The 57,671-nt window shown below is 44.4% G+C and carries 53 protein-coding genes and 1 pseudogene (1 of these 54 cut by a window edge); 22 read left to right on the plus strand and 32 right to left on the minus strand.

The genetic code is table 11. The features are described 5' to 3' along the window. A protein-coding gene (gene pdxA / locus JFC06_RS01460) for a 4-hydroxythreonine-4-phosphate dehydrogenase PdxA (RefSeq protein ID WP_227670230.1) crosses the window boundary here: on the minus strand, positions 1-256 show its beginning. The gene continues 860 nt to the left of window position 1, outside the view; only the first 256 of its 1,116 coding nucleotides appear in the window; the start codon lies at positions 254-256; the stop codon falls past the left edge of the window. A gap of 291 nt (positions 257-547) precedes the next feature. Here pdxA and dnaB point away from each other — a divergent pair, with 291 nt between their 5' ends. The 3 genes from dnaB (at position 548) to argF (ending at position 4,318) form a co-directional block, all read left to right on the plus strand. Continuing rightward, entirely contained in the window at positions 548-1,951 is a 1,404-nt protein-coding gene (dnaB, locus tag JFC06_RS01465) for a replicative DNA helicase (protein WP_193006900.1), read from the plus strand. Between the two features lie 147 nt (positions 1,952-2,098). Next, complete coding sequence (gene alr, locus JFC06_RS01470) at positions 2,099-3,208, plus strand: alanine racemase (RefSeq protein ID WP_198333703.1); 1,110 nt, start codon at positions 2,099-2,101, stop codon at positions 3,206-3,208. Between the two features lie 186 nt (positions 3,209-3,394). Next, the gene (gene argF / locus JFC06_RS01475; RefSeq protein ID WP_193006902.1) at positions 3,395-4,318 is read left to right on the plus strand and encodes an ornithine carbamoyltransferase; all 924 of its coding nucleotides are present in this window, start codon (positions 3,395-3,397) and stop codon (positions 4,316-4,318) included. A 118-nt stretch (positions 4,319-4,436) separates the two neighbouring features. Here the strand turns inward: argF and rpiA are convergent, their stop codons facing one another. The 5 genes from rpiA to JFC06_RS01500 form a co-directional block, all read right to left on the minus strand. After that, positions 4,437-5,096, minus strand: coding sequence for a ribose-5-phosphate isomerase RpiA (gene rpiA, locus JFC06_RS01480; RefSeq protein WP_193006903.1), 660 nt, complete (start codon positions 5,094-5,096; stop codon positions 4,437-4,439). 151 nt (positions 5,097-5,247) lie between these two features. Beyond that, complete coding sequence (locus JFC06_RS01485) at positions 5,248-6,558, minus strand: arsenic transporter (protein ID WP_193006904.1); 1,311 nt, start codon at positions 6,556-6,558, stop codon at positions 5,248-5,250. Positions 6,559-6,611: 53 nt separating this feature from the next. Beyond that, complete coding sequence (arsH, locus tag JFC06_RS01490; protein ID WP_193006905.1) at positions 6,612-7,352, minus strand: arsenical resistance protein ArsH; 741 nt, start codon at positions 7,350-7,352, stop codon at positions 6,612-6,614. Beyond that, complete coding sequence (arsC, locus tag JFC06_RS01495) at positions 7,339-7,746, minus strand: arsenate reductase (glutaredoxin) (protein ID WP_193007009.1); 408 nt, start codon at positions 7,744-7,746, stop codon at positions 7,339-7,341. The genes arsH and arsC overlap by 14 nt, the downstream gene beginning before the upstream one ends. Positions 7,747-7,786: 40 nt before the next feature. After that, positions 7,787-8,161: an ArsR/SmtB family transcription factor gene (locus JFC06_RS01500; protein WP_198333704.1), complete on the minus strand. Its 375-nt coding sequence runs from the start codon at positions 8,159-8,161 to the stop codon at positions 7,787-7,789. A 223-nt stretch (positions 8,162-8,384) separates the two neighbouring features. Between JFC06_RS01500 and ilvA the strand changes: the two genes are divergently transcribed. The 8 genes from ilvA to JFC06_RS01540 all read left to right on the plus strand — a co-directional run bounded on the left by ilvA (position 8,385) and on the right by JFC06_RS01540 (position 15,278). Next, positions 8,385-9,938, plus strand: coding sequence for a threonine ammonia-lyase, biosynthetic (gene ilvA / locus JFC06_RS01505; RefSeq protein ID WP_193006907.1), 1,554 nt, complete (start codon positions 8,385-8,387; stop codon positions 9,936-9,938). Positions 9,939-10,057: 119 nt separating this feature from the next. After that, positions 10,058-10,438: an excalibur calcium-binding domain-containing protein gene (locus JFC06_RS12310; RefSeq protein WP_198333705.1), complete on the plus strand. Its 381-nt coding sequence runs from the start codon at positions 10,058-10,060 to the stop codon at positions 10,436-10,438. A gap of 218 nt (positions 10,439-10,656) precedes the next feature. After that, positions 10,657-11,079 carry an RNA-binding S4 domain-containing protein gene (locus JFC06_RS01515; RefSeq protein WP_198333706.1) on the plus strand — a complete coding sequence of 141 codons (423 nt, stop codon included), beginning with the start codon at positions 10,657-10,659 and terminating at the stop codon, positions 11,077-11,079. Between the two features lie 341 nt (positions 11,080-11,420). Continuing rightward, a complete protein-coding gene (locus JFC06_RS01520) occupies positions 11,421-11,918 on the plus strand; it encodes a low molecular weight protein-tyrosine-phosphatase (protein ID WP_198333707.1) in 498 nt (165 codons plus the stop codon). 82 nt (positions 11,919-12,000) lie between these two features. Beyond that, positions 12,001-13,149, plus strand: coding sequence for a UDP-N-acetylmuramate dehydrogenase (murB, locus tag JFC06_RS01525; protein ID WP_198333708.1), 1,149 nt, complete (start codon positions 12,001-12,003; stop codon positions 13,147-13,149). Then, positions 13,139-13,912: a YdcF family protein gene (locus tag JFC06_RS01530; RefSeq protein ID WP_193006911.1), complete on the plus strand. Its 774-nt coding sequence runs from the start codon at positions 13,139-13,141 to the stop codon at positions 13,910-13,912. Before murB ends, JFC06_RS01530 begins: the two co-directional genes overlap by 11 nt. 123 nt (positions 13,913-14,035) lie before the next feature. After that, a complete protein-coding gene (gene ccoS / locus JFC06_RS01535; RefSeq protein WP_198333709.1) occupies positions 14,036-14,323 on the plus strand; it encodes a cbb3-type cytochrome oxidase assembly protein CcoS in 288 nt (95 codons plus the stop codon). Between the two features lie 100 nt (positions 14,324-14,423). Next, positions 14,424-15,278: a sulfite exporter TauE/SafE family protein gene (locus JFC06_RS01540; protein WP_193006913.1), complete on the plus strand. Its 855-nt coding sequence runs from the start codon at positions 14,424-14,426 to the stop codon at positions 15,276-15,278. A gap of 114 nt (positions 15,279-15,392) precedes the next feature. Here JFC06_RS01540 and JFC06_RS01545 read toward each other — a convergent pair whose 3' ends face one another. Together JFC06_RS01545 and JFC06_RS01550 are read right to left on the minus strand one after the other, a co-directional pair. Next, complete coding sequence (locus JFC06_RS01545; RefSeq protein WP_198333710.1) at positions 15,393-16,547, minus strand: DEAD/DEAH box helicase; 1,155 nt, start codon at positions 16,545-16,547, stop codon at positions 15,393-15,395. Between the two features lie 264 nt (positions 16,548-16,811). Next, positions 16,812-17,027: a cold-shock protein gene (locus JFC06_RS01550; RefSeq protein WP_057760416.1), complete on the minus strand. Its 216-nt coding sequence runs from the start codon at positions 17,025-17,027 to the stop codon at positions 16,812-16,814. A 501-nt stretch (positions 17,028-17,528) separates the two neighbouring features. Here JFC06_RS01550 and aroQ point away from each other — a divergent pair. After that, positions 17,529-18,065, plus strand: coding sequence for a type II 3-dehydroquinate dehydratase (gene aroQ, locus JFC06_RS01555; RefSeq protein WP_198333711.1), 537 nt, complete (start codon positions 17,529-17,531; stop codon positions 18,063-18,065). Positions 18,066-18,254: 189 nt separating this feature from the next. Continuing rightward, positions 18,255-19,556 carry an ABC1 kinase family protein gene (locus JFC06_RS01560; RefSeq protein ID WP_193006916.1) on the plus strand — a complete coding sequence of 434 codons (1,302 nt, stop codon included), beginning with the start codon at positions 18,255-18,257 and terminating at the stop codon, positions 19,554-19,556. 38 nt (positions 19,557-19,594) lie between these two features. Here JFC06_RS01560 and JFC06_RS01565 read toward each other — a convergent pair whose 3' ends face one another. Further along, positions 19,595-20,425, minus strand: coding sequence for an ion transporter (locus JFC06_RS01565; RefSeq protein WP_193006917.1), 831 nt, complete (start codon positions 20,423-20,425; stop codon positions 19,595-19,597). Positions 20,426-20,740: 315 nt separating this feature from the next. On the opposite strand from JFC06_RS01565, the gene JFC06_RS01570 reads away from it, so the two are divergent. Then, on the plus strand, positions 20,741-21,490 hold the full coding sequence (locus JFC06_RS01570; RefSeq protein WP_198333712.1) for a YebC/PmpR family DNA-binding transcriptional regulator: 750 nt from the start codon (positions 20,741-20,743) through the stop codon (positions 21,488-21,490). 176 nt (positions 21,491-21,666) lie between these two features. On the opposite strand, the gene JFC06_RS01575 is transcribed toward JFC06_RS01570, so the two are convergent. Then, positions 21,667-22,266 (minus strand): methylated-DNA--[protein]-cysteine S-methyltransferase, encoded by a 600-nt coding sequence (locus JFC06_RS01575; RefSeq protein ID WP_198333713.1) that lies wholly within the window; start codon positions 22,264-22,266, stop codon positions 21,667-21,669. A 61-nt stretch (positions 22,267-22,327) separates the two neighbouring features. Continuing rightward, entirely contained in the window at positions 22,328-23,734 is a 1,407-nt protein-coding gene (ftsY, locus tag JFC06_RS12435) for a signal recognition particle-docking protein FtsY (protein ID WP_227670231.1), read from the minus strand. A 404-nt stretch (positions 23,735-24,138) separates the two neighbouring features. Between ftsY and JFC06_RS01585 the strand changes: the two genes are divergently transcribed. After that, positions 24,139-25,446, plus strand: coding sequence for an RNA-guided endonuclease InsQ/TnpB family protein (locus JFC06_RS01585; RefSeq protein WP_198333714.1), 1,308 nt, complete (start codon positions 24,139-24,141; stop codon positions 25,444-25,446). A 101-nt stretch (positions 25,447-25,547) separates the two neighbouring features. Here the strand turns inward: JFC06_RS01585 and JFC06_RS01590 are convergent, their stop codons facing one another. Further along, positions 25,548-25,751 carry a hypothetical protein gene (locus JFC06_RS01590; protein ID WP_198333715.1) on the minus strand — a complete coding sequence of 68 codons (204 nt, stop codon included), beginning with the start codon at positions 25,749-25,751 and terminating at the stop codon, positions 25,548-25,550. 21 nt (positions 25,752-25,772) lie between these two features. Here JFC06_RS01590 and JFC06_RS01595 point away from each other — a divergent pair, with 21 nt between their 5' ends. Together JFC06_RS01595 and JFC06_RS01600 are read left to right on the plus strand one after the other, a co-directional pair. Beyond that, positions 25,773-27,245 carry a M16 family metallopeptidase gene (locus tag JFC06_RS01595; RefSeq protein WP_198333716.1) on the plus strand — a complete coding sequence of 491 codons (1,473 nt, stop codon included), beginning with the start codon at positions 25,773-25,775 and terminating at the stop codon, positions 27,243-27,245. Positions 27,246-27,310: 65 nt separating this feature from the next. Beyond that, positions 27,311-28,879: a M16 family metallopeptidase gene (locus JFC06_RS01600; RefSeq protein WP_198333717.1), complete on the plus strand. Its 1,569-nt coding sequence runs from the start codon at positions 27,311-27,313 to the stop codon at positions 28,877-28,879. A 159-nt stretch (positions 28,880-29,038) separates the two neighbouring features. Here the strand turns inward: JFC06_RS01600 and JFC06_RS01605 are convergent, their stop codons facing one another. Both JFC06_RS01605 and JFC06_RS01610 read right to left on the minus strand, forming a co-directional pair. Beyond that, the gene (locus JFC06_RS01605) at positions 29,039-29,614 is read right to left on the minus strand and encodes a hypothetical protein (RefSeq protein ID WP_198333718.1); all 576 of its coding nucleotides are present in this window, start codon (positions 29,612-29,614) and stop codon (positions 29,039-29,041) included. 251 nt (positions 29,615-29,865) lie between these two features. Continuing rightward, positions 29,866-30,834 carry a D-Ala-D-Ala carboxypeptidase family metallohydrolase gene (locus JFC06_RS01610; RefSeq protein ID WP_198333719.1) on the minus strand — a complete coding sequence of 323 codons (969 nt, stop codon included), beginning with the start codon at positions 30,832-30,834 and terminating at the stop codon, positions 29,866-29,868. Between the two features lie 256 nt (positions 30,835-31,090). On the opposite strand from JFC06_RS01610, the gene rodA reads away from it, so the two are divergent. Both rodA and JFC06_RS12440 read left to right on the plus strand, forming a co-directional pair. Beyond that, entirely contained in the window at positions 31,091-32,233 is a 1,143-nt protein-coding gene (gene rodA / locus JFC06_RS01615; RefSeq protein WP_193006925.1) for a rod shape-determining protein RodA, read from the plus strand. Positions 32,234-33,390: 1,157 nt separating this feature from the next. Then, positions 33,391-33,732 (plus strand): annotated as a pseudogene (locus tag JFC06_RS12440) (septal ring lytic transglycosylase RlpA family protein); the annotation flags it as partial. Between the two features lie 156 nt (positions 33,733-33,888). On the opposite strand, the gene radA reads toward JFC06_RS12440, so the two are convergent. The 15 genes from radA to JFC06_RS01695 form a co-directional block, all read right to left on the minus strand. Then, entirely contained in the window at positions 33,889-35,325 is a 1,437-nt protein-coding gene (radA, locus tag JFC06_RS01625; RefSeq protein WP_198333720.1) for a DNA repair protein RadA, read from the minus strand. A gap of 248 nt (positions 35,326-35,573) precedes the next feature. Next, complete coding sequence (gene lptB / locus JFC06_RS01630; protein WP_455234885.1) at positions 35,574-36,284, minus strand: LPS export ABC transporter ATP-binding protein; 711 nt, start codon at positions 36,282-36,284, stop codon at positions 35,574-35,576. A 153-nt stretch (positions 36,285-36,437) separates the two neighbouring features. Then, complete coding sequence (gene lptA / locus JFC06_RS01635; protein ID WP_406947935.1) at positions 36,438-37,016, minus strand: lipopolysaccharide transport periplasmic protein LptA; 579 nt, start codon at positions 37,014-37,016, stop codon at positions 36,438-36,440. 103 nt (positions 37,017-37,119) lie between these two features. Continuing rightward, positions 37,120-37,704 carry an LPS export ABC transporter periplasmic protein LptC gene (lptC, locus tag JFC06_RS01640; RefSeq protein WP_193006929.1) on the minus strand — a complete coding sequence of 195 codons (585 nt, stop codon included), beginning with the start codon at positions 37,702-37,704 and terminating at the stop codon, positions 37,120-37,122. Next, positions 37,701-38,267: a KdsC family phosphatase gene (locus tag JFC06_RS01645; protein ID WP_193006930.1), complete on the minus strand. Its 567-nt coding sequence runs from the start codon at positions 38,265-38,267 to the stop codon at positions 37,701-37,703. Before JFC06_RS01645 ends, lptC begins: the two co-directional genes overlap by 4 nt. A gap of 44 nt (positions 38,268-38,311) precedes the next feature. Next, complete coding sequence (locus tag JFC06_RS01650) at positions 38,312-39,304, minus strand: KpsF/GutQ family sugar-phosphate isomerase (protein ID WP_193006931.1); 993 nt, start codon at positions 39,302-39,304, stop codon at positions 38,312-38,314. A 257-nt stretch (positions 39,305-39,561) separates the two neighbouring features. Then, positions 39,562-40,092 (minus strand): RNA chaperone Hfq, encoded by a 531-nt coding sequence (hfq, locus tag JFC06_RS01655; RefSeq protein ID WP_193006932.1) that lies wholly within the window; start codon positions 40,090-40,092, stop codon positions 39,562-39,564. A gap of 404 nt (positions 40,093-40,496) precedes the next feature. Beyond that, complete coding sequence (gene miaA, locus JFC06_RS01660; protein WP_198333722.1) at positions 40,497-41,675, minus strand: tRNA (adenosine(37)-N6)-dimethylallyltransferase MiaA; 1,179 nt, start codon at positions 41,673-41,675, stop codon at positions 40,497-40,499. 70 nt (positions 41,676-41,745) lie between these two features. Beyond that, positions 41,746-43,515, minus strand: a complete 1,770-nt coding sequence (gene mutL, locus JFC06_RS01665; RefSeq protein WP_198333723.1) for a DNA mismatch repair endonuclease MutL — start codon at positions 43,513-43,515, stop codon at positions 41,746-41,748. Positions 43,516-43,564: 49 nt separating this feature from the next. Continuing rightward, on the minus strand, positions 43,565-44,089 hold the full coding sequence (gene tsaE / locus JFC06_RS01670; protein WP_198333724.1) for a tRNA (adenosine(37)-N6)-threonylcarbamoyltransferase complex ATPase subunit type 1 TsaE: 525 nt from the start codon (positions 44,087-44,089) through the stop codon (positions 43,565-43,567). Then, entirely contained in the window at positions 44,082-44,684 is a 603-nt protein-coding gene (locus JFC06_RS01675; protein ID WP_198333725.1) for a 6-pyruvoyl trahydropterin synthase family protein, read from the minus strand. Before JFC06_RS01675 ends, tsaE begins: the two co-directional genes overlap by 8 nt. A gap of 164 nt (positions 44,685-44,848) precedes the next feature. Beyond that, positions 44,849-45,181: a YnfA family protein gene (locus tag JFC06_RS01680; RefSeq protein ID WP_198333726.1), complete on the minus strand. Its 333-nt coding sequence runs from the start codon at positions 45,179-45,181 to the stop codon at positions 44,849-44,851. A gap of 6 nt (positions 45,182-45,187) precedes the next feature. Further along, the gene (locus JFC06_RS01685) at positions 45,188-46,000 is read right to left on the minus strand and encodes a PhzF family phenazine biosynthesis protein (RefSeq protein ID WP_198333727.1); all 813 of its coding nucleotides are present in this window, start codon (positions 45,998-46,000) and stop codon (positions 45,188-45,190) included. A 245-nt stretch (positions 46,001-46,245) separates the two neighbouring features. Then, positions 46,246-47,520 (minus strand): saccharopine dehydrogenase family protein, encoded by a 1,275-nt coding sequence (locus tag JFC06_RS01690; RefSeq protein WP_198333728.1) that lies wholly within the window; start codon positions 47,518-47,520, stop codon positions 46,246-46,248. Between the two features lie 275 nt (positions 47,521-47,795). Then, a complete protein-coding gene (locus tag JFC06_RS01695; protein ID WP_198333729.1) occupies positions 47,796-49,028 on the minus strand; it encodes a carboxynorspermidine decarboxylase in 1,233 nt (410 codons plus the stop codon). A gap of 90 nt (positions 49,029-49,118) precedes the next feature. Between JFC06_RS01695 and JFC06_RS01700 the strand changes: the two genes are divergently transcribed. Further along, positions 49,119-49,784: a DUF924 family protein gene (locus JFC06_RS01700; RefSeq protein ID WP_198333730.1), complete on the plus strand. Its 666-nt coding sequence runs from the start codon at positions 49,119-49,121 to the stop codon at positions 49,782-49,784. Between the two features lie 121 nt (positions 49,785-49,905). Here the strand turns inward: JFC06_RS01700 and JFC06_RS01705 are convergent, their stop codons facing one another. Both JFC06_RS01705 and lpxB read right to left on the minus strand, forming a co-directional pair. After that, positions 49,906-50,793: a ribonuclease HII gene (locus tag JFC06_RS01705; protein WP_198333731.1), complete on the minus strand. Its 888-nt coding sequence runs from the start codon at positions 50,791-50,793 to the stop codon at positions 49,906-49,908. A 74-nt stretch (positions 50,794-50,867) separates the two neighbouring features. Beyond that, positions 50,868-52,175, minus strand: a complete 1,308-nt coding sequence (gene lpxB, locus JFC06_RS01710) for a lipid-A-disaccharide synthase (protein WP_198333732.1) — start codon at positions 52,173-52,175, stop codon at positions 50,868-50,870. 495 nt (positions 52,176-52,670) lie between these two features. Here lpxB and JFC06_RS01715 point away from each other — a divergent pair, with 495 nt between their 5' ends. Then, positions 52,671-53,753 carry a 3-deoxy-7-phosphoheptulonate synthase gene (locus JFC06_RS01715; RefSeq protein ID WP_193006943.1) on the plus strand — a complete coding sequence of 361 codons (1,083 nt, stop codon included), beginning with the start codon at positions 52,671-52,673 and terminating at the stop codon, positions 53,751-53,753. A gap of 107 nt (positions 53,754-53,860) precedes the next feature. On the opposite strand, the gene pepN is transcribed toward JFC06_RS01715, so the two are convergent. Beyond that, positions 53,861-56,461 (minus strand): aminopeptidase N, encoded by a 2,601-nt coding sequence (gene pepN, locus JFC06_RS01720; RefSeq protein WP_265088200.1) that lies wholly within the window; start codon positions 56,459-56,461, stop codon positions 53,861-53,863. Between the two features lie 419 nt (positions 56,462-56,880). On the opposite strand from pepN, the gene JFC06_RS01725 reads away from it, so the two are divergent. Further along, positions 56,881-57,516 carry a DUF6231 family protein gene (locus JFC06_RS01725; RefSeq protein ID WP_198333734.1) on the plus strand — a complete coding sequence of 212 codons (636 nt, stop codon included), beginning with the start codon at positions 56,881-56,883 and terminating at the stop codon, positions 57,514-57,516. The last annotated feature ends 155 nt before the right edge of the window (positions 57,517-57,671 follow it).

The following is a 57,671-nucleotide window of genomic DNA, read 5'->3' on the forward strand; positions in this document are numbered from 1 at the left end:
CACTGTTTACATCATCAGTATCTATATTAATGGTTTGCCAAGTGGGGCAGCGTTTGAGGACACCTGTCGCCATAAGCTCATCTGCGCGTGTTTGCATGGCGGTAGCATCTGCCGTTACCCAAATTGGACGCTGAAAATCTTGTAACTTATTCTCCGCCGCCAGTAGCAGCACAACATCCATACCAATGCCCGCAGGTTCACCCGTGGTCAGTAGCAACGGCTGTTTTTCTTGTATAGAAATCTCGTTTTTTTTCATCTAAGGCACCGATTTTATTGCGTTTTTAGTCATAATATTCTTACCAAAGCTATCGTTTTGAGCCGTTGTCTGACGACTTTAGCACCAGATAATTTTGTCATCATAATCATCAGAACAGTCATAGTGTGGTAGAATTTCGCTTCTGATTGTAGCATTTACTCGCAAGCATTAAGACCATGCTTTGATACTTCTATCGTAGCAGTCTGACGCGTCTATTGTGCTGTATCACCACCAAAATACATTCGTATAACAAATAATTTTTTATATCGACTTTTCAAATATTGGGCACTCATGGCAGACACCGAAAAAACCGACGACTTACTCAATCAAACACCGCCGCACAATATCGATATCGAAAAGGCATTGCTCGCGTCTTTGATGAGTATCGAGGAGGCATACGATAAGATTGCAGACATCGTCACCAAAGATGACTTTTATGCGGGGCGGCACCAATATATTTTTGACGCCATTGCGCATCTAGCCGCGGTCAATGAGCCTTATGATACGGTCATGGTTCACGATTGGTTAGAAGCACAAAAATTGCTTAAAAGCGCAGGCGGTGACAGTTATTTGGCGGATATTTTGAGCCAAAGCCCGGCGACATTATTCAACCTCACCGCTTATGCCCAGCGTGTCCGTGAACTATCGACTCTGCGCCAGCTGATTACCACTGGGAACGAGATGTTGTCGCTCGCCTATAATCCAAAAGACCAAACCGTCAGCGACATTTTAGACAATGTCGAGGGTAAGATATTTAGCATTAATGAGCAACATAATAAACGAGCTGAGCAGCGTGGGCCTGTTGGCATCACTTCAGTCTTGACCAATGTCATCGATAAAATCCAAGAGTTAAAGTCTAATCCTGACGGTATGATTGGTCTGCAAACGCCCTTTGCTGAGTTGAATAACAAGACACAAGGATTGCAAGCAGGTGATTTAATTATTGTGGCGGCCCGTCCTTCTATGGGTAAAACCACTTTTGCGATGAACTTGGCAGAAGGTATCTTATTTAATGAAGACTTGCCAGTCGTGGTATTTTCGATGGAAATGCCCGCTGAGTCTATCGTCATGCGTTTACTATCATCGTGGGGTGCGATTAACCAAACACACCTACGCTCTGGGCAAATGAACGAAGATGAATGGGCAAAAATGATGAATGCCATTCAGCATTTGCAATCTAAACACTTATATATTGATGACAGCACGGCACTGCCACCGTCTGAGATGCGTTCACGCTGTCGCCGTATTGCCAAAAACCATGACGGGCGTTTGGGTGCTATCGTAGTCGATTACCTCCAATTAATGAAAGTACCAAGCTTAGATGGCAACCGTGTTGGCGAAATTTCTGAGATTTCTCGTAGCTTAAAAGCGCTGGCACGTGAGCTTGAATGTCCAGTGATTGCTCTATCCCAGCTTAACCGTAGTCTAGAAAACCGTCCCAATAAGCGACCTATTATGTCAGATTTACGTGAATCTGGGGCCATTGAGCAGGACGCCGATTTGATTATGTTCATCTATCGCGATGAGGTTTACAATGAAAACTCAGACCATAAAGGTGTGGCTGAAATCATTATTGGTAAACAGCGTAACGGCCCTATTGGCACCATACGATTGGGCTTTGAAGGACAATTTACCCGCTTTATTAATTTAACGCCAGAGTATTATCAAGGGGTTAGTTTCGAGAATGATGAGTAACTGTCTAAATAAAAAGAAACGCGCAACCATAAGCCACTAACACCCCTAAACAGTGAGTAATAACAATAGCCAGTGATGCCTCAGCCTGATTGATGCGTCACTGGCTTTATACCTTCATCTATAATTTTGCTAATAAAGAAGCCAATTATGCGTACCATTACTATCAAACCAATAGCCATCACTCACAACCTCAATCAAGTTAAAAAACGGGCGCCACACTCCAAAGTCCTTGCTATGGTGAAGTCCAATGCTTATGGTCACGGGGTGGCAGCCGTACTACCAGCGTTAACGCAAGCAGATGGTATCGGTGTCGCTACTTTGATAGAAGCATTAGAAGCCAGACAGTTGGGATGGGACAAAACGATTGGTTTGGTAGAAGGGGCATTTACGGCTGATGAGTGGCAGCAGGCCATTGATCATGAGGTGAGTTGCGTGATTCACCATGTGCCACAATTGGAGTGGGCACTGGACAACGTTCCACCAGCTGCAAGCGCAACTCGTGTGGTTTGGCTAAAATACAATACTGGTATGAACCGCTTAGGCTTCAATGCTGAAGGCGTGATTGCCGCTGCTAAACACCTGCATGCGGCAGGCTACCAACTGATTTTAACCACCCATTTTGCCAACGCTGATGACCGAAATCACCCACTAAATGCAGTGCAAATTCAGCGTTTTAAAGATATGTTAGCGACGTTAAAAGAAACCGTTAGCAACGACGTTAAGGGCTCGTTGTGCAACTCAGCTGGCGTGGTAAACTTCTCAGATCATCATTATGATTGGGTACGTCCCGGTATTATTTTGTATGGTAGCGCCCCTGTCATTGATAAAAGCGCGCAGGAATTAGACTTGCAACCAGCCATGAGTTTTAGCGCACAGATTATTGCTCTACAAACGGTCAGTGCGAACGACGCTATCGGCTATGGTAGTCGCTGGATCGCACAAAAAGACACCGAAACAGCCTTAGTGAGTATTGGCTATGGAGACGGCTATCCTCGTGTGGTTAGTGAGGATGCTTATGTGTCTGTTATTGATAGTACGAATAACCGAAGCTACCCGTGCGCTGTGCTTGGGCGTGTGGCGATGGATATGATTGTCATTGATGTCAGCGCAGTACCAGACAACACGTCCTTATTAGATAGCAAGGTCATCCTTTGGGGCGACGCCCCGCACGTCGATGAGGTTGCAGCACATGCCCATACTATCAGTTATGAGCTGCTATGCCGCCTAAGCATACGGCCAAAGCGTGTACAAGCATAATCATCATCAGACAACGATGAACTTACTGTTCGCTTAAGTGGCTTATCACTCATAGCAAATTGGACGTTTACATTGGAAGTAATTGCGCTATACTAAAAGTTTGTTGTCACCCCAGTATACGCACTGACGCGATGCTATTGAAGACTGATAACGTTTCATTGACTGCGATCGACTGCTAGGATTACTATGAGTTTGCGCCATTTTTTGACCCTATCTGATTTAACCAAACAAGAACTAGAAACCCTTATCAAACGTGCCAGCGAATTACGTAAGATGCAACACGCGGGCGAGATATATCAGCCCTTTGTTGGTCGTACGCTTGGTATGATTTTTGAAAAATCTTCTACCCGCACGCGTATTTCTTTTGAAACGGGTATGGGACAATTTGGCGGTAGTGCGATCTTTTTATCGCCAAATGATACCCAGCTTGGACGCGGCGAGCCATTAGAAGACTCAGCACGCGTGATCTCAAGCATGGTCGATATCATCATGATTCGCACCTTTGGCCATGAAAAAGTGGAAACCTTTGCAGAATACTCCAGTGTCCCTATTATTAACGCCCTGACGGATGAGTTTCATCCTTGCCAGCTGCTTGCTGATATGCAGACTTACTATGAGCATCGCGGTAGTATCGAAAACAAAATCGTAACGTGGGTCGGTGACGGCAACAACATGTGCTCATCCTTTATGCAGGCGGCCAATCAATTTGGCTTTGAGCTACGTGTGGCCGCGCCTTATGGCTTTGAGCCAGACCCAAAACTGATGGAACGTTTCTCTCATTGCGTAAGCCTGGTAGAAAACGTCCAAGATGCAGCAAAAGACTCTAACTTAATCGTCACTGATGTATGGGCCAGTATGGGGCAAGAATCTGAACAGAATACCCGCGCACGCCGTTTTGCGCCTTATCAAGTAACACCGTCATTGCTGGACAAAGCCGACCCTGAAGTGGTGTTTATGCACTGCTTGCCTGCGCATCGCGGCGAGGAAATCTCTCACGATATGCTAGATGACCCACGGTCAGTGGTGTGGGACGAGGCAGAAAACCGCTTACACGCACAAAAAGCCCTGATGGAGTTTTTACTAAAAGACAAAATTAAGCTGTCTACCTAAACCAATAGCTATCATTAAAAGCCATTTCTCAATCACACAATACAGAAAAAAAGAAAAAAGGCAGACCACATTTATCGTGATCTGCCTTTTTACTTTTTGTACAACCATTAATGACTAATTAACGAGTGAATGTCTCTACCCCGTTACTGCTGGCCTTGAGCAGTACATCTGCTTGATTGGCCGCAAAAATACCATTACAGACGACGCCGACGATATTATTAAGGGTTTTTTCAAGCGCTACCGGATCACTAACATCCAAATCATAAGTATCAAGAATCACATTACCATAATCAGTGACAAAGTCTTCACGGTACACTGGTTCACCGCCCAAACTAGCCAACTGGCGTGCTACGTAAGAACGCGCCTGCGGTAGTACTTCTATCGGTACTGGGAACGCGCGTCCTAATGTCTCAACGCTTTTACTGGCATCTACCATGCACACAAACTTATTGGACGCCGCGGCCACGATTTTTTCACGAGTGAGCGCGCCGCCACCACCCTTTATCAGTTGCAGATTCGCGTTGACTTCATCAGCGCCGTCAATATAAACATCAAGCGTACCGGCAAAGTTCAAATCTACTATCTCGATACCAAGTGCACGTAATCTATCTTCCGTCACCTGCGAGCTTGCAACGGCTCCAGCAAGCTTTAGTGTCGGCAACAGCTCTATCAAACAGTTGACCGTACTACCCGTTCCTACGCCAAGTATCATGTCATCTTCGATATAGCTTAAAGCAGCTTTGGCGGCGGCTTGCTTTTGTGCTTGCTGATCACTCATCATAAATCCTTGGTAAAATAAACGTACTGTTTTAAAAATAAAAGGCTAAAAGCGGTAAAATGCGCGGCTATTATAACCGATGACTTTACTGAATGTCAGCGTAATCGGCATTGTAATCATTGCTCATTGCATTCGATTTTCCAAATTTACTTTAGATACCAGACAGATAAGGCAACCAAAACACCAAAGCCAACAGCGTTGCAAATAATACTGGCGGCGTGATAAGCAGCCCAATTTTCATATACTGGCCCCAGCTAATTTTATAGTCTTTTTCTGCCAATACATGTAACCACAATAACGTCGCCAGACTACCAATGGGTGTGAATTTTGGTCCCAAATCATTACCAATCACATTGGCATAAATCATCAGCTCTCGAGTTGCCGCAGGCACTTGCGCGCTATCAATAGCCAGTGCACCTACTAACGTTGCTGGCATGTTATTCATGACAGAAGCCACAATAGCGGATAAAAATCCTGTGCCTAGTGTTGCTGTAACCGCGCCCTGCTGCCCCAACCAAGTCAAAATTTGGGCGCCATAACTGGTTAGTCCTGCATTGCCCAAGCCATAAACAACCAAATACATACCGATTGAAAACAGTACGATTTGCCAAGGCGCGTTACGGACGACATTGCGTACAGAAACAACTGCCCCGCGACCGCCTTGCCAAAAGCGACTTGCAATTGCTAGGAGTAACAACGCGGCGGCGCCTGTGACCAGAGAGATAGGCAGACCTAACGACTCAGTCGCAAAGTAAGCAATCAGCAACAGTGCAAGCAGTGGAAAAGCGGCCTTAAATACTAAGGGATCTTCGATAGCAGAAGCAGGCGCGCTCAGATTGGTGATGGAGTAATGTGTTGGAATATGACGAGAATAGACCACCCACAGCACCGCTAGCGTTGCTATCACAGACACGATATTAACTGGCACCATAACCGCTGCATAACGCCCAAAGCCAATATCGAAATAGTTGGCACTAACGATATTGACCAAATTAGATGTCACTAACGGCAGGCTTGCGGTATCGGCAATAAAGCCCGTCGCTATAATAAAAGCCAAAGCAGAGGGCGGCGAAAACTTCAGTCGCAGCAAAATGGCAATAACAATAGGCGTTAGTAGTAACGCTGCCCCATCATTGGCAAAAAATGCCGATATAAACGCGCCTAAAATCACAATCATAGGAAATAGCAAGCGCCCTTGTCCATTACCAAGCCTTGCTACATGCAATGCTGCCCAACCAAAAAAACCCGCCTTATCTAAGATAAGCGAGATAATGATCAGCGCTACAAAGGTAAAAGTTGCGTCCCAGACAATATTCCAAACGATCCCAACATCAGATAGCTGCACGACGCCAAAAGCCAAGGCGACCAATGCTCCGCCAAGTGCGCTCCAGCCAATGCCCAATCCTTTAGGCTGCCAGATCACTAAAACCAACGTGACAATAAAAATAGTGAATGCGAGCATTAAACCGCCTTATTAAGCAGAGTCAGGTGAGTACAACGAAGGTAGTAATGAGATTAAAGTGACTTTTGATTCACCCGCTGCGAGACTGCCTCGGCACTTTCTACACGTTCTGAATAGCGGTCCGTTAGATAGGCTGAGCGTCCACGCGTAAGCCAAGTAAACTTCACTAACTCCTCGCAAACATCAACAAGACGCAGATATAACGGGGACATATCCATACGGTTGTCCTCGGTAAACTCTAAAAAGGCTTTTGGGATAGAGGATTGGTTCGGTATGGTAATCATGCGCATCCAACGACCAAGAATACGTAGCTGATTAACCGTGTTAAAGCTTTGACTGCCACCACTCACTTGCATCACAGCAAGCGTTTTACCTTGGGTCGGGCGCACGCCACCAAGTGACAGCGGAATCCAATCAATTTGCGCTTTCATGATACTGGTCATACTACCGTGGCGTTCTGGACTTACCCAAAGCATGCCTTCTGACCACTGTGCCAGCTCTCGCAGCTCTTGTACTTTGGGATGCTCTGCATCTACTGAGTCAGGTAGCGGCAAGCCTGATGGGTCAAACATTTTGACCTCACAGCCATACCAGCGCAGTAAACGACTCGCCTCTTCGGCTGCCAATTTAGAAAAAGAGCGTGTGCGTAGAGATCCATACAACACTAGTATTTTGGGCGGATGGCGTGGATCGTCCATACCAATTAAAGAGTCAATATCAATGGGTTGTATGTTGTTTGGGTCAATATTGGGCAAGTCATCTAGGCTCACCTGCCCTGTATTAGCCTTTGTCATGATAAACCACCTCACCGTCCTCTTTCGTAAAACTACTCACTGGATTTTCTAGCAACGCAAACACTCGCTCTGAAGGTCGGCATAATGCTGCGCCCTTATCGGTGACGACAATAGGACGATTGATTAAAATAGGATGGGCAATCATTGCATCGATAATGTCATCATCAGAGACATTGGAATTGTCCAGACCCAGCTCATTATTGATCGGCTCTTTGCTTCTTAGAAGCTCTCTTGGAGAGATTTTCATTTTTGCCAATAGCTCAACCAAGTAGTCACGTGTTGGTGGGGTGTTAAGATATTCCACCACTTCTGGCTCTTCACCTGACGCTTTCATAATAGCCAAAGTATTACGGGACGTACCGCAATTAGGATTGTGAAAAATCAATGGGTTCAATGTTTTCATGGCACTCTCATCTATTTGACCGTTACGTTTGTTAGGGTATGTACTCATCATTATTTTGGCTCTCTGCTTGAACTGCCTCGCATCCACTCAAACTATCCAGAAGCGACGCACACAATTCTGGGTGTCCTGCACAGCAATCTTGTAGTAAAAACTGAACAACCGCTTCCATGTGTGATAAAGACGCACGATAGATTATCTGACGACTGTGCCTTTTTGAGACCACCCATCCTGCTCGTGCTAACACAGACAGGTGCGCTGACATCGTATTGTGCGGCACGGATAGCTGCCGAGCTATTTCACCCGCAGGCAGCCCCTCAGGTTCTTGACTGACAAGTAACCTAAAAGCTTGTAAACGAGTGTCTTGAGAGAGCGCAGCAAAGCTTGCGATAGCAGTAGTTATTTCCATATGTCCAATAATACAGACATATTAATATGATTCAAGTTTTTTAGGTAAAAAAGGCTATGTCATCCCTTCGTGGCCTCAATTAATAGACATCAAGCCAGCAAATTGCCGCAAAAACTGCAATTGTGTCTTGCAAGACAATCAAAATCAGCATAGGCTAATCTATTTCATTATTTATATTCACTTATACTTTTTACATTCATCTACGTTTTGTTTAGGAATTACTATGCTGTCACACTGGGTACGAGCCATACTGCAAGCCACCGTCTATGACGTTGCAATTCAAACACCACTAGAAGCTGCACCCAAGTTGACCCAACGTTTTGCCAATGACATTCGCTTCAAACGGGAAGACTTACAACCCGTCAAATCCTTTAAATTGCGCGGTGCTTATAACCGTATTAGCCAACTGAGCGATGAGCAAAAAGCGCGTGGGGTGATTTGCGCGTCAGCTGGCAATCACGCGCAAGGTGTTGCCTACTCTGCCCGCCAGTTATCACTCAACAATATCATTGTCATGCCAACCACCACACCTGACATCAAAGTAGATGCGGTTAGAGCATTAGGTGGTAACGTCGATTTGCATGGTGATAGCTTTGATCAAGCCAACCGTTACGCGATTGACCGTGCTGAACGCGAGGGACTCACCTTTATCCCGCCGTATGATGATGAATTGGTCATTGCCGGACAAGGCACTATTGGACTGGAGCTCACCCAGCAGTGGCGCAGCATGGACTATGTTTTCGTTGCGGTTGGCGGTGGTGGCCTGATCTCAGGTGTCGCGGCGTTCTTGGGAGAAGTTGCCCCCCATGTCAAAGTCATTGCCGTAGAAGCTGACCAATCCGCCTGTTTAAAGGCAGCGCTTGAGACTGGTGAGCGGGTCAAACTCGAGCAAGTTGGATTGTTCGTAGATGGTGTGGCAGTGGCTCAGATTGGTGAATTGCCTTTTGACGTGGTGCGTACGCAAAAAAGCGACAAATCAGGCCCTGTGGTCGAACCTGAAGTCGTCACTTGTACCAATGATGAAGTTTGTGCTGCCGTCAAAGATATCTTTGAAGAAAATCGTAGTATCGTTGAACCTGCCGGTGCATTATCAGTAGCTGGCATGAAAAAATACATCAAAGCGCATAATCTGCAAGGCAAAAACTGTGTTGGCATCGTCTGCGGTGCCAATATGAACTTTGACCGTTTGCGTTATATCGCAGAGCGTACCGAAATTGGTGAGAAAAAAGAAGCCATCTTTGGTGTGACTATTCCTGAACAGACTGGCGCTTTCTTAAACTTCTGCCGCAGCCTACATGGACGTAACATCACAGAATTTAACTATCGTGCTGATAGTAAAAAATCACCTGACTCTATGGAGCCCGCAGCAATCTTTGTCGGTATTGCCTTAAAAGAAGGCGAAAAAGAGCGCCAAACGATTAGCACTCAATTGGCAGCCGATGGCTATGAGGCCCATGATTTAACGGATGATGACATCGCAAAATCGCATATTCGTCATTTGATTGGCGGGCATGCTCATATCGAAAACGAGCAGTTATTAAAAGTGGTGTTCCCAGAGCGTCCAGGCGCCCTGCTCACCTTCTTAGAAAAATTGGGCGACGATTTTAATATCACCTTGTTCCATTATCGCAATCATGGCGCTGCTGAAGGTCGCGTGTTAGTTGGCTTGCAAGCCTCTGAAGGCAATTCTCGTCAATTACAAGACGCACTACTCGACATTGGCTATGACTGCACCATGCTCAATGACAACATCGGCTATCAGCTGTTTTTGAAGTAGGTAGAATTCGTATCAAGGATCGTCGATCATAGCAGCTTTTTAATCAATTAAAAAACTGCCACTGATGGATGGATAATGACGGTTAGCGATGAGCGTTTATTCATTGGCATGGGGCAGTTATGAAAAACACATTGATGATCGTCATGTTGCTGATTTTGGCGTTGGTAGGCTATAGAACCCTTCAACCTAAAAGCCCCACGAATATTTCTACCATTGATGTTGCGACTGAGACCTCCCCTGTTTCTGTCTCTACCTCTACTGACTTTGATGACATACCACCCACGTACATTGATACTGATATAGAAACCGCATCAACCTCGGTAGTAAAGCCAGTAATGAGTACAAAGTCAGCAGCACCAAGCTTTTCTTGTGATGGCAGACAGCATTGCTCGCAAATGACCTCGTGCGCAGAAGCCACTTACTTTAGTAATCACTGTCCTAATACAAAGATGGATGGTAATCATGACGGCGTGCCATGTGAACAACAGTGGTGTAACTAACTTTGTATCAGGCAGACACTGCGAACGCGGTGCCTACCCCTCCCATTTATAACAACGATAGCTGTAAAAATTACGGCTTCTCACCATCACTAATGCAAATCACCGATGCTCACTGCAACGAATAACAAAAAACCTATTTGCAAATACTAAATTTGCCCTAATCTTATTAAGACCATCTCGTTTTAAATAAATATGGAAATTAGTATAGAGTCGCTGTTATGAAAAATAATATTGATGATAAAAACCAAGCCTTAGCCAAGATTCGTCTTGATAAGTGGCTGTGGGCCGCACGTTTTTACCGGACGCGTACGCTTGCCAAACAAGCGATCGAGAGTGGCCGAGTGCATTATGGCGGTAGCCGTGTCAAAACCAGTAAAGAGATTTCAGTCGGAGATGAGTTGACCATTCGTCAAGGCTCAGCTACTGCTATGACTGAAAAGACCGTGGTTGTCGAAGCGCTAACGGCACAACGCGGTAATGCCGCTGCTGCCCAAGTGTTGTACTCAGAGACCGAAGAGAGCGAAGTGCGCCGCGCTTATTATGCTGAGCAGCGTAAACTTGCCAATCTTGCCCGGCCCGATAACAAACCCAATAAAAAAGAGCGCCGTGATCTGCAACGCTTTAAAAGTAAACAAGACTAAAATAGTAAAAGCACTATATCGCTCTATTCATGATATATCGTTATAATACTGCAAAAACCACACAGTACGGCGGCTATCATTTTTGTCACCATGGTCACGTTTACGAAACACAAGCTAAAACATCTGTATCAAACGTAACAGTTTGACAGCGCTCTGAATGTGGTCACAATGCGTCTCTTGCATGACCATATTGTTCAGCCTCTGCCCTTGTTATTCAAGGCATTAACCGTTACGCTGGCGACTGTTTTAGTGAATCAATGGCATGCTAATAAAAGCCGCATAATGGTGCTGGTTCTTTATGGCATGTTTTTTTGTTATAAAAGGTTATAAAAGGTTATATTATGCTAATGAAAACCTGTACGCCCTCCTCTGTATTATTGGTTTGCTTAGGGAATATTTGCCGATCGCCCACTGCTGAGGAGGTTTTTCGTCAGCAAGCAGCGATTGCTGGCTTATCCATTAAAGTAGACTCAGCAGGGACAGGCGACTGGCATATTGGTCATGCGCCCGATGAACGTGCTCAGCGCCATGCAAAATCACACGGCTATAAGATTAATAAATTAGTCGCTCGCCAAGTAAGCACGGATGACTTTCGTGAGTTTGATTTGATATTGGCGATGGATGCTCAAAATTTAGCCGATTTACAAGCCATCAAGGATAGCTTGGCAGATACAGAAGATCATTTAGCCAAGCTCGCTTTATTCAGCGAAGAAGATCCAACGTATAGTGGCGACGATGTGCCAGATCCTTATAAAGGTGATAGCGACGATTTTGAAGAAGTGATCGAGCGTATTGAGTCAAGCGCCCAAGCTTGGATTGAAAGTTGGAAAGCTTGTTAGCGCTACAGTCTATATTTCTGCTACTTTTGTGTATCGCATTCTTTATAATAAACACCGCATCATTTGCTATATAGGCTATGTTATGACCTCAACCTTACGCCTTGATCTGAGTGCTCAATCTGCTCAAACAGCTGACTTTCCAGCCAGTGTATCAATCAATGATTCAATTGATTTGTCACGTCATAACACCATGGCCTTAGCCTGTGTCGCCGATACGGTCGTCACATTAACGACTGAGGCGCAGCTTGACACTTTTATGGCAAAATATGCAGACAGTGCAGAGCAAAAGAAACCATTATTTGTACTGTCTGGTGGTAGTAACGTACTATTACCAGCACAGTTACAGGCAGTTGTCTTGCAGCCACAAATGCGTGGCATTAACTTAGTTGCCAAAACAGATAGCTACGTCGATATTGAAGTGATGGCGGGCGAAAACTGGCATGACTTGGTTGTCTACACTGTTAATCAAGGCTGGTACGGTCTAGAAAATCTTGCACTGATACCAGGTCTCACTGGGGCTGCACCTGTACAAAACATCGGTGCTTATGGCGTGCAGCTAGAAGACTGTTTACAGTATGTACGTGCCTATCACTTGCCGACTAAAACGTGGCACCGTTTAACAGCAGCAGACTGCCAGTTTGGCTATCGCGACAGTATCTTTAAACGTGCGCCTAATACATGGTTAATTAGCTGTGTGGGCTTTAGACTACATACCAATGCAAAAAAAATATTAGCCAGTTATGGGGATGTACAAACAGTGGCCGAGCGTTATGCTGAGCAACATGGTCGCAAACAGGCAATTCCTGACGATGTCATGCAAGCCATTATAGATATTCGTCAACAAAAACTGCCTGACCCTAAGCAACTTGCAAATTGCGGCAGTTTTTTTCAAAACCCTATTATTCCTCAAGATCAATTTACTACTTTACAAGCCACGTATCCTGCTATCGTTGGCTACCCCATGCCTGATGCCATGATAAAAGTGGCCGCAGGCTGGCTCATTGAACAAGCGGGTTTAAAAGGGCACGGTATTGCCCCAATTCTTACCCATCAGCAGCAAGCACTGGTACTTACCAATCACACTCCGTATCAAGCCACCCAAGAGGACGTTGCAAATGCTCAACAACACATTGTCAATGTCGTCTATGAAAAGTTTGCCATTCAGTTATCGCGTGAGCCAGTTTGGGTAAACTCTGACGGCTCCATTGGACATCATGAGTATGTGGTCTAAACAATCACGTTCTAAGCGGCTGTGGCGTTATTATTTGCGGTCAGCTGAGCGTATGATGAAGCTATTTCGCATTATCAATGTGACTTTTTTGCTTGGCTCAACGGCTGTCATTTTAGTACTCATCAGTTTATTCACACCGCTATTTTCTCAAGTTATTGTTTATGTATTCACCCTTCTGCCTTTACCCAAAGTGCCCGCTATAGCAAAGCATTCACCGCCCACCGCCTACGTGGTCTTAGGTGGGGGGCTCACCAATGATCGTAACAATCAAACCATCCTCAATCCCTATAGTCTCAATCGCGCTCGTACTGCTGCCAGCGCATATCACGACTTACCATTGCCTATTGTACTGAGCGGTGCCGAAGCGCCGTGGTTAGGTCAATGGCTGATCGAGCATGGTATCGATGGCCTAATCAGCGAAAACGCCAGCATGAATACCTGTGAAAATGCACGTTTTACCGCCAAACGTATTCCGCTGCATCACGTTTATCTTATTACCGATAGCTACCACATGGCGCGTGCCCGTAGACAGTTTGCCTTAAATGGTATCAATAGCACACCGCTTAATGCCCCCCTACCCGTTAACCGTGACTGGATGAAACCGGCGCAAAACTTAAGTCATTCACGACGGGCCGTTTACGAAATCGCCGCCTATTTGCGTGATGTGATACGTCCGCAGGTAGACTGTCGTCATGCCAAAGACATGACGACACAGCAGTTGTTGACTCCAAGAGGTAATGCGCCAAAAACACCTGACGAATAGGATTAAATGTCACTTTAAGGGTGTTTTACCATTTTCTGTTGGCTTACTTTTTTCTTACAAGCCGTTATTACAATTGCAATGGGTGTATAATAATAAAAGAAATTGCTATTTAAGAGAGTGACCATGCTCAGTATATTTTTATTAATCCCATTGAGTCTCATGCTCTTTGTGGTTGCCATTTGGGCAGTAAGGTACGCGGTAAAGTCAAACCAATTTGAAGATTTAGACAATGCATCACAGCGTATTATTTTGGATGATCGTCAAGAGCGTCGGCAAACCATGCAAGCTCATGAGCCATCCAGCCCCACTCCACAGACTGACCGTACATCTGTACATGAAAAATCTAATATGACAGTGACCCATACTGACACAGAAGCCGGTAGTCATTCTAATATAGATAAAAACTCATAAACCTAACCTTGAGCTAACTGACTGGGTTTAATTTTCTGACAATACTTTTTATGAATTGTGAACGATATAACAAGGTTCGCTTTTTTAGGAGACGCGCCCTATGACCACAGCTTTACTCGTTGCGGCATTATTGATGGGTTTTTTTGGTTCGCCCCATTGTTTAGGAATGTGCGGTGGTCTTGTGACAGCATTTGGCTTGTCGATGAAAGACGTCAGTCCAGCCAAACGCCGTGCGCTTGTTATGACTTATCATTTAGGCCGTTTGACCAGTTACGCATTTTTAGGCTTAATCGCAGGGCTTATTGGCATCACTGTGCTAGAACCGTTAATGAAAGGCAACAGCACACCGCGCATTTTGTTGGGGTTGGTGTTGGTGTTTGTCGGCATGACTATGCTTGGCGCACCATTTTTAAATAAGCTTGAGCGTTTTGGTATGCGCTTTTGGCAATATCTTAGTCCCCTTCGGCAAAAAGTATTTCCACTAAACACATTCCCACGCGCCTTAACGGCGGGCTTATTGTGGGGATTTTTGCCTTGTGGTTTGGTTTATGGCGCATTACTTATCGCCGTGGTCGCTCATAACCCATTAAGTGGGGCGGCGCTCATGTTTGTCTTTGGCCTCGGCACAGTGCCGATGTTGGTTGCCACGCATGAAACTGTGGGCTGGTTACGGGACAAAATTGGACGTTTTCGCCTCAGGCAGCTTAACGGCTCGGTGATGGTGCTGTCTGGTTTGGCGGTTGTATTTGTGCCCATAGCAATGTCTAGTATGCATGGCGGACACAGCGGTGGCCATGCTCAGATGGAGCATAGCAGCCATTCTGCTATGGTGTCTGACGCAGATACTGCACCCTCTCATGATATGAGCCAAATGAGTCACAATATAACACCAAAGATGGATCATAGCATGCATGATATGAACGATAGCCCAGCCTCCATGCATCATTCCCAATAACTTTTATGCACGCTCTTCATAAGCCTTTTCTCTTCTGGCAAAGTTAAAAAAAGCGCTTCATACAGTTTTGAATATGAAGCGCTTTTTTGTAAAGTAATATTCAGTTTACAGCAACTACTCCTGCCACTGCTCAAGCGTAAACTTGGTATCTAAATGTTTCTCTAACGCAGGCACATTAAAAGCATCATCTTCACTAACGAAACTGATGCTAATACCAGTCTGCCCAGCACGGCCCGTACGGCCGATACGGTGTACGTAATCATCTGGCTGATCAGGCAAGGTGTAATTAACCACATGACTGATATCATCGACATGAATGCCGCGACCGGCTACATCTGTCGCCACCAAGATAGAGGCATGACCATCTTTAAAACGCTGTAAGTATTTTTCACGTTTTTGTTGAATAACATCACCTGATAGCATAACAATCTTATGGGCTTGACGTAGTTTGTGATAAAGACGTTTTACTTGATCCTTACGATTGGCAAAGACGATTACTTTCTCCACGGCGGTATCACTAATAATACGCTCTAAGGCTGCTAGTTTTTGGTCTTCTGTTAATAAGTAAAAATGTTGATCCACCAAATCACTGGTTTTATGCTCAGGCTCAATTTCGACAAACTGTGGCTCATGTAACCAGCGGTAGGCCAGATTCATCACATCTTGGTTAAAAGTGGCAGAAAACAGGAGACTTTGGCGATCGGTATTGGCTGGCATTCGGCCTACCAAGCGCTTGATGTCTGGAATAAAACCCATATCAAGCATGCGATCGGCCTCATCCAGCACCAGTACCTCTACTCGATCTAGATAGACCATACCTTTATTGGCAAGATCAATCAGACGACCTGGTGTCGCCACTAAAATATCGACATATTGGCGCTCAAGCTCATGCTGCTGTGTTTCATAATTGGTACCACCCATGATACAGACGCTATGTAAGGAGGTATATTTGGTCAGTGCCACACAGTCATCAAAGATCTGTTGGGCAAGCTCACGGGTGGGGGCCATAACCACGGCACGTGGCTCACCTAAATACCGCGCTTCATCAGCGGTAAAAGGACGCTTAAGTAAAGCTTCCATAATCGTCAGTAAAAACGTTGCTGTCTTACCAGTGCCTGTTTGTGCTTGGCCGATAGCGTCTTGATTTGCCAATGTATGGGGTAGTATTTGTGCTTGAATAGGGGTCAATTCAGTAAAACCCAGATCATTTACACCCCGTAAGGTCGGTTCTGACAATGGCAAATCAGTAAACGTCGTAAAATTACTCAAAAAAATTTCCTTTTAAATTAGCTGTTTGATCGTTATTAATCGTGAATAGATGTTTGAGAAGCCAGCCTTAGAACAGCGGTAGCGGTATAAAATCTGTATACCGCTAGCAAATCCATGAGCATAAAAAAAGCCAAGCCTAACATCTGATCCTACCAAACATGCTGGTTTATATCCAACATAGGTAAGATAAGACGGGCTTGACTCAGTAGTATATCAGGAGTGTATACAGACATTGTAGCTAAACCGCTCTAATGCCTAGATAGCTTACTCTTCTATTTTTCTGACTTCTTCAGCTTGCAGGCCTTTATCGCCCTCTACTACGCTGAACTCAACTTTTTCGCCATCTTTTAAAGAGCGATAGCCATCACCTTGAATCGCACGGAAATGGACGAAAATATCTTCTCCGCTATCACGTTGAATGAAACCAAAACCTTTTGAGTCATTAAACCACTTAACGATACCTTGCTCACGAGCTGACATAATATTACTTCCTAAAAAAGTCCGCTTAGTCCCAAATTCCTTTGCAACATTGCATATAAACGGGATCTAAGATTATGAAATCAAAAACTTAAGAGTACTACCTTAATAACCATCACTGACACAGCGCGTTTATAGTAGAGAACTGTTTTTACAAATCAATCAGTGTCTTTTCTATTAGCTTGCCATAGTAATAGTAACAAACATGTAATAACTATTACGTAAAAAATATCATAGCACGGGTTTTTAGCAACATAAAGAGTTTTAACATCGTTTTTTGCCCTTAGGTTGATTTTTCATGTAATTTTTTTATAACCTATCTCGCAAGCTGTTATCATAAAGGGATAAATTCGATTAGATGGCTCGATGAGACAGCTCAGGTAGTTAGCTCAGTTAGCTCAAGCAGTTAACTCGGTTAGATAGTACCGTGACTTTTTCTATAGCGCGTCTCCCTTGCCACAAATGATAAACCACCCCTATCGTTTAATAACTGTAGAGACCATTATGACGTCCCCTTCTCCGTCCCCATCACCCGTAAAACCTGCCAATGAAAACATTGATAAAACACTCACACACAAGCTGTTGCTGGTGAATGGCGTCAATCTAAATTTACTGGGTAAACGTGAGCCGGACATCTATGGTCATACCACATTGGCAGACATTGAAAAGCGTCTAATAGCACGAGCTGCGCAGTATGGCATTGAGTTGATCTGCGTGCAGTCAAATCATGAAGGCAAGCTGGTTGATGAAATCCAACATCATGGACTGCTCGCGGATAAGGCAGCGCAAGTAGATGCCATTATTATTAATCCTGCCGCTTTCACTCATACCTCGGTTGCTCTACGCGATGCCCTTTTGGCGACACAAAAACCCTTTATAGAAGTACATTTATCCAATGTTCATGCGCGTGAGTCTTTTCGTCAGCACTCTTATTTAAGCGATGTTGCTGTCGGGGTGATTTGTGGTTTGGGACATTTAGGGTATCAAATGGCATTGACGTATTGGCTGGACAATCTCTACTCTATAACGCTTGAGGGCTAACCTTAGACGGTGCTTTTTTGGCTAATGGTTTTGAACATTATTTTTAAGCACGAGTGAGAAACAATAGAAAAAGGCATAAACTATAGTGAGTCGCAGATAAAAACAGCACATTAGTTAAACAGCAATCGTTTGAATAAAATACTAACATTACAGCTGAGCAAATAACCTCCCCCTTATATGGTGATATGAATGGCAAAAACGTCTGGAAAGCGCTTCATGAAACTCGCTGGCATGACAGCAAGTATTGCCGGCAAAGCAGCTAAAAACTCATTTAAGCATCTCTCAAGTGATGAAGAAAAACGCTTACAAGCGCGCTCTGAGCTGATGCAAGATGTGGGTGTTCAGATAGCCGAGACACTAGGTGAGATGAAAGGGGCTGTGATGAAAGTGGGACAAATTGCCTCGCAATATAAAGATGTGTTTCCACCTGAAGTCGCAACGGCGTTAGAAAAGCTACAAAAAGATGCGCCGCCCATGCCATACACACAGATACGTGCGCAAATCGAACGTGAGCTGAAAGCGCCTGTGGCAGAGTTGTTCAGCGAGTTTGAAGAAACCCCATTTGCCGCCGCTTCTATTGGGCAAGTGCATAAAGCTGTGTTGCTAACTGGACAAAAAGTAGTGGTAAAAGTCCAGTACCCCAATGTCGATGAAAACTGCGATAGTGACCTTAAACAAGTGCGTATGGCTTTGAAAATCGCTGGTGTACTTAACATGAGCAAACAGTTGCAAGCGCAATTATTTAACGAAATTCGCCAAAGTTTACATGATGAGCTCGACTACATTAAAGAGGCGCACAACTTACGCGTATTTGGTGCTTTTCATGCAGAGGACGAAGGGCTTGTCATTCCAAAAGTTGTCAGCAGCCACTCTTCTAAGCGGGTTTTAACACTCACAGAGGAGATGGGAGAGCCGCTGTCAGTTGCGGCGACGTGGGACAATGATATCAAGCAAAAAATAGCCAAGCGCTTGTTTCATTTTACCGCAGGACAGCTGTTTGGCTTGTACCGTATGCACTGTGACCCCCATCCCGGTAATTTTGCCTTTCGCAAGGATGGCAGCGTAGTCGCTTATGATTTCGGTGGTATACGTAGTTACAGTGATAGCGAAGTTCAATTGTTTCGTCGTTTTGCAAAGCACGCCATCAAAGGCGATGTGACCGCGCTTGAGCAAGACCTAATTGCCCTAGATATTCGCCGTGATGATGATAAAAATATACCGGGGGAATTTTATGAAAAATGGCTATCCATTGGTCTAAAACCACTGTCTATTAAACCCTATCAAGACGGTGCTTTTGATTTTGGTCGTAGTCAAATACATCATGAAGTCATTGCACAAATGCGCACATCTTTAAAATATTTTGGTCAGTTTCAGCCTTCTGCAACCACCATGATGCTAGATCGCACCATATCAGGACAATACTGGAATTTGGTCAATCTGGGCGTTGAGATTGACCTATCTCCTCTGGTTGATGCATATATTGACGTGTAAAAATAGGCAGCTATGCAGAAAAGTGGCTGTCTATGCTATTAGACGTGTAAGGCATGTCCACAGCGATCACAAAACTCCGCTCCCACTGCATGACCAAACTTACCACAGTTTGGACAAGTGACTGGGTTAAGCTGGGGGCGCATATTACGCGTCAACTCTGAGGTAAAAATTCCTGTTGGTACCGCGATGACTGCATAACCTGTAATCATGACCATCGTTGCAATGGCTTGCCCTAGTGGCGTTTTTGGCGAAATATCTCCATAGCCTACGGTGGTTAAAGTCACAACCGCCCAATAAATAGAAATTGGAATACTGGTAAAGCCGTTTTCAGGCCCTTCCACCACATAGACGATCGAGCCATAAATAGTCACCAAAAGTACCAGCGACAAGAAAAACACGGTTATCTTTTGCTGGCTGGTTCTCAGGGCAGACGCTAAAAAACCGGCTTGCTGCATGTAAGCCTTGAGCTTTAGTACTCGAAACACTCGTAAGAGACGCAGAATACGTATGACAATAAGATACTGCACGCCGCCAAATATAAGGCTTAAATAACTGGGTAATATAGACAGCAGATCTACGACACCAAAAAAACTAAAAACATAACGGAAGCGATTGGGCGCTGAAAACAACCTCAACAAATACTCAAGCGTAAACAAAATAGTAAAAAACCATTCTGCATAAAAAAATATCGTTCCATACTGCAAACGCACAAACAACACGCTATCTAGCATGACCACACCGACGCTGGTCAAAATCGCAATCAATAACACAATATCAAAGAGCTTACCCAAACGGGTGTCTGTACCTTCAATAATGATATGAATACGGTTACGCAAGTGTGTGATGGCTTCAGTATTGGGTTGCTTCATAGAGTCGGTAACTTTATAAAATCAATGGCTTGATAGCATCCAATGACTTAAAATGTGATGGATAAGGACAAGTTAGTTAAAATACACCAAACTGGTTTATAATATTGCTCACTTATGACAGTAAAAACAATCTATAAGTTGCCACAGTGTAGCAAAAAAGCACTCTCAACAACATACAAATCGTTAACGTGTAGGTAGCTCTATTACCTTGATGAGACAGAGTAATCATATTATAAAAATACCTGCACAGGCACTAAAGAGTGTTGTTAACGATTTTTTAAGCATAAAATAGTACGCAAAAATTAAGGATGTTATATGGCAGGCCATTCAAAATGGGCAAATATTAAACACCGTAAAGCCCGTCAAGATGCGGTAAAAGGCAAAGTATTTACCAAGATTATTCGTGAAATTGTTTCTGCTGCCAAGCAAGGTGACCCTGATCCGGATAAAAACCCACGCTTACGTGCCGTCATTGAAAAAGCATTGTCAGTCAATATGACCCGAGACACGATCAATCGGGCAGTCGATCGCGGTACAGGTGGCGGCGATACTGAAAACATGGATGAGATCAGCTACGAAGGCTACGGTATCGGAGGCGTCGCCGTACTGGTCGAAACCATGACCGACAATGTCAATCGCACCGTCAGCGAAGTGCGTCATGCCTTTACAAAGTACGATGGTAACCTTGGTACCTCAGGCTCGGTTGCTTATTTATTCAATAAGCGCGGTGAAATCATCTTTAACGATGTGAGCCTAGAAGATGACGTCATGTTGGTGGCACTAGATGCAGGCGCTCTTGATATCGAAAACGATGGCGAAAGCTTACTTGTCATTACTGAATGGGAAAATTTTGGTCAAGTCAAAGATGCTCTGAACGCTGCAGGCCTTGTTTCTGACAATGCTGAAGTGACCATGTCGCCATCAACCACGGCTGAAATAGACAATGTTGATGATGCCGAAAAAGTCATGAAAATGATTGACATGCTAGAGGATATCGACGATGTACAAGAGGTTTATAGCAATGTAAACTTCTCGGCTGACGTGATGGCTCAGCTCGAGCAGTAATTTTTTGAATTGTCCTAATCGAAAAAGACCAAACGTTTTCAGCGTTTGGTCTTTTTTATGTGCTAGCGCCGCCAGACATGCCAGCGCATCAATATCAATATCAAGCACAGACAAACTCTTTAGCAATAATCCGCCAAGCGCTTCCTGCTCGCTCTTTAGACTCACTGTCTTTTAGATTAGGGTCTGTACTCTGCGCCTTCAAGCGCTAGCAAATACTTTTTCTTGTCCAGTCCTCCGGTATAGCCGCCAAGCTTCCCATCACTACTAATGACCCGGTGACAAGGAATAATAACGCTAAAGGGGTTTTTACTATTGGCCTGTGCTACAGCGCGAAAGCCTTTGGGAGTATCAACACGCTGAGCAAGCGTGGCATAACTGATGGTCTCGCCAAAACCAATACCTTGTAGGGCGTGCCAGACTCTTCGCTGAAAGTCCGTTCCCAAACTTATATCTATGGGCAAGTCAAAATCACAGCGCAGGCCTTGTATATACTGCTGTATCTGATGGATACACGTCAACAGTAATTGCTGTTCACTATTGCCAGCGTCTAATGCCTCTGCCGCTACAAACGCCACATGATTACTATCAAACTTATAATGCTTCGCTAGCGCATTCAGTGTAATTTTGTCTTGCCAATGCTCGTCTACTTCCAACCAATTACACCAAACAAGCTTTGTGGTATTGCCTATCGTGTGGCTTGCCAGCAACAAAGCAGCGTTAGGAGATGACAAGTCATCATAAACGACATCGGACAGTTCAATACTGGTAATAATCATATGCTGATTCCTTTCATGCTATCTGTCTTTTCACACTGTCTGGTTGCTGACAGGCTTTTCGTTATTCTTTATCGTCTGTCTCAAACAGGGCAGCTACAAACTGTTTTGGACTAAAGGCACGCAAATCATCAATGGACTCGCCAACGCCAATATAGCGAATAGGCACGTCAGTCGTTTCGGCAATGTTAAAGACCACACCACCTTTAGCAGTGCCATCTAGCTTAGTGATAGTAATACCGGTCAATGGTACCACTTTATTAAACAATTCTACTTGGTTAATGGCATTTTGCCCCGTGCCAGCATCGAGCACAATCATACCTTCATGCGGTGCGCTCGGGTCTGCTTTACGCATGACGCGTACTACTTTTTCCAGCTCAGCCATTAAATGAGTCTTGTTTTGCAAACGTCCAGCGGTATCCGCTATGAGCACATCGATATTTTTTGCTTTGGCCGATTGCATCGCATCAAAGATGACAGAGGCACTATCAGAACCATGACCTTGTGCCACCACTGGAATGTCATTGCGCTCACCCCAAATCTGCAGCTGCTCAGTGGCTGCTGCTCGAAACGTATCACCGGCCGCCAGCATGACTGACTTACCCTCACCCTGCAAACGCTTAGCAAGCTTACCAATCGTTGTGGTTTTGCCCACACCATTGACGCCCACCACCAAGATTACAAAAGGCTTTTTACTGGTATCAATGAGCAGAGGCGCAACTTTTGGCGTTAAGATGTCGACCAGCTCACTTTGTAAAGCCTTGTACAATGAATGGGCATAAATCAAATCACCACGGGCGGTCTGCTCGGTCAGACTCTTAATGATACGGTTGGTTGCATTGACACCAATATCAGCAACCAGCAACTGATCTTCAACTTCCTCTAACAGCTCATCATCGATCTCTTTGCCACCGATGAGGATACTGACCATACCTTCGGCCAAATTCTTACGTGACTTACTCAGTCCCGTCTTCATACGATTAAACCAGCTGCCTTTTTTCTCACTCCCTTGCGTCTCTTGCAATTCGGTGGTTGCTTGTTGCTGATTTACTTTTGGCGCGCTGCTGCTAACAGGACTGACACTTGGGCTATCACCCAACTGCTCTTGCAATGGCATGGTTGGGACGGTCGACGCAGTATTCGTCTTAGTGGCAGCCACTTTTTCTTTGGCAGTTGAAAAACTTTCAGAAGCACCTTTAGGAACATGGTGCTCTTCTGTCATCACAATTGGCGTGGCCAAAGCGACATTTTCTTCTTCATGGTTTGCGTTGTTTGGATTTGCTGTACTGTCTTTTTTTGGCTTGTCACTCTCAGTATGGGGTACCTGCTTTGATTCAACTTTCTCAGTCTCATCGATGATAGGCACAGATTGCGCCGGCAGACTGGGTAAGGTAATATCATCGTCATCCAAGTCATCAAGACCATCGTCAAGATTGATGACCACACGATTGCTATTATTGGGGTTATTCATAAGCGTGCCCTAAAAGTTATCACTCGTTAATTATTTGTTTATTGGCAATGGTTTGATATACCGTGACGTACTTGCCAACTATATGACCATTTATTTTTGGCTTAGTTTACCATAGTTAGAGTGGGGCTCAGCCCTTACCATCATAGACTATCATCAAAATTTACAAGTTTAAAAGGCGATACAGGGGTTTAAGAAAGTTTGCCTTAAGGTTTTGACACAAAACTCTGACCTTCTACTCGCCTAACTTCGCCTACCCTATCAAAACCGCGAAAGAGGACGCCACCCGACATTAGGGTGGCGCTGAATTTCGCCTAGCGCTTATTATATATTCATACAAATTATGTACTGAAGTAAGCTATACTAAATTTTAGAAATTATTTTAAAAAACACAGTGAATCGGCACTATGAAAATCAACAAAGCGTATAAATGTAGGCTTGAGCCTACTATAGAGCAGGAGATTATTCTAAATAATCTTGTCGGCTCAGCGCGTTTTGTTTGGAATCAAATGCTGGCAATCTCATTTGAGATGTTTGCTAAAAATGAGTTTATCAATGCCACCAATTTGGTTAATAAAATCATGGATCTAAAGAGTAATCCTGATTTTGAGTTCTTAAAAACAAGCTCTAATGCCGTCACCTTACAACAAAAAGTACGTGATCTTGCCTTGGCTTGGTCACGATTCTTTGACCCCAAAGTACACGCCAGATTAAAAGAGAATAAAAAGAAACCCAAAAAGCCCAAGTTCTTTAAACTGGCTGATGGCACAGAGATTCAACGACGGGCACTGATGCCACAATTTAAGCGCAAATCCGATGGGCGTGACTCCATTCGCTTGGTTCAGTTTGATAAATACTGCCGTGTTGAGGATAATCGCGTCAAACTGCCTAATGGTATTGGCTTGGTTAAGTTTAGAAAATCGCAAGACATCATCGGCACCATCAAAAACGTCACCATCAGCAAAAAATCAGGGCACTGGTACGTGTCGTTTGGGTGTGAGCGCGAACTGGGCGAAAAGCCGGTTCACCCTGCCACAAGCGCCATTGGCTTGGACATGGGTATCACAAAACTACTCACCACCTCAAACGGTACATACATCAAACCCAAGAACAGCTTTAAAGCCAACCAACTCAAACTTGCCAAATTACAGCGTCAACTAAGTAAGAAAGTAACATTCAGTCAAAACTGGAAAAAGCACAACCGTAAGATTCAAAAGCTCCACAGCCACATTGCCAATATTCGTCATGACTACTTGCACAAAGTCACCACCAGCATCAGCAAAAACCACGCCATGATCGCTTGTGAGGATTTAAAGGTCGCCAATATGTCGAAATCTGCTGGCGGCTCTGCCGCGCAGCATGGGCGTAATGTCAAAGCCAAGTCAGGGTTAAACAAATCCATTTTAGATCAAGGCTGGGGCATGATGGTTGATATGCTTGAGTACAAGCAGCAGTGGCGTGGCGGGCTACTTATCAAAGTGAACCCACGCTACACCAGCCAAACCTGCTTTGAATGCAAGCATATTGCTAAAGACAACAGACAAACTCAAGCAAAGTTTGAGTGCGTCAAATGTGGTCATAAAGCCAACGCTGATATTAATGCAGCTCGTAATATTTTATCGGCAGGACATGCCGTTTTGTCTGCGGAGGGAGGATGCAGTCAAGGTCGCCCGTTGAAACAGAAAACAAGTGACATTCGTGAGAAAGTCGCCTAAAGGCTAACGCTTTTAGAATCCCACCCTTGAGCTGTGCGAAAGTGGGGGGAGTGTGTCAAAACCTCGTATTAGGAATTATCTATGGCCTCGCTATCCAACAGTTACAACAAGCGTGATAAAAAAATAACCCATATCAGCGCCGCTTTACTACTAACGACCATTGTGCTATCAGTGATAGGATGCAGTACCACGCCAGACTTTAAGCCAACTGCCAGTATGATGGTTGGGGCGCATAAATCTTTATAACGCCTTCTATTGCTATCGTTAAAGCGGGTATATGCACCCATCAGTTTATAAGTTGCCATTTTATATAAGTAGACCCTATCATGTCCTCGTTTTTGCCACTATCTACTCCATCACTACGCATTGCCTGTGCGTTAGCCTTAGCGACCTCACTTGCCGCTTGCCAAACCAGTGCAATGGATACCGGCGCCCCATCGACTGTTCAACATCCAGTCACTCAAAACCCCTTAGGCCAAAGTCAAGAGACGCCATCAGCGTTAGCCATTGATATGTCCGGTCGCCATGAATACCAGTTAGAGAATGGACTAAAAATAGTGGTAAAAGAAGATCATCGCGCACCAGTCGTGATGACTCAAATCTGGTATCGGGTCGGCTCAGCAGATGAGCCACTTGATAAAGGTGGTATCTCTCATCTGCTTGAGCACATGATGTTCAAAGGCACGACCGATGTGTCAAGTGAGGATTATGAGCGTTTGATTGCCAAATTTGGCGGGGTCAATAATGCTTTTACCAGTTATGACTACACGGGTTACTACGAGCTGTTCCCGGCCAATCGCTTGCCGTTAGCGTTAGAGCTCGAAGCGGATCGAATGAAAAACTTAACCTTCAATGATAAAGAGTTTGCCAAAGAGCATCAAGTGGTTATGGAAGAGCGTCGTCAACGCACTGATGACAATCCACTTGCCAAAGCTTACGAGTCATTTCGCTTATTAGCGCTCCCCGATAGTCCAAAAGGCGAATCCGTCATCGGGCCGATGGCTGAGCTGGAGTCAATTACGCTCGCAGACTTAAAAGACTGGTACCAGACTTGGTATGCACCAAACAACGCTACCTTGGTCATCGTTGGGGATGTGGAGCCAACAGAAGTATTGGCTCAAGTCAAACGTTACTTTGGAGATTTAAAACCCAGCGACTTACCCAAACGCCCCGCGGTCAGTCAAAAGGCTTTTCGGGGTTATCAACAAGTCGACTCTGAGCAAGCCGTACAAGTCCCTGTGCTACTCATGGGTTATAACGTACCGAGTCTTGTGTCTGTAGATCCAAACAATGAAAATCAAGCTTACGCGCTCTCACTTGCGCAAGACGTATTAGACGGCGGGCTGTCCGCACGTTTGGAGCGTCGACTGATACGTGAGCAAGGCTTGCTCACCGCCGTGGGTACCTCTTATGACTTATTGGATCGCGGCGATGGCCTATTTTTGATTCAAGCAACGCCGCGCGAAGGCGTGAGTTTAGAGCAAGCACAGCAAGCCATCACCGCCGAGATAGAAAAGCTCAAAACCAACCCAATAGCTCCCGATGAAATCAGCCGAGCCAAAACCAATACGGTCACGGGCCTCGTTTACGCGCAAGATAGCATGGAAGGACAGGCACTCATGATTGGCTCATTACAATCTATTGGGCTTGATGACAGACTGCTTGCCGAGCTGCCTACTAAGCTTGATAGCGTGACGATCGCTGACATACAAGCTGCGAGCAAAAAATATCTAGTCAAGAACAATTTGACAGTAATGCACGTCGTCCCACCTAAAGAGCAAGCAGAGAACCAGAAATAATGGTGAGGTTTTATTTATGCAATGAAACCGCCGACCACACATATTTCATTTATAAGAAGACACCCATGACTCAAAACAGTGATTTAGTGCAAAGAAGAAAAAAGCCTGCGAACAGTGCCCTAATTTTGACACAAGTAGCAAATGCTACGCTTAAAAAAATCTCCTACCTGAGCGTTGGTGTGGGGCTAGGTTTGTCCACACTGACCATCACCGCATATGCGGATACAACAGGGTCCGAAGAATATCGAGGCTCTGCCGCTGTAGTTGACACCAGTGCACCTATTGCAGCCTTATCCACACTGACCAGCCTTGACGATGACAAACCTTTAAAAGTTACCGTACCAACGATTCAACAGTTCAAAACCACAACTGGGGTGCCCGTACGCTTTGTACAAACGACAGCATTACCGATTGTCGATATCGATTTGCGTTTTAATGCTGGTAGTGCTCGTGATGCTAGCATTCGTAAAAAAGGTTTCGGCATTGCTAATATGACTGCCACCATGTTGACACAAGGCTCTAAAAAACTAGACGAAGATGAATTTACACAAACCGTTGAAACGTTAGGTATTAATCTGAGCAGCAGTGCCTACAAGGACATGTTTATTGTCTCACTACGTAGCTTATCTGACGACAAGCATTTACTGCCTGCCATTGATCTAATGACTCAAATGCTCAGCGAACCTGCGTTTGATGAGGACATTCTAGCACGCAATAAAGCAAGACTTTTAGTCGGCTTGCAACAGCAAAAACAAGACCCCAATAGTCTTGCCAGCATTGCTTTTAACCAAGCATTATATAGGGACCATCCTTATGCTCATCCATCAGTCGGCACCCTTGACAGTGTACCGAGCATCGACAAACAACAGCTGATAGCGTTTAAAAATCAGTATTTGGTCGCGGCCAATGCGTCTATTGCCATGACAGGCAATCTCACGCTACCCCAAGCGAAAAAACTTGCTGAAGATATCACCAATGGGTTACCGACCGGTCAGTCCGCAGCAGACCTACCCGAGCCGAAACCTCTTAACCAAGCAAAGCACATTCATATTCCGTTTCCAAGTACTCAGACCACCATTTTAATGGGACAATTAGGTAGTAAACGCGCTACCAATCCAAAAGATCAGCAGCAGCAAACCAATTTTGCTGTCGGCAATGAGGTACTCGCAGGTGGCGATTTTAATGCGCGATTAATGACTGAGGTTAGACAAAACCTTGGCTACACTTATGGAATATCAGGTTCTATGAATCCGATGCTGGCACGTGGCCCCTATCAGATTGGTTTTTCGACACGTAATGACAAAGCACGCGCTGCCATTGAGGCCAGTTTGGAGGTTATCAATAACACGTTAGACCAAGGCATTACCAGCTCTGAGATGCGTCTGACAACGGACAATCTGAAAAACAGCTTTCCGATGGGCTTTGCGAGCAATGCAGGGATCAATGGCTTACTAGGTATGATGAATTTTTATCAATTACCAAATAGCTATTTGACCGACTATGTCAAACGTATTGATCAAGTAAAACTCTCAGAGATCAATCAAACCATGCGTGGGACACTAAAGCCCGATGACTTCTTAATCGTTACAGTTGGACAGGATGATCCTTGGCAGGACAAAAAGACTATAAAGTAGCGGTATAAATTTACTATGCATTACCTCAAAGGTAGGGGATTTCTGCGGAATACTGCCAAAGTAATACGACACAAATGAGGAGCGCTACAGATAGCCTCCCTCCTCATTTAGCAGTCATAAAAAACCGCTAGCAAACGGGCTCATCAAAAAACGAGCGACTCAACTAGAGACGGTCACTGCAACGTCATAAACTAGATTTTTTGGCTTATAGGTGGCACCACTGTAGCTCAATCGAATCACATGCTTGTCGTAGGAGTCTACTTTGTAATCACCATTAGCAAAGTTATGCAATGCTGGCACTATTAACAGTGCTTCAATTTGACTGTCGTTAACGCTAACCGAAATACGCTGACCCTCTCGCGGGTACAAAAAATAATCACAGTGTTTATTGACCATGACTTCTGAGGTACGTTCAATAACCTGACTACCCAACGCTTCTTGGATCAGTTTTGGACAGACATCAGAGCGCTTAGCGGCCAGTCTGGCGTAAGAGTTTATGATATTTTCTTCGATATCTTCAGCGTTTTGTAATTTTCTATCAAGGTTGGCCGCAGACTGTTCTGTAATCAGTAAGCTATTTTCAGAGGAACTCTCTGGACTACAGGCGCTGATAAATAAAAAAACGAAAAAAGCTGAACTAAACAATGCCATATACGTATTAGTAGACTGTAGAAAGCTTTTTTTAGACTGATGGGATTTATTCGCCTTCGCTCTTGTTAAATACCGCTTTTTCATAAATCCTACTTATAAGAAATGCTGTTTTTTACCTTATATATTAAACGATATGAAGGAGAGTAACAGACCTATTATCTTTCACATATCAGGTGTCACCGCCAGAAAATTTTGATGATTTACGCATCTAGCTTCTGATTTTAGGGCATTTGACACATGATACTTCATTCTCTAGACACTATTATAACGCCTCTGATTTCATCTTATTACTATCAATTCATACTTATGGGTCTATTATTAATGGAGTAGACCACTCAATAACGGCATGAGGAGCTGCTACTCGCATGATTAAAGCCCCATTTTCGATAACCATCAGTGTCTAGATGAATGGCACCCGTAGCATATAGCCCTAGACCAAAATTGTGAGGCTCGCCCTGATATTGCCAAAACTGACACAGTCCATCTTGCATGGTGCTAAGCCGCCATAAATTGTCTTCATATTCTGGCACCCAAATGTCTATGGCGCTCGCATTCATGTGTTTACTACTATCAGCACCGCCAGCACAGTCATTAAGTCCGGGACTGCGGTATACTGAGCGTATCTCACTACTGGCTGGCAGAATACCTTGGTGTTTGAGCTCCGTATACAGACGTAACGTCGGCACAATATTTGCCCATAGCTGCTGTGGTGGTAGTTGATAAGGCTCATAGCCGCATTTGCTCCAACTACGAGCCGTGGTCAGTAGCTGAGACAATGGGGGTACATTTTGCGCGCCGACTCTGGCGCTTAAATAGCGCTGATAATCTGCTACTTGACGGGCCCGGTAAGTATTACTGTTTAACCATGCATTAAAATCCATACTGGTAAAGGCATTGGCAGTACTATTATAAGTATTATTCGCGGTGCTGTATCTGTTACTACCGTAAGTTGTATCATACACAGGCGCACGTCGGTTGATACTCACCTGTTTATTTTCTTCGATAGACAAACTGGCAGCGAGGGCAAAGTCACGCTGCTTTTGGGCAATCAATCCTTGCATACTATCGCCGTTTGTCGCATTTTCGCCACTTAGCATTGTAACGCCAGGAGTGTGGATCGAGGCATTGGTAGAAGGTTTGATATAGACACTACTATCAGCGCTACTACCCTGACGTATTTGGATACGGCGCTCACTGTTGTCGCTAATAATAGCGGCATGAACAGGAAGACTGCTGGCACATATGAGTAGTGCAATAATAGGCTGATGTATCTGCCTATAAGAATGGTTTTTTGTGTTGATCATTGCAAGAAACTACCGCTAAAAACGTTTTATGGATACTATCAAATTTTCAGCAAGCAGGCTAAACTATCGCCTCTAATCACAAGGGTAATATTCGTAATTAACACTTATCCTTATAATTTTTATAATTACGTGACCTTATTACTCACATGTTACTTCACCGGTAAGATGCTCCTAACATAGATACCGTACCAGCGTTCTAAAATCATACTTTAGATAAAAACTTTCCTTTACACCAATTGTCAGACACCCTTTGCTTATGTCCTCTAATCCTCAATACCGTTTTTCACGTCAGAGCCATCATTTAGGTCAAGGTCATGCACCAACACTATGGCAACGTGTGCATATAGATCCGTGGCTGACTCTTCTCTTATTAACAGTTTGCTGCATTGGTTTGACAATTTTGTATAGTGCGGCGAGCCAAGATGTTGCTATGGTTTTACGCCAAATGGTCAGCTATGGTGTGGCCTTTGCGGTGATGTTTATCATGGCACAGATACCGCCTAGCCTCTATCGCACTTTTACCCCCATATTTTATGTGCTGGGATTAATCCTACTGGTGTTGGTTGATATCATTGGTGAAGTACGTATGGGTGCTCAGCGCTGGATTAACTTACCAGGATTTGGTAGTGTGCAGCCGTCAGAGTTTATGAAACTTGGCATGCCAATGATGTGTGCTTGGTTTTTATCCAAACGTGATCTGCCGCCCTCAGCGTCTAGTATCGCTATAACCTTGGCGTTAATCATTGTACCAGTGCTATTAATTGCTAAAGAACCTGATCTGGGTACATCGCTATTAGTAGCAGCCAGCGGTATTTTTGTGCTTTTTTTAGCGGGCCTATCTTGGCGATTGATTTCAGCAGCAGCAATTTTAGCAGTGCCTTTTATCGCCATTGCTTGGAATTTCCTGTTACACGATTATCAGCGTACGCGCGTCTTAACCTTACTTAACCCTGAAGCGGATGTACAGGGTGCTGGATGGAACATCATTCAGTCAAAGACTGCTATTGGTGCTGGAGGACTCACAGGAAAGGGCTATTTAGAAGGCACTCAATCACATCTACACTTCCTACCAGAAGGTCACACTGATTTTATTATCGCCGCTTTTTCAGAAGAGTTCGGTCTGTTGGGTGTGATGTTATTGATGTTTATTTACTCCTGTTTACTCATGCGCGCCTTATACATTGCCTTTACTCACCCCGATGTCTATAGCAGGCTATTAGCGGGGGCCATTGCTATGTCTTTCTTTGTCTACGTGTTTGTCAATGTCGGCATGGTTGGGGGACTTTTACCCGTGGTTGGGGTTCCTTTACCTTTTATTAGCTATGGTGGTACCGCCATCGTCACCTTAATGGCGGGTTTTGGTCTGCTCATGTCTATTCACACCCATAAACCTAGCTGACATCATCGGCAAAAAACCCATTATTTTACTACCAAATCAAATGCTTATATTAATACCCCGCACCCTTAGCCCTTGAAATTTAGCAGCGATCACAGGATATAAGCACCTCAAAAGCCGTCACTAGCCAACGACAAAAATTTGGCTATTCAGGCTATTTTTATCCATATTAATATTTTGTTACTTTTAACGGATGCTAAATAATATGGGCCATTAACTGGCCCATTATTCGTCGTAAATGACAGATAAGTTATTATTATTTAACAAATTTATCTCGAGAAACTTCGGCAGCTAGTTTTTTAAAACCCCCTCATTATTAACCCGTACTGAAAAGTTTTAGTCCTTGTCTTTTACAAATAATTGCGTTAACCTCGTTTTATTGTAGTTATGATACATAACCCGTACATAGCTCCTAAGAAACTTTGCACTTAATTATATTGTGGTTGCAGCTTGGTCTTATAGTTAGCAGCTTGTCGGTTTTGAGCTTTCAAATAAACTACTTAAATAACGGTTTGATAACATAGAAACACTGAACACTCTCTAAAACCTTTATTAATTTAGCAATATCAGAAAGTTTGTAAACTTGACATGCAATGAGATGGGTACTCAATTTTCCATTGAAAATTAGGTGCTTTACTAAAATAGTTAACTATCATTTGAGCGTTTCATAAGTTCCTTCGGTCATATTACCGTTCTTACTTATGATAATGAAAAATTTCCATATATTAAAATCTATCAAAGCCTTGGTTTGACCTCAGTTATTACATGAAAAACAAATTGATGGTGAGGTTTTAGAAGCTGCGACGTGGTGAGATTATTTAAACCATGTGACAGTCAATCTGACAGTATCAGCGTTAGGTTTTAATGTATAAGTTATAGAGGTATCTATGAATAAGCGTTTATCTGGTTTACTTACTATGTCAGCAGTGTTGTTTGCTGGCTCTGCAGTCGCTACTAATGCAAACGCTGTAGAAGCAAAAACCTCTCTTGCGATGATTTCACAAGATAACGCCTCCCATATCGATCGTGTGCTTGGCGAGCTTAGCCGTCAGCATGATGGTGCATCAAGTTTAGTTAAATCAGCACGTCAACCTACTTCATTGGCGCTTAGCAGCCCACTGTTGGCCAGTGATACTGCGCAAGTAACAAATGATGAAGATGTGTTAGAGCGTCTGACAGCCGTCGCCTCTAACTCAGTCAGTAAGTTTAAGCAAACTGGCCTCGCCTCTTGGTATGGACGTAAGTTTCATGGTCGCAAAACAGCCAGCGGCGAAACTTTCGATATGAATGGGTTAACAGCGGCCCATCGCTCACTACCATTAAATTGCTATGTTAAGGTAACCAACAAAACAAATGGCAAAAGCGTTGTGGTAAAAGTGAATGATCGTGGTCCATTCCATGGTAACCGTGTGTTAGATTTGTCTTATGGTGCTGCTAAACGTCTTGGCATTACTAGTAAAGGGGTCGGTAACGTTGCCATCGAGCGTGTTTCAGGTCCATAGTTTTAAACCAGTCATGATTTAGTTTAGTCAGATCAAACAAAAAGCGCCTAACTATTTTGAATAGTTAGGCGCTTTTTTAAGATTTAACGTTTATTAGACCTGTAGGCTTAGACATTTTGACACAGCGAATCACAGTCTGAATGGAAGCCGTACACTTTATAATTCAAACGCGCTTTCAATCGCATCATCAAGACGTTCAACGGCAATCACATTAATCCCTTTAAATTGGGGCGAGTCCTTAGCAGGCGCATTGGCCTTTGGGATAATGGCGTGTTTGAATCCATGCTTCATGGCTTCCTTTAAGCGCTCCTGACCGTTGGGTACTGGGCGAATCTCACCTGACAACCCGACTTCACCGAATACAGCCAATGAAGACGGTAATGCCTTCTCTTTAATACTTGACGCACAGGCCAGTAATACGGCTAAATCTGACCCTGTCTCAATGACTTTAACACCGCCAACCACGTTGACGTATACATCCTGCCCACTGGTATGAATACCGCCATGACGATGCATCACTGCCAAGAGCATGGATAAGCGCTGAAAATCTAGGCCTAGGGCCATCCGTCTTGGTTGCCCTTGAGAATCATCAACTAACGCTTGTACCTCGACCAGTAACGGCCTGGTACCTTCACGGCTAACCATAACAACGGAGCCTGCAACAGGCTTATCATAACGGCTTAAAAATATAGCCGATGGATTAGCGACTTCTTTGAGCCCCATATCAGTCATGCCAAAGATACCTAGCTCGTTAACTGCCCCAAACCGGTTCTTGACCGCGCGAATCATCCGAAAACGAGAGTCTGATTGACCTTCAAAGTACAGTACTGTATCGACCATATGTTCAAGCACGCGAGGACCTGCTAACGTGCCTTCTTTAGTGACATGACCCACTAAAAACAGCGCTGTGCCTGTTTGCTTTGCATAGCGGGTCAAAATCGCAGCCGACTCTCGAATTTGACTGACACCGCCTGGCGCCGAATTAATCGCATCCGTATAAATAGTCTGAATAGAGTCAATAATAGCAATGGCGGGCTGCTCTTGAGTCAGCGCGGCACAAATAGTCTCGACATTGGTTTCTGCCAGCACTCGAAGCCTATCAGCAGGCAAATCTAAGCGCTTAGCACGCATGGCAACTTGTGCAAGTGACTCTTCACCCGTCACATACAACGCGCTACCTGCCAATGAATCAGCACGTGCCATATTGGTCGCTGTCTGCAACAAGATGGTCGACTTACCAATACCAGGATCACCCCCTATTAGCACCACGGAACCCGCAACCAATCCACCACCAAGTACCCGATCAAATTCACTGATACCCGTTGGCAAGCGTGTGTCGAGCGTTACACTGACCGCATTGAGCGGCATGACGGCACTGTGCGTACCAGAATAGTTACCAGCAGGAGTACTAGCACTACGAGTGGTCGCACGACTGGCATTAGGTTTGGCTGTACTTTTATTATGATGCGGCATACTGACATTTGGCGCTTCCACTAAGCTGTTCCATTCTCCGCAGTCTGTACACTGCCCCGCCCATTTACCAAAATGAGCCCCGCAATGTTGGCAGACATAGCTGCTTTTATTTTTTGCCATAACATATCAGCCTTATTCAGATGATCAATCAAGAATAATGAGTAGAGTATCGTGATGTTTTGATGGATGTTAATTTGAAAGTGTTTGTATGATAAACCAGCCTTCAGGGTGACAGGCTGTTTATAGAAAGGGAAGCATGGAACATAAGAAAAACGATGGTAGCTAACATTAACGTGCAGGCTTAATTTAAAACCTCATGTCAGCTATCAGCATACATATAAGCGTGAGAACGGTTTTGATGGGCAGGCTTATACTTGAAAATCTTTACCTAAATAGACAGACTTCACCAGATCATTCTCTAAGACTTCAGATGAAGTTCCCTCAGCAATAATGGCGCCTTCTGAGACAATATAAGCTTTCTCACAAATAGCCAATGTATCACGAACATTATGATCCGTAATCAGCACACCAATACCACGATTTTTAAGGGTCAAAATAACATCTTTGATATCGCCAACAGAGATAGGATCAACACCCGCAAAAGGCTCGTCTAACAAGATAAACTTGGGGTCAGCTGCCAAGGCACGAGCAATCTCACAACGACGACGCTCACCACCTGACACACTCATACCCTGAGATTTTCTGACATGCTCTAAATGGAACTCACCAATTAATTTTTCAAGCTCTTGCCGCTGTTCGCGCTTACTCAATTCTTGACGAGTCTCCAAAATAGCCAAAATATTGTCTTCGATAGATAACTTACGAAAAATAGAGGCTTCTTGCGGCAAATAACCAATACCGGCACGAGCACGCTCATGCATCGCATATTTTGACAAGTCCATCTTCCCTAAGGTCACACGTCCCTTATCCATATTAACCAACCCAACCACCATATAAAAGCTGGTCGTTTTACCGGCACCATTTGGCCCTAACAGCCCAACAACTTGACCTTGCTCAACAGAGAAAGAAACATCCTTAACTACCCAGCGTTTACCATAGCGTTTGCCTAGATTTTGCATCGATAATCGGACGGCAGGCACCGTATTGTTACTGGTTGCTAAGGAGTCTATATTTTTATTATCACTCATAACTTACTCATACTATTGCAAAATTCAAGCACCGACACATTCATACGGTCTTATTTGTCTATAAATCACTAACCACCTAGGTTTTTAACGTATGCTCTTTTGGCTACTACTATTACTGGGTGGAAAGACCAACTCTACACGCTGATTACCACCAGCAGTCGCTTCGACATCACCGGCTTTTAGACTGTAACGAATAACGTTACCCGCAAAACTTGCGCCATTTTGCACCAACTTAGCATTCCCGGTCAGAGTCACGATGCCAGTCACTGCATTATAGTCAATTTTATTTGCCTGACCTTTTGCTAAACCTTTTTCTTGAGTGACGACTTGCTGCATAGTAGCTGGGCGTCCCGTCGCGACGGCCGAATTAATACTACGCTGCGGCGACAAATTGACCGTGATATTATCCGCGGTCATCTTAAACGTACCTTGAGTAATAATGACGTTGCCTGAGTAACTGGTAATACCTGTACGCTCACTATAAGTGGCTTTATCCGCCAACAGCTTAATCTCTTGATTGGCATCTGACGGTAGAGCATGGCTATACAATGGCAACGCTAACAACATAACCATCGGCAGCGCGTGCAATCGAGGTAAGCGACACGACGTTAGATTTGAGCGTGTCAATGATGGGCACAAAGTAAGCAAAAATTTAGATTTCATAAAAGTTACTCGTTTTATAATAGGTAGTAGGGCTTGCACACGTCATACTAACGGTTGTTTTTAGCACGCTTTTTAAGTACAGACTTGGTAAGAATACTTAGGCTCAGAACAATGCTTTATCTTGACGGTCAGCTGGGGTGAAGGCAACCGCCACTTGACCAAACTCATACTCCCCTGTTTCAAGGTTGGCGGTCATACTAGAAGCTTCAAACCGATTCATCCCTTGTTCAATCTTCACAGGCTCTTCACTATATACCTGCCCTGATTTGGTATTGCCTTTTAGAGTACTTCCAGTCACTTTTATTGGCTCAATATCTGGCGTGTTTTTACTGCCTTCACTGACCAGTGAAAAACCACCTGACAAGCTAAGCTCACCCGTCTGCTGACTAATAGCCGCACTACCCGCTTCAATACGATAGCGCTGCTCTGCTGATGGCTCCCAATTCATGGTGATCCCTGACATCTCATCCAAATTGGTCTCTGGGTTGTGTGTCAACGATTCAGCGGTCAGCTCATATTCAGTCTCACCTTTCTCGTTAGTCTGTACCGCACTGATATCTGTGGCTTCATAGTCCACATCCGTCGTCTCCATGCTTACTGGTGGTGATATTTTTCCTTGCTGCTGAAAGAACCAGCCGGCAATACCAGCAATAATTAAAGCAAGGACTATTAACACACGAGTATTCACGACAAGTTATCCTGAGTTTTTGCTTCATCAAGCGTATGGTGCGCGATAAAGTCTTGATAGTGGCCACGACCCTTTAGAATCAGATCACATATTTCACGTACGGCTCCAGTACCCCCTGTACGGGTAGTCACCATGTCACTGCGCTTGATCACTTCGGCGTGCGCATTGGGCACTGTCGCAGCAAATCCTACGGTTTGCATCGCTTTAATATCTGGCAGATCGTCACCCATATACGCACAATCAGCTGCCGTAATACTAAGCGCAGGATCAAGGCTAGATAATAGCTCATTTAAAGCAATAAGCTTATCATCACGACCTTGTACCACATAATCGACACCCATTTCTGCGGCGCGCTTATCCACCATCGCACTACGACGACCTGTAATAATCGCTGTCAAGATACCGTAACGCGCCAAAGATTTCACCCCAACGCCATCATGAACAGAAAATGCTTTGGTCTCGATACCATTGCCGTCATAAATAATCTGACCATTCGATAAAATACCATCAACATCCATGACCAATAGCTTTACTCGTCCCGCTTTTTTTATTAAGTCTTGCATCAGTTATCTCTTATTATATTAAAGGCTATTTTTTAAAATAGTAGTTACTTCACACCAGCTTTTAGCAAATCATGTACGGTAATGATCGCCTCTAATCGACCCTCGTCATCAATAATCAACAACTGACTGATCCCACTTTCATTCATCACACTAAGGGCATCTGAGGCGCGCATGGTCTTACTAACATGGCGCGGATTTCTCACCATGACTTCACGCATCGGTGTTTGCAGGTCGATACCTTTTTCCAAACCACGACGTAAGTCACCATCTGTAAATACTCCGACGACTTTCTCATTGTCATCGGTCACCACGGTCATACCCAAACGTCCAGCAGACATAGTAAAGAGTGCTTCTTGCAAGGGCGCTTGCTGATGAATCAGAGGTAAGTCTTCAGATTTCGTATGCATCAAATCCTCAACTCGTGTCAGTAGCTGTCGGCCTAATGCACCTGCCGGATGCGACAAGGCAAAATCCTCTGACGTAAAGTTTCGTGCGTGCACCAAGGCCACAGCTAATGCATCTCCAAGTGCTAAAGTCGCTGTCGTACTCGACGTTGGCGCAAGGTTCAGCGGACAAGCCTCTTGTGATTTACCAAGGGTTAATACAATGTCAGCCGCGTGTGGTAGCATACCTCGCTTATCACGGCTAATACTAATCAGCGGAATATCTAAACGTTTAACAACAGGCAATAGCATTTTTATCTCATCTGACTCACCAGAGTTAGAGATGGCAAGCAAAACATCGCCCTTTACCAACATACCCAAATCACCATGTCCTGCTTCGCCAGGATGCATAAAAAAAGCTGGCGTGCCGGTAGAAGCAAACGTCGCGGCTATTTTTCGCCCAATCAAGCCTGACTTACCCATACCAGTGACTACGACGCGTCCCTGACAAGCCAAAATCACATCGCAAGCTTGCGCAAACCTATCGTCTATCTGCTCGGTCAATAACGATAACGCCGCTATCTCAGTATTAATCGCTTCGATGGCGGTACTTATGAACTGCTCATGGGTTACATTGATTTGGGTATTACTCATGAATTCGCTCTGTTTTTATAATGAATCAAGAAAACATTTTACTATACTCTGTCTCATATTAATAATAATCTGCATACGCGATACAGCAGATGACCAATGACTAAGATTAGATCATTATTATATGTAAAGGTTACTTGATATAAATTTCACTTGCTGAACGGTTGCAGCCATTTAGACAAAAAAAACCTACTCTAGAGCAGGTCTTGATCGAATCAGTTATGTCTCAACGATGCAACGCACCTCTATTACGCGGGCAATTATCTGTCATTGTTATCATTAGAGCCGTCACTTGATTTGTCTTCAAAGCGAGTGCTCTCTACTGGCGACTCAAACCCACGATCTTGACCAAAGCCGCCACGCTCAAAGCCACGTTCCTGACTTTGTCCGAAGCTACCACGCTCAAAACCACGCTCTTGACCTTGACCAAAGCCGCCACGATTAAAGCCACTACGATTAGAGGCAAAACCACGATCTTCAAAACCGCCCGTACCAGCTGGATTGCTACCACGCTCAAAACCACTACCCTGATAGCCTGCTGGGGCGGCGCTCTGAGTTTGGGTGCCAGTTCCTGTGGTCGTACTACGGGGGTTGCGCGCTGGGACAACAGTAGAAATGGCATGTTTGTACACCATTTGGCTGACTGTGTTTTTAAGTAAGACTACATACTGATCAAATGACTCAATCTGACCTTGCAGCTTGATACCATTAACCAAAAAAATAGAAACAGGAATGCGATCTTTGCGCAGCGAGTTCAAGAACGGATCTTGTAAAGTTTGTCCTTTTGACATGAAATCTCTCCTAAATATTATATAATTATATTTTAAGCGCCAATTATTTTAAGTGGTCATTTAATTATACTGGCTAAAGATAGATACAATAATAAGTGTTCTTTTTAAAACGTATCTAAATACATACTTATTGTTCTTAAGGCAGTCCACTTTATCGTGAATACGTTATTATTGTAAATGATTAAGTAACTACTTGTTTCATTAGCTATTTTTATCAACAAACATCAATTAATAATGACTGGAAAATAGCTGGCCTGACATCAGACCAACTACTTTGATAGATTTGAATTATAGCAGTTATCTACATTATACTTTGAAACTAATTGTCATTAATTCCTTATGGGTTTATAAAGCATTTTTTACATCACAATCTTTATATACTCGGCTTTAACGGTCACTGACTTTTATTGTAGATGCGCTCTTGCCTGCTCCATCGTACTAACTTCTTGTATCGACAAAGCTCTGTTTATAGCGTGACCATCATTACTGGATAAATCAGATAGCTTTGTGACTTCTACTGCAGCATTAGGCAGTTGGATTATTTTTCGTAACCAAGTGTACTGGCGCTTTGCCAGCTGCCTTGTAGCATATAATGCCTTATTTTGCATTTGCTGACAAGCAAGGGCCTCGGTTTGACTGTCAGACATCATTGACTGAGCTTGTAGATCAAACATACTGTTTAGTTTTATTTTTTTATTTATTGACCCTTCAAGCTCCCCAAACGCGTTATAAAATTTAGCTTTATCTAGATGGGGTTGTTCAAATATGGGGTGTTTAATGTGTACTAGATACTCTAATACTTGCCGATAGCCAACGCAGCGCATAGAAGGTAAGTTAGGCGTTAACGGATATTGTTCAAGTAGACGTATGACCTCCGCCACCAACCCTTCAGACCACATGATATCTAAACGCTGCTCAATACGCTCATGCAGCCATGGACGATCAGGCATCACCGCTAAGGCATGCCACTGCTGATTGGGATTGTGTGCTAACGCGCGTTTTGGTTGACGCTGCCAGTCACTTATGGGGGTTCTTGTTTGCAAATAGACTTCAACCGCACGAGTAATACGCTGGGTATCGGTTGCATTTAGGCGCTGATGGCTGATCGCATCCACGTCACCAAGGTAATCATAAAGCGCACCGATACCCTCATTTTGTCGCCACTGCTCTACGTGTGCACGGGTGCTGTCATCACTATCAGGCACAGGCGACAGCCCATCAAGTAGCGCCATGTAATACATCATAGTACCGCCCACAAGCAAGGGAGTCTTGCCATTGTGGTGGCAGTCATCAATAAGGCGCGCAACATCACTGACGAACTCAGCAACACTATAGCTTTGCATGGGGTCAACGATATCGACTAAATGATGGGGATAACGCTCAAGCTCAGCGGCTGTCGGTTTGGCCGTACCGATATTCATATCACGATATATCAGCGCCGAATCTACGGATATTAGCTCATAACGCCCTGTATCATATAATTCATAAGCCAAAGCTGTTTTACCACTGGCGGTGGGTGCCATCAAACACACCACACTGTTATCCGCCACATGATGAGATAAGCTATCAGACGAGTGTCTCATGGGATTGCCTTTCATATTATTTATATTGTGGAGTAAATAGAAACTGATCTAGAGACGCGCTTAAGGGCATTTAGTGCGTCGCTGACAGCATGAGCGCTACCAATCGATTGCTGTCTATGGTTTTAATGGCATGCTTAAACAACAGCTCTTTAATGTCTGTGTTAAACACCCTCAAATCCTCTCCTGACATTTGCGCGCTTACGATGGCAAGCTGCTGATTAATCTCTCTAGCACCATTCACACTATTGGACATTTTATCTTTTTTAAATGTCTCGTTACTCACTATCCTGTTACTAAACACACGGGATTCAAACAACCCACTAACCTTCAAGCGCCAAACGTCTGCACTAATGAGTAAGCACTGTCCTTCACTATAAAACAATAGCCATGGGCGCGTCTTTTCACCCTCATTGCCCTCCCCCATAAGAGACTCAGACACTGACTCATCTAAGCTAGCAATGATATCTAAACAGTAGGGTACGCCTATTGTTTCTATCAATGAATCGTTCAAATCAGTTGGCGTGGCACGCGCGGTCGTCATCTTTTGATATGAAGGCGCCTCAAAATCGGCTACTACTTCACCCTCAGATAACTGCGTAGTGGCTGACAGCTGATAGCGACGTTTAGGTGACTGTACTTGACCGCTTTGGACGAAACTGTGGATAGTAGAAGTCTTGGGCAAGGTTGTATCAAGTAAGTTACTGGTAGACACACAACGGTTGGGTAATGTTGTCTCTGTCTGAACTGCCCTTTCTGTCGCACTGAACGCTTTCAACTTTGAACGAAGTGCATGGTTTAAATGTGCCATGACATTATTGAGCGGACTTATTTTAATGCGTTGTTTGGATGGGTGCACATTGATGTTAAGCCAATGAGTGGGCATATCAAAATAGAGCGCATAACCCATGCCTGTGAGCTGCGCGCCTTGAGCCAATTGGCGGAGCTGATTGCTGATTAACGCTTCTTTCACCAGCCGACCATTTACATAGATCAACTTTGGTAGGCTCTCTTTTTGGTCACGCATAGGCCATAACCAACCACTAATACCTGCGTGGTGATTAGCGCTTTTATTGTTGTCATACTCTGATGATGGCTGGGTTAAACTAGATAAGTCAACCGCTACTTCAATCGCATTCTTTGTCAAAGCGCTACCTATCGCCTGCTCAAGGCGCGCTAAAGACAGACGGTTATTATGTTCGTTATGGGTGGTACTAGCAGATAGTGACAGCCTTTTTTTATGATCATGAAAGAGCATAAGGGTGATGTCTGCTCGTGCTAATGCTACCTCACGAACAATCGTTTCAATGTGGCCAAATTCGGTGGCAATAGACTTCAAGTTGCCTCGGCGTGCAGGCACATTAAAATACAAATCTCTTACCGTAATCGTCGTGCCACGATTGTGCACCACGGGTAACAGTGTGGGCGTATCGTCCAACACGCCCGCAACCTGTAATTGGCGGCCAATCCCACTGTTATCGTGGCTACTAGTCAGCGTCAGACGAGAAACAGCAGCCGTTGCTGCCAATGCCTCGCCGCGGAAACCCAACGTCATAATGCCATGCAGATTGGCCACATCAGCGACTTTGCTGGTGGCATGACGGGTAATCGCCATCACTATATCATCGGGGTGGATACCAACCCCATTGTCCACCACCTCAATCATGCCCATACCACCTTGAGTAATATGAACCTCAATATTAGTAGCACCCGCATCGATAGCGTTTTCAAGTAACTCTTTGACCACCGCAGCTGGACGCGTAACGACCTCACCAGCGGCTAATTGATTGATGAGCAGCGGCGATAGTTTTTTTATGCGTGTATCAGAGTAGTTAGTGGGCATCTATAAATATCATGTGTTTCGGTATATTGCGCCTTATTTTTGATAAAAACTAAATATGGAGCGCTGACAGATCTAGCCCTTGCGCTTGCCCTACTTTCGATAGTCGCAGTGTAATTTGACGGGCTTCTTTACCATTCTCGTCATCACCTTGAGTCATATCAATAAACAAAATCGGCGGTGGTAGATAACTGACTGCACGACTTGGCCATTCAATGATGACCAGTGCATTTGGCTCATCCAGATACTCATCAAACCCTATAAAAGACAGCTCTTCTGGATCTTGCAGGCGATATAAATCAGCATGATAGACGGGCTTGGTTGTACCATCCTCTTGCAGAATACTATAAGGCTCAACCAACGTATAAGTTGGACTTTTTACCGCATCTTTATGTCCCAGCGCCTGTAACCAATAGCGCGTCAGGGTGGTCTTACCTGCACCCAAATCTCCTGCCAGCCAGACACTACCGCTCAAGGACAAAGCGGCCAACTGGCTAGCCAAGGCTTTCGTATCGTCTTCAGAATGCAGTGTCAGTGTTTGCAAGCTGCTTTCGTCTTTTAAACTGTTGTTAGGCATCTGGCTGCACCTGCATGGTCACTGATGGGTTCACAAAACGCTCACCGCGAATCAACTTGGCATATAGCTCAGGATCATGCCACTCCGCACAAACTTGCTCGCTAAATGCAAATTCCTCTAAAGTCAGTTTGCCCATTTGCTCATTGGCAACATCATCAGCAAAGCACTGGGCATAACCCGTTGCGGTTTCGTGTGCAATTACCGAATAAACGCTAACGTCTGTCTCACCGTTTTGCATTTGGGTTTGTTTTAGAATTTCTTGTGCCCAAAAGAATATCACTCGTGAAAACTGCTCTGCTGATGGTGACACGGGTAAGCTTATCCAGCGTGCACTGAATTTTTTGCAAGCTGCAATATATTCAGGATCGTCTTTGTTCCAAAAACAAATCGCATGATCAAAGCTATCAATAATGTCTTTAATCGAAGATTTTAACAGACCAAAATCATAGACCATCTGCCCATGATCTAAGCGGGTGGCTTCTAGAATCAGCTCAATCTGATAGCTGTGACCATGGATAGAGTGTTTGCAGCGCTCAGAGCTACAGTTACGAACGATGTGAGCATTTTCAAACTTAAACAGTTTACGGATACGCATAATAATCAATCAACCAGAACAGTAAGCATCTTTGTGCTAAATAAGAGTTGGCCGCCTCTACTCATCGGCTTGTTGTTTATTATAGCAAATCGCCGTGTATCCGTAAGTAAGCACTTATGAATACGCGTATTGATTGAACGAATCAACCAGACTTATCTTTTAAACTAGGTACTGCGCGGCGCGAACATAATAATCGCCATGCCAAGCAGTGCCACCGCAGAGCCTAATATGTCCCAGGTGGTTGGCCGAATACCATTTACCGTCCATAACCAAATAATTGCCATAACGACATACACCCCACCATAAGCGGCATACACTCTGCCTACCGCGGTTGGATGCAATGTCAGCAGCCAGACAAATGCCGCCAAACTAAGCGCGCCAGGTATCAGTAGCCATATAGACTTACCTTCTCGTAGCCATAGATAAGGCAGATAACAACCGACAATCTCTGCTAGTGCCGTCAGTGCAAAAAGCCCAACTGTCTTTAACTCAGACAAAGCCGATTACTCCTCAACTGTGATAAAACCCGTCAGATACTGTACGGCGTTGCCAGAAATAAACACTCTATCGCCTACAACCGCACAGTCTAGAACCCCGCCTCGACTTGAGGCTTGATACGCAACCAACTCATTTTTCTCCAAACGCTCGGCCCATAACGGTGCAAGTCCAGTATGTACCGACCCAGTTACGGGATCTTCACCGCCCCCATTCTCTGGCCAAAAATATCGCGATATAAAATCATACTTATGATAAGTATCCGATTCAGCTTGACAAGTCACTACCACATTTAATGGTAACAGCTTTTTTAGCTTCTCATTATCCCGGACGACGTTTAACACATCAGACTCAGCGTTATAAATGACAAAGTACGCTTGATTATTTCTGTAAATATCAACAGGCGCAACAGAAAGGCCAGATAATAGACTATCAGGAATGCTATCAACTTTTTCAGGCATCTTGTTTGGGAAATCCATTTGGATCTTTCCAGTCTCTGTTTGTACGATTGTCAAAACACCAACCGCTTTGGCCGAAAACTTGATAGACGCCGCCGTAGGGTTCTTCTTAAACAAAACAAAGGCTGATGCCAACGTCGCATGACCACAAAAAGCAATCTCGGTGGAGGGTGAAAACCAGCGAATGTGATAGATTCCTTTATCATCAGCAACGATAAAAGCAGTTTCAGACAGATTGTTTTCAAAAGCAATAGACTGCATTAAATCATCACTTAACCAATAATCTGTGATAATAACCGCAGCAGAGTTGCCTTTAAACACAGTGTCAGTAAAGGCATCGATGACATTAACTTCTAATTGCATTTGATAGTCTCGTTTTAATTGTTTGTAGTGTGATATGTGTTATTACTGGGAAACTGGTGACCTTATAGACAAAAAGTTTACGATAACAATAGTCTTCACTGGACTGATGATAGATAGTAGCAAAAACACAATCATGCCGCATTGAAAAATTATCATCCTAGTGAGGGATGATATTCGAATACTATCAGCCAAGAAAAAAGCCTATCCATAACAGATAGGCTTTTTTATACCTAAGACAATTTTACTTAAATATCAAACTCAAGTGCTCTATCACCTTCGCTGTCTTTGATACGCGTTGGCAAGCCAATCTTATTGAGCAGATTGATAAAGGGCTTGGCATCAAGCTCTTCGACGTTGACCATCTTACCCGCATCCCACTCGCCAGTCGCGACGAGCATGGCAGCGGCGACAGGTGGCACGCCTGCGGTATAAGAGATACCTTGGCTACCAACCTCATTATAAGCGTCTTTATGGTCGGAGACATTATAGATAAACACCTCGGTCTCAACGCCATTAATCTTGCCTTTAACCTTGTCACCAATGCAAGTCTTGCCAGTGTAGTTCGGTGCCAGCGAGCTTGGGTCTGGTAGTACTGCTTTGACGACTTTTAACGGAATCACTTCTTGGCCTTCAGCGGTCATCACAGGCTGCTCAGACAATAGCCCTAAGTTTTGTAGCACGGTAAAGACATTGATATAGTGCTCACCAAAGCCCATCCAAAAACGAATGTTTGGCACATCCAAATTAGCTGACAAAGAATGCACTTCATCATGACCACTTAGGTAGCTGTTTTGCACACCAACCACTGGCAAATCGTCAGTACGTTTGACTTCAAACATCTTATTAGACTGCCACTTGCTGTCCTGCCACGAGTAAACCGTACCGGTAAATTCACGGAAGTTAATCTCAGGATCAAAATTGGTGGCGAAATATTTCCCGTGACTGCCAGCATTAATATCGATGATGTCAATGTCGGTCACCGAGCCTGCATCCATCATGTCATAGCCAAGACGCGCATACGCATTGACCATACCAGGATCGAAGCCTGCGCCTAAGATAGCCGTGACATTATTGTCCGCACAGCGATCGCGACGTTGCCATTCATAATTACCATACCATGGCGGCGTCTCACAAATCTTGCGTGGATCTTCATGAATAGCGGTATCAATATACGCCGCGCCTGTCTCGATACAAGCTTCTAGTACTGTCATATTGATAAATGCCGAACCGACATTAATGACGATTTGAACACCTGTGTCTTGAATCAGATTTATTAGCGCTTCGGTGTCCATCGCATCAACTTGATGCGTGTGCAACACGGCAGGCTCTTTGAAGCTATTTTTCTCTTTCACACTTTGAGCGATGGCATCGCACTTGTCTTGCGTACGTGAGGCGATATGAATCTCGCCAAGCACATCATTATGCATCGCACACTTATGCGCGACTACTTGAGCGACACCGCCTGCTCCGATGATCAGTACGTCTTTTTTGTTGGGCTTAATTTGTTGGTTTGTGTTCAATGAACAATCCTCCTTTGTGTCCCTGTCGATACCATTGATTGCGGCTATGCAAAACAGAAACGAGTGAATGATATGCGTGAATTAAAAAGGAAGACCGAGGAAAACCCACGCACCCGTCGAGCAAATAACCCTCTCGTATTTGCTCGACGCGATTATAACAATTTTTATTCCCTTATCGGTAAAAAATAATGCAGAAAAAACACCTGTATTACATTCACCCTTCATTGATCCTAAACCTTTGTTTTTAATAGGTAAAAAACCGTGAAACCTGAATACTAAGACAAACTGGCTTTATAGTCTTGATAATTAAATTCGCGCTGAATATCAAGGCTGCCATCTAGGCGCCGAATCACAATTGCAGGCATGTTGACCCCATTAAACCAGTTTTTCTTAACCATGGTATAGCCTGCCGCATTGCCAAACGCGATTTTATCGCCTATTTGCAAGTTAGCGGGTAAAGTATATTCACCAAAGATATCCCCTGCCAAACAAGAGCGACCATAGATGATTGTATTGTCTGATACATCCGCTGTCTTATTCATATCGACAGGTGAGATACTCATCGCTTCGGCATTAATAGCAGCAATGGGGGCTGACTCGCGATAAATTAATAAATCAAGCATGTGCGCCTCAATAGAGGCATCAACGACAGCCAAGTTCTTGTCGTTGTGCATGGTGTCTAACACGGTCGTGACCAGTGAGCCCGCACCATGGATACTCGCCTCCCCCGGTTCAAGGTAGACTTGCACGCCATAGGTTTCGCTAAAATCTTTTAATCTTTTAGCAAGTTTCTCTAGCGGATAGTCAGGAGCGATAAAGTGAATACCGCCGCCCAAACTGACCCAATCAAGCTGCTGCAAAACATCACCAAATCTGTCTTCAATGTCGGCCAAGCTCTTGCTAAAAGCCTCAAAGCTGTCATTCTCGCAGTTGTTATGAATCATCACACCCGTAATATCGCCAAGCACCGCTTTAATCTTATCTTTGTTGTACTCACCCAGACGGCTAAAAGGACGGGCGGGATCAGCAATGATGAATGACGAATTGCTGGTTTTAGGGTTCAGTCGCAGACCTATTGGTATATTTTGCGCCGCAGCTTGATCTTTAAAAGCGTGCAATTGCGAGATTGAGTTAAAGATAATTTTATCGGCATAGCTCAGCACTTCAGGAATTTCATCTGCGCTATACGCCACACTATACGCATGCGTTTCTTTTTTATTTTGGCCACGCTCTTCGCCTTTATTATTGGTATTATTACCAAAGGTCTCATGACCCAAACGTACTTCATTTAATGAAGAGGAGGTCGTGCCATGCAAAAAGGGACTCATAACATCAAACACGCCCCACGTAGCAAAACATTTGAGCGCCAGCAGGGCTTTAGCGCCTGACAGCTCGCACAGGCGGGCGATAACCTGCATATTGGCGACTATTGCCGCCTCATCCAGTAGATAATAAGGCGTTGCCGGCAATGATAAATGGGTGGTGTTTACTGAGTTTTTTGGATTCATAATAGGTTACCTAATAGTCGCTGTCGGCGTCATGACAGACATAAATATTTGCGCTATAGTAGACTAAATCCATCATAATTAGAATATGTTATGTCATTATCAACTGATTATTCCACCGCCAGCAGTCAAGAAAATTTATCGCAAATTGATCCAAAAAATATTCCTTTAGACCATCTGAATCCTGATGCTCGGGCGGTCTTGGATTTTTGGTTTGATAAAGACAATGAACCATATTGGTTTGCCAAAAATGATCAATTTGATCAGCAGATACATGATAAATTTGGCACAATTTGGCAGGCCGCAAAACAGGGTGAGTGCGTGACTTGGCGAAATACAGAAGTCTCAAAAGACAGTAACAGCTCAATCACCGCTTTGGCTGGGCGCTTGGCAGAAATCATTGTCTTAGATCAGTTTTCACGTAACCTACATCGCGGTCAAGCGTGTGCCTTTGCGCAAGACAATATGGCAGTAGTATTGGCACAAGAAGCGGTCCAACAGCCGCATTTTGATACACTACCGATGGAGTGGCGCCAGTTTATCATCATGCCGTTTATGCACTCAGAATCACTGTGGATTCATGAGCGGTATCTGCCACTGTTTGAACAGCTACAAGACGCTGTAACGCTGGACTTTGAACACCGTCACAAAGATATTATCGAGCAGTTTGGACGTTATCCTCATCGTAATGACACGTTGGACCGCGAGTCAACTGACGAAGAAGAAGCCTTCTTACAGCAGCCAGACTCGTCGTTTTAGTCTTGTAACTACGAGGATAAGATTATTAAAAATTCCGTGCTATTGATAGCTGGTGTATCAGCTTTAAAAATTAAAGTAGCTACTTAGGCTATTGATAAAAAGAACCAACATCAATTTGACGTTAGTTTTCAAGCGCCTTTCTTACTGGCGCAAAACTGCGTCTGTGCGCAGTTAGTACGCCATACGTCCCAATGGCTTCCATGTGTGCCCGTGTCGGATAACCTTTGTGTTTGGCAATGCCATATTCTGGGTGCTCGGCATCAAGGGCATACATGGTTTTATCGCGACTGACTTTTGCCAAGATACTGGCCGCTGCAATACTGGTATGACGCGCGTCACCCTTCACCCAAGCTTGGCAATCAATAGCCGATTTTTTTATGCCTATTTCATCAAGCATTGCATAATCTAAATCAGGGCAACGATTGCCGTCATACAGTACCTGAATTTGAGCATGGTGTTTCATTTGAGACGCTGTATGACTGGTTTCAATCCTATCTGTAATAAGATGCGTGACGATTTCCTCCAATAACACTTCCGTACATAAACGCATGCCAAGCATCGTCGCTTGCAGTATATTGACCTGATCAATCACCGCAGCTGGTATCTCAGCGACGACACAGCCAATAGCGTGCTGCTTAACCAAGGGATAAAGAACATCTCGCTTTTTTTCACTCAACTGCTTAGAGTCCGTCAGTATAGATAATGGCGTATTTTTGAGGGGCTGCCTCTCAATCAGTCCTGACCATGCCGCAGGTAATATAGCAGCAGCCACATTGACACTACCTAATAGCGGTCCGCGCCCTGCTTCATCAACGCCAATCTGTAGCGGTGTTTGCTCCCCGCTCTCTGCTGCATTGACCAAATACTGAGCGCGCAGCTCAGAGATATTCAGTTGACCCGACAAGTGGATGGGCGCTGCCAGTTGGACATATTGGCCTTTGATGTCAACTTGCTCAATACTAACGGCGATTGGTGTCATACAATTTTCTATCAAGGGCGGATTACTCATAGCGTTGGGGTGTCTTTTTATTCATAGAACGGGTGTTTATTAGTAGAACGGAACAGATTATGCGCCATTGCACATTAGGCTTTATGACCACCTTGAATAAACCATTGCTCAATCACGCTATGAGCAGGGTCGTGGTTACTTTGCTGTTGTAATAGTTGCTTTGTGGCTACTAGGTCTTTTAATTGCTCAGCGTAGGCACGGGGCTGCATTAGGCGCATGACCGTACGGCAAATATTATCACCACTCGCCTGTTCTTGAATAAGTTCAGGAACGATCGCTGTGTCAGCTAAAATATTGGGCAATGCAACATAAGGCACTTTTACCAAGCGCTTCGCAATTTGATAGGTCATTTGGTTTAACTGATAAACCACCACCATCGGTCGCTCAAGTAACATCGCTTCTAACGTTGCCGTACCAGAGGCCAGCATAACAACATCAGAGGCCGCCATCGCCTGCTGACTAAAGGCTGGCTGACTATCATCATAGACCACAGCGATAGCGGCACGCAGCTGCTCTGAGCGCCGATCAATGACATCTTGGACGATATATTGATGGTTTTGATCGACGGTAGGAATGATAAAACACAGCTTTGGATCTAACAATATAAGCTTTTGGATACCATCCAGCATCAATGGCAAAATCGCTGTGATTTCGCCGCGCCGTGAGCCTGGCATCACACAAATCAGCTGGCTGACGTCATCAAACCGTTCAATAAAAAACTGCTGCAAGCCGTCATTGTGCCAGACCAGCTCGCTACGGCGCTGATTGATAGGCGTGTCTAACAAGGTTTGATCAATAGTACGAAGTAGCGGATGGCCGACACAGATCGCTGGATGGTTATGGCGCTCATAAACTGACAGCTCAAACGGGAACAAGCACAACACCAGATTGGTCGCCGCTTTAATATTATGAATACGTGACTCACGCCATGCCCAAATAGAGGGACTGACATACTGCACACAAAATATGCCTTGAGGCTTTAGCTTCTTAGACACTCGCAGATTAAAATCGGGCGCATCAATACCAATAAACCAATCAATATCAGCCGCATCAAACGCCGTTAATAGCTCACGGCGGGCTTTGAGCAAATCGGGCAGCTGCGCCATGACTTCCACCAAACCCATCACTGCCAGACGCGCTAACGGAAAAATACTTTGCAGTCCTTGCGCTTGCATCTTGGTGCCGCCCACACCCACCCAGACAATGTCATCACGTAGATTATTCATCTGCTGCATAAAGTCCGCGCCCAAACTGTCACCCGACACTTCACCAGCGACGATACCGATGACGAGCGGCGCATCTTTTGATTGGAGCAATTGAGGGTAAGTCGCTGTCTCGCCGGTTAAATCAGTATGTTCATCAAAGGTAGCAGAATCGGTCATGACAAGTTCTCAATATTCAAAATTACAATGGGTACAAAATTTATGTTACTTAGATTATAACGTTTATGTCGTCATCATACGTGACGATGGCAAAAATAGCTAAATCCACCTATAGATTTTTTAACCATTGACCTATGTAAGGTGGCTGATAGGTCATCGTATAGTCAGTTCAGAATAAAAGTGGTACATCCGTGAATGGTATTCTACTAGTATAAATCTTCCTCGCTAGCGGTTCGCAAGCATGACAGAGACTTCTAAAATTCATATCAGCAGAACGGTTACCTTTTTAAAGTTAATCCACTACCGTCAGCAAAATTTTCAGCCTAAAAACCGCAATCAGGCCGTTACGTTTATGCGTTAACGCTCTTAATTATAACTAAGTTTTGGTTTCGATATTCCAGTTAGCAGTCAATTAACTGCGCGACTGCCCTTGTCAACCAACACTTTTGTCCGCATAATGAATATTCCTATAAATCAGCTAGATGATATATAACCATGACAACATCAGTTACCCATAATGCAGATATTGACGACGTGAATATTGAAAAGTTCATTCCTTTGATCACTCCCGCTGAGCTAAAAACCGAGCTGCCTTTATCAGAAAAAGCGTATAACACGGTTCTAAAAGGTCGCAACACGATTCAGGACATCTTGGATGGTAAAGATAAGCGACTGTTTGTAGTCATTGGCCCTTGTTCTATTCATGATATCAAAGCCGCCCACGAATATGCCGATCGTTTGGCCGTATTAGCCAAAGAAATCGAAGACAGTGTCTTTGTCGTGATGCGCGTTTATTTTGAAAAGCCCCGTACGACTGTTGGCTGGAAGGGTATGATTAATGACCCTGATATGAATGACAGCTTTGATATCGAAAAAGGTCTGCGTACTGCTCGTAAGTTGTTGCTTGATTTAAATGAAAAAGGCTTGCCTTGTGCCACCGAAGCCTTGGACCCTAATACCCCGCAATACATGCAAGATTTGATTAGCTGGTCAGCAATTGGCGCCCGTACCACTGAGAGCCAAACGCATCGTGAAATGAGTTCGGGCTTATCGTGCCCAGTTGGCTTTAAAAATGGTACCGATGGCGGTATGACAGTAGCCGTCAATGCCATGCAAGCAGTCAAAGAAGGCCATAGTTTCCTAGGTCTGTCAGCAGATGGCAAGGTTTCTATCATCAAATCTAAAGGCAACCCTTACGCTCACGTGGTACTACGCGGCGGTAACGGCAAACCTAACTATGATGAAACAGCCGTTGCACAAGCTGAAAACGAGCTAGCTAAAGGCAAAACCAATAGTAAAATCATGATTGACTCGAGCCATGCCAACTCAGGTAAAGATCCTTATCTGCAACCTATGGTCATCAATAATGTCGCAGAACAAATCCAAAACGGTAATAAATCCATTATCGGCATGATGATTGAAAGTCATCTAAAAGGTGGCAATCAAAAGCTAACGGCTGATTTAAGCCAGCTTGAGTATGGTAAATCCATCACCGATGGTTGCTTAGATTGGGACAGTACTGTCACGGCGCTACACAAACTACGTGATATGGTCAAAGACGTATTGCCAAATCGTTAAGCTAGATTGGCTATAAATTAGCGCCATCAGATACTCCATAAAAAGCCCGTCCGACACTCTGTCGGACGGGCTTTTTTGAGCCTACTGACCTATCAGTCTTCTAGGCATTAACCATTTGCCGCCTTTAGTACACTATCTAAACTTTCAAGTACGTGTTTAGAGGCAGCATGCTTTTGCAAATCCACGAGCTTATCATGCGCCATTTGACGACGGGGCTCAGCCAATGTGTTCCATCGTGCCAGCACTTGTAATAAGCGTGAGGCCAATACGGGATTGGCATCATCCAGCTTTTTAATCACGCTGGTATAAATATCCAGACCTTCTTGTGTCCATAATACCGTAGGCTGTGAACTAAAGGCGCTAATGACTGAACGCACGCGATTGGGTGTGTTCCAATCAAAGTCTTCATGCTCAAGCAATGCTTGGATAACCTCAGTACTCACATTATCAGCAGACGCTTGCACGCTAAACCATAAGTCAATGACCAAGTCATTCGCTTGAAAGCGTGTATAAAAGTCCGTCAGATACTCACTAGCATTTGCCACTTGGTGATTGACCATGGCTTTCAATGCGCCAAAGCGTTCGGTCATACAGCTGGCATTGTTATACTGCTGCTGGGCCCACTCTACTGCGCCCTTGACGTTAGCCGTTAGCGCCATGTCAAGTACGACGTTGCGTAGGGCACGTGTGCCGCGAGCGTCAGCGCTATCGTCATAAGGTTGCATTGGCAATTGTTTATAAAGCTCTGCCCACTGATCTTGCAGCGTATCTGCCACTTGTTGATACAAGCTGTCACGCTTCGCTTTAATCAACTCTGGATCGTAGTCTTTATGAATGGCAGACGCCAGCTCCTGTGCTGATGGAATATCAAGCAAGCGCGCAGCCAACATCGCATCATCAGCTGCTAATACGGGTAATGTTTGCGCCAACGCTTGCAAATATATATCAGGGCTGCTCTTTGTACCTTGACCTTGCAACAAAATACGATTAACGAGCATTTGGGTGACTTGCCAGCGGTTAAAACCATTGGTCTCATGTTTTAGCAAAAATGCCAAATCTTCATCTTGATAATCATAATTCAGTTGCACAGGCGCGCTAAAGTCACGCAGCAATGACACCACAGGGTCGCTAGCTACCCCTTCAAAAACAAAGGTTTGCGTGGCTTGATCTAACAGCAGCATACGTTCAGCCACAATGTCACCAGAGTCCTTGTCAAACAGCGCCGTCGCTACTGGAATTGGCAAGGGTTTTGGTGCCTCAAAACCGCTCACGTGACGTGTTTGCTGACTCAATGTAATGGTTAACGTTTGCGCCGCAGCATCATAATCTTGGTGACCTGAGACGACTGGTGTGCCTGGTTGGCGATACCAATCGATGAACTCCTCTATTTTATCATCAGTGATACTGAGCGCCGATAAAAAGTCCTCAACGGTCACAGCTTGCCCATCATAACGGCGGAAGTACTCGTCTGTTCCCTTGCGAAAATCGTCTGGCCCCAAGGTATTGGCAATCATGCGTACGATTTCAGCGCCTTTCTCATAAACCGTCGTCGTATAAAAATTATTGATCTCAACGAAACTCTCAGGACGCACAGGATGCGCAAGTGGCCCTGCATCCTCAGAAAACTGATGGGCACGCAAGGTGGCAACATCATCGATCCGCTGTACGGCACTCGACTGCTGATCCGCTGAAAACGATTGGTCACGATAAACCGTAAACCCTTCTTTTAAACATAGCTGGAACCAATCCCGACAAGTGATGCGGTTACCCGTCCAGTTGTGAAAGTACTCATGAGCGATAATGGCTTTGACGCTAAAACTACGCGCATCGGTCGTCGTCTCTGGACTCGACAATACGCAAGCGGTATTAAAAATATTAAGCCCCTTGTTCTCCATCGCGCCCATATTAAATTGGCTGACCGCGACGATCATATAGCGATCTAAATCATAGGCTCGGCCATAATTCACCTCATCCCATTCCATGGCGTCTTTTAAGGCTTGCATACCGACATTACATTTATCAATATCGGCAGATTTTGCATACAGCTCAAGCGCAACCTCTCGACCTTCGCTGGTGGTATAAACGTCTGTCAACACATCTAAATCAGCGACCACACAGGCAAACAGATAACTTGGCTTGTTAGTGGGATCATGCCAAATCGCATAATGACGGCTTGGCTCGTCCGCCACTTCACCGGCTTCGACTAAGTTACCATTGGCCAATAGCGTCGGATAGCGCTTATCCGCCTCAAGACGCGTGGTAAATATGGCCAGTACATCAGGACGGTCTGGATAAAAAGTAATCTTCCGAAAACCTTCTGGCTCACACTGGGTGACAAACATCGTATCATCACCACTACCCGCCATATAAAAACCTTCAAGTGCGGTGTTGGTCTGCGGGCAGATGCGTACTTGAATCTCTAACGTCACTTGGTCAGGTGCGTTAACTATCGTGAGCTTACCCGCTTCTTGCTGATAGTCCCCAATAGCCAGTTGGTCGCCATTCATACTAATGGCCAGCAGCTCTAAATCTTCGCCAAATAACACGAGATCTCCTGCTGCTTGGCGTACCATTTGTAGCGTACTGTCTACCTGCGCATACGCTTCAAACAGCTTAATGTCTAAATCAACGGTTACCACATCAAAACTTGGCTTTTGATAATCTTTTAAGTTAATTTTATGCGGGGCATGCGGCGGTACATCGGGCATTTCAGGATTAATAATTTGAGCATCGGTTTCAGCAGTAGACATATAAATTCCTATTATTATTTATGACATAAACAGTTGGGTAGTATGGTGAGCGCCATTAGCGCTAACGGCAATGAACAAAACTTTAAGCAAATTTTTAAGACGATGGATTATCAATAAACCTATAGCCCATAAACTTATGGTTACATTGACCTAAACTGCCAATTTTCAAGTACAGACCTTAAAATTATTACATTGATAAGCCAGTATGGATATCAGAATAGTGATTAAGGTAGAGATACGGTTGTCACGGCCACAGTCATAGAAAATTGACAAAAGGTATCAACCAAAAAATTGGCGTAAATCATCCATTGGATAATGATCACGAAAATGATTTAATAGGTTTACCGATGACCACCACTCGATAAACGGCCTATTATATGACAAAGCACACCGCCAGTCGCTCAGACATTACGCTCCCCCTACTTATAGATTACATTGATGCTCTGCTGCCATCGCTAGTCACACAGATAAAAACACCAACTACCCCTGAACAGAAGGATGAAAGCACTGAGTTATTATGGGCGGTGCAAGACAATAATGCCCGCTTAGCCCTAAAATCACAACTCAAAGACCATGTCATGAGTAAAGATGATGATAAGGTAGCAGACGCTGGGACATTGCAGCCATTAACTTTATCAGAGCTGATACAGCAACCAACACCGGATCGTTATGAGCTTGCTTGCTTTTGGCTACCCACATTATCGTCAGAGCTGCTACAGCAATACATTCCCCTATTCATGCGCTATCGCGATCTTTATTCCGCCCATCTGCTAATCGCACTTGATAGCACCATAGACTTAAAGGCTTATGGATTTACTCCATTTGATATCTTAAGCGAGCAGTCTTTCGACGTTGATCGTGTGAACCAAAAACAATCACCTTCATCAGACACGCCGTCCCTAGTGTCCGCCACACTTTGGCAATTTAACCTATATGATTATAAACAATTACCCAATTGGCTCAATGCAGATTACTGGGCCAATCCTGAGAATTGGGGCAAACACCGTTGGTAGTGGACAGCGATCAAAGCTTTGTATATCTGTTTGTAAATTCTAGAATTATTTACAGTAATACTACTTACATAAAGTAACACTTAGTATATGATAGATAGTAAATGTCTAAGTTTTATCGCAAGCAGTTTAAAAAAACAAATTTAATTAAAATTTTA

It is taken from the genome of Psychrobacter namhaensis, assembly GCF_016107545.1.
GTDB lineage: Bacteria > Pseudomonadota > Gammaproteobacteria > Pseudomonadales > Moraxellaceae > Psychrobacter > Psychrobacter namhaensis.

What these genes read in the sequence shown, in the direction of transcription:
- dnaB (WP_193006900.1), top strand. Translation starts at nt 548, where the DNA reads ATGGCAGACACCGAAAAAACCGACGACTTACTCAATCAAACACCGCCG.
- alr (WP_198333703.1), top strand. Translation starts at nt 2,099, where the DNA reads ATGCGTACCATTACTATCAAACCAATAGCCATCACTCACAACCTCAAT.
- argF (WP_193006902.1), top strand. Translation starts at nt 3,395, where the DNA reads ATGAGTTTGCGCCATTTTTTGACCCTATCTGATTTAACCAAACAAGAA.
- rpiA (WP_193006903.1), bottom strand. Translation starts at nt 5,096, where the DNA reads ATGAGTGATCAGCAAGCACAAAAGCAAGCCGCCGCCAAAGCTGCTTTA.
- JFC06_RS01485 (WP_193006904.1), bottom strand. Translation starts at nt 6,558, where the DNA reads ATGCTCGCATTCACTATTTTTATTGTCACGTTGGTTTTAGTGATCTGG.
- arsH (WP_193006905.1), bottom strand. Translation starts at nt 7,352, where the DNA reads ATGACAAAGGCTAATACAGGGCAGGTGAGCCTAGATGACTTGCCCAAT.
- JFC06_RS01500 (WP_198333704.1), bottom strand. Translation starts at nt 8,161, where the DNA reads ATGGAAATAACTACTGCTATCGCAAGCTTTGCTGCGCTCTCTCAAGAC.
- ilvA (WP_193006907.1), top strand. Translation starts at nt 8,385, where the DNA reads ATGCTGTCACACTGGGTACGAGCCATACTGCAAGCCACCGTCTATGAC.
- JFC06_RS12310 (WP_198333705.1), top strand. Translation starts at nt 10,058, where the DNA reads ATGAAAAACACATTGATGATCGTCATGTTGCTGATTTTGGCGTTGGTA.
- JFC06_RS01515 (WP_198333706.1), top strand. Translation starts at nt 10,657, where the DNA reads ATGAAAAATAATATTGATGATAAAAACCAAGCCTTAGCCAAGATTCGT.
- JFC06_RS01520 (WP_198333707.1), top strand. Translation starts at nt 11,421, where the DNA reads ATGCTAATGAAAACCTGTACGCCCTCCTCTGTATTATTGGTTTGCTTA.
- murB (WP_198333708.1), top strand. Translation starts at nt 12,001, where the DNA reads ATGACCTCAACCTTACGCCTTGATCTGAGTGCTCAATCTGCTCAAACA.
- JFC06_RS01530 (WP_193006911.1), top strand. Translation starts at nt 13,139, where the DNA reads ATGTGGTCTAAACAATCACGTTCTAAGCGGCTGTGGCGTTATTATTTG.
- ccoS (WP_198333709.1), top strand. Translation starts at nt 14,036, where the DNA reads ATGCTCAGTATATTTTTATTAATCCCATTGAGTCTCATGCTCTTTGTG.
- JFC06_RS01540 (WP_193006913.1), top strand. Translation starts at nt 14,424, where the DNA reads ATGACCACAGCTTTACTCGTTGCGGCATTATTGATGGGTTTTTTTGGT.
- JFC06_RS01550 (WP_057760416.1), bottom strand. Translation starts at nt 17,027, where the DNA reads ATGTCAGCTCGTGAGCAAGGTATCGTTAAGTGGTTTAATGACTCAAAA.
- aroQ (WP_198333711.1), top strand. Translation starts at nt 17,529, where the DNA reads ATGACGTCCCCTTCTCCGTCCCCATCACCCGTAAAACCTGCCAATGAA.
- JFC06_RS01560 (WP_193006916.1), top strand. Translation starts at nt 18,255, where the DNA reads ATGGCAAAAACGTCTGGAAAGCGCTTCATGAAACTCGCTGGCATGACA.
- JFC06_RS01565 (WP_193006917.1), bottom strand. Translation starts at nt 20,425, where the DNA reads ATGAAGCAACCCAATACTGAAGCCATCACACACTTGCGTAACCGTATT.
- JFC06_RS01570 (WP_198333712.1), top strand. Translation starts at nt 20,741, where the DNA reads ATGGCAGGCCATTCAAAATGGGCAAATATTAAACACCGTAAAGCCCGT.
- JFC06_RS01575 (WP_198333713.1), bottom strand. Translation starts at nt 22,266, where the DNA reads ATGATTATTACCAGTATTGAACTGTCCGATGTCGTTTATGATGACTTG.
- ftsY (WP_227670231.1), bottom strand. Translation starts at nt 23,734, where the DNA reads ATGAATAACCCCAATAATAGCAATCGTGTGGTCATCAATCTTGACGAT.
- JFC06_RS01585 (WP_198333714.1), top strand. Translation starts at nt 24,139, where the DNA reads ATGAAAATCAACAAAGCGTATAAATGTAGGCTTGAGCCTACTATAGAG.
- JFC06_RS01590 (WP_198333715.1), bottom strand. Translation starts at nt 25,751, where the DNA reads ATGGCAACTTATAAACTGATGGGTGCATATACCCGCTTTAACGATAGC.
- JFC06_RS01595 (WP_198333716.1), top strand. Translation starts at nt 25,773, where the DNA reads ATGTCCTCGTTTTTGCCACTATCTACTCCATCACTACGCATTGCCTGT.
- JFC06_RS01600 (WP_198333717.1), top strand. Translation starts at nt 27,311, where the DNA reads ATGACTCAAAACAGTGATTTAGTGCAAAGAAGAAAAAAGCCTGCGAAC.
- JFC06_RS01605 (WP_198333718.1), bottom strand. Translation starts at nt 29,614, where the DNA reads ATGAAAAAGCGGTATTTAACAAGAGCGAAGGCGAATAAATCCCATCAG.
- JFC06_RS01610 (WP_198333719.1), bottom strand. Translation starts at nt 30,834, where the DNA reads ATGATCAACACAAAAAACCATTCTTATAGGCAGATACATCAGCCTATT.
- rodA (WP_193006925.1), top strand. Translation starts at nt 31,091, where the DNA reads ATGTCCTCTAATCCTCAATACCGTTTTTCACGTCAGAGCCATCATTTA.
- radA (WP_198333720.1), bottom strand. Translation starts at nt 35,325, where the DNA reads ATGGCAAAAAATAAAAGCAGCTATGTCTGCCAACATTGCGGGGCTCAT.
- lptB (WP_455234885.1), bottom strand. Translation starts at nt 36,284, where the DNA reads ATGCAAAATCTAGGCAAACGCTATGGTAAACGCTGGGTAGTTAAGGAT.
- lptA (WP_406947935.1), bottom strand. Translation starts at nt 37,016, where the DNA reads ATGAAATCTAAATTTTTGCTTACTTTGTGCCCATCATTGACACGCTCA.
- JFC06_RS01645 (WP_193006930.1), bottom strand. Translation starts at nt 38,267, where the DNA reads ATGCAAGACTTAATAAAAAAAGCGGGACGAGTAAAGCTATTGGTCATG.
- JFC06_RS01650 (WP_193006931.1), bottom strand. Translation starts at nt 39,304, where the DNA reads ATGAGTAATACCCAAATCAATGTAACCCATGAGCAGTTCATAAGTACC.
- hfq (WP_193006932.1), bottom strand. Translation starts at nt 40,092, where the DNA reads ATGTCAAAAGGACAAACTTTACAAGATCCGTTCTTGAACTCGCTGCGC.
- miaA (WP_198333722.1), bottom strand. Translation starts at nt 41,675, where the DNA reads ATGAGACACTCGTCTGATAGCTTATCTCATCATGTGGCGGATAACAGT.
- mutL (WP_198333723.1), bottom strand. Translation starts at nt 43,515, where the DNA reads ATGCCCACTAACTACTCTGATACACGCATAAAAAAACTATCGCCGCTG.
- tsaE (WP_198333724.1), bottom strand. Translation starts at nt 44,089, where the DNA reads ATGCCTAACAACAGTTTAAAAGACGAAAGCAGCTTGCAAACACTGACA.
- JFC06_RS01675 (WP_198333725.1), bottom strand. Translation starts at nt 44,684, where the DNA reads ATGCGTATCCGTAAACTGTTTAAGTTTGAAAATGCTCACATCGTTCGT.
- JFC06_RS01685 (WP_198333727.1), bottom strand. Translation starts at nt 46,000, where the DNA reads ATGCAATTAGAAGTTAATGTCATCGATGCCTTTACTGACACTGTGTTT.
- JFC06_RS01695 (WP_198333729.1), bottom strand. Translation starts at nt 49,028, where the DNA reads ATGAATCCAAAAAACTCAGTAAACACCACCCATTTATCATTGCCGGCA.
- JFC06_RS01700 (WP_198333730.1), top strand. Translation starts at nt 49,119, where the DNA reads ATGTCATTATCAACTGATTATTCCACCGCCAGCAGTCAAGAAAATTTA.
- JFC06_RS01705 (WP_198333731.1), bottom strand. Translation starts at nt 50,793, where the DNA reads ATGAGTAATCCGCCCTTGATAGAAAATTGTATGACACCAATCGCCGTT.
- lpxB (WP_198333732.1), bottom strand. Translation starts at nt 52,175, where the DNA reads ATGACCGATTCTGCTACCTTTGATGAACATACTGATTTAACCGGCGAG.
- JFC06_RS01715 (WP_193006943.1), top strand. Translation starts at nt 52,671, where the DNA reads ATGACAACATCAGTTACCCATAATGCAGATATTGACGACGTGAATATT.
- pepN (WP_265088200.1), bottom strand. Translation starts at nt 56,461, where the DNA reads ATGCCCGATGTACCGCCGCATGCCCCGCATAAAATTAACTTAAAAGAT.
- JFC06_RS01725 (WP_198333734.1), top strand. Translation starts at nt 56,881, where the DNA reads ATGACAAAGCACACCGCCAGTCGCTCAGACATTACGCTCCCCCTACTT.